Origin of the sequence: Sanguibacter sp. 25GB23B1 (genome assembly GCF_040012415.1) — a bacterium.
Lineage (GTDB): Bacteria > Actinomycetota > Actinomycetes > Actinomycetales > Cellulomonadaceae > Sanguibacter.
On sequence record NZ_JBDYKL010000007.1, the window covers coordinates 57,672 to 113,826 of the forward strand.

Consider the following 56,155-nt stretch of genomic DNA (forward strand, 5'->3'; position numbering starts at 1 on the left):
CGTCAGCCCGCGCAGCACGCGGACGATGAGCGCCTCGGAGCGTTTGTCCACGCCGGAGAAGGGTTCGTCGAGGAGGAGCACCTGAGCGTCCTGCGCGAGGCCGCGGGCGACGAAGACGCGTCGGCGCTGCCCACCGGAGAGCCGGCCGATGCGACGGTCGGCGAGGTCGGCCAGCTCGACCTGGCCGAGGGCGTCGTCCACCGCTGCCCTGTCGGCACGGCCGGGTCGCCGCGTGGTGCCGAGGCGTCCGTACCGCCCCATGCCCACGACGTCCCGGACGGAGAGGGGAAAGTCCTCGTCGATGTCCTCCGCCTGGGGCACGTAGCCGACGAGCCCGGTGCGCCGCGCGCGCTCCGGCGTGAGGCCGAGGATCTGCAGCGTTCCGCTCGACGGCGCCAGGATGCCCATGAGTGCCTTGAGGATCGTCGACTTGCCCGCACCGTTCACGCCGATGAGCCCGGTGATCTCGCCGGTGGTCACCTGGAGGAAGGCGCCGTCGAGAGCGGGGCTCGCGGCCCCCGGGTAGCTGTAGGTCACGTCCTGCACCGTGACGGCGTCCGCCGTCGTGGTGACCCATGCGGAGTCGTGCATCAGGATCCTTCCGTGGTGGGGTCGGTCGTCGCGGTCCGGGTGAGGCCGTCGACGACGAGCTGGGCGTCGTAGCGCAGGAGGTCCAGGTACGTGGGGACGGGACCGTCCGCTGCCGAGAGGGAGTCGACGTACAGCGCACCGCCGTAGTGCGCACCCGACTCGCGCGCCACCTGCTTCTGCGCGTTCGCAGAGACCGTGGACTCGCAGAACACTGCCGGGACGTCGCGGGCACGGATCGCGTCGATCGCGTCCTCGAGCCGGTGGGGGGTGGCCTGCTGCTCGGCGTTGACCGGCCAGAGGTACACCTCGGCGAGACCGGCGTCCCGGGCCAGGTAGGAGAAGGCGCCCTCGCAGGTCGCCAGCACCCGTGCCTTCTCGGGAATCTGTGCGAGCGACTCGGTGAGCGTGTCCGCGAGCGCGACGAGCTCGTCGGCGTAGGCCTGCGCCCGGGACTCGTACGCCACGGCGTGGGCGGGGTCGGCGGCGGCGAAGGCGCGTCCGATGTTCAGGGCGTACTGCGCCCCGACGGTCGGGGACATCCACGCGTGGGGGTTGACCGGTGCTCCCTCGTGGGGCTCGGATCCGTCCTCGCCGGCGATGGGGATGGTCTCGACCCCGGCCGAGATCGTCGCGTGCGGCACGTCGAGCCGTGCGGTGAAGTCGGCGAACCATGCTTCGAGGCCGAGGCCGTTCTCGAGGATGAGGTCGGCGTCTGCGGCCCGGCGCAGGTCGTCGGGCGTGGGCTCGTACCCGTGGATCTCGGCGCCGACCTTGGTGATCGACTCGACGTAGACGTCCTCGCCCCCGACGACGCGTGCCATGTCCGCGACGACCGTGAACGTCGTCAGCACGAGGAGCCGGTCGCCCGCGAGCTCGCGCGGGGACGGCTCGGGTGGGCCGCAGCCGACGAGCGCCACGGCGCCGAGGAGAGCTGCGAGCGTCGCCACCGCCCGCCGCACACCGGGTGTGCGAAACAAAAAGTTTGGCATACCGAACTTTCTCACCGTGCGGCGTCCGTGTCCACCCGGCGCGGACGAGCAGCGTGCAGCGACGCCGTCAGCCCGCGTCGGGCAGAGCGTCCTCCGGCTGCGCGTCGTCGGGCTGAGCGTCGTCGGGCTGCGCGTCGGCGTCCGCCCCTTCCGTGGACAGCACCGCGACTGGACGCGGCACCGTCACGCGCGCACCCACCGACGCCGATGCGTCCGGGCGGACCTGGACCACCTGGTAGTCGAGCATGGTCCGCGTCGAGAGATCGAAGCGGAAGACCGTCATCTCGGCGGCGCCGTTGAGCGGTCCGACCGTCGCCTGCCCCTCGACGGAACCCGCGGTGGACGAGCTGATGTACCGCATGCCCTCACCCACCTGCAGAGGCCCCGAGCGGCGGTGCAGGTGCCCCGAGATCTGGAACGGGACGCAGCCCGACTCCATGACCGCCTCGCCCACGCGCGGCGTGTGGATAAGCAGGAGGTCGACCGGTTCCCGCTCACGGCAGGCAACGTCACGCAGCCGCTCGCCTGTCTCCAGGTAGGTCTCCCCCGAGACCGAGGTGGACCCTTGGCCGATGCGGGTCTCGTTGGGGTCGCTGTCCCCGAGGATCCGGACGCCCGCAACCTCGACGACGGAGCCGTCGAGCACGGTCACGCCCGCGTCCCTCGCCTGGTCGGAGGTGAGCGCGCTGTCGTGGTTCCCGTCCGCCTGGACCATCCGTGCGCCGTCGGGCACCGCGCCGGCGAAGGACTCGACGCAGAACCGCTCGACCGACGTCCCGTTGATGGTCGTGTCTCCGCCGTTGAGCAGGACGTCGGCGCCGGACATCGTGGCGAGCGAGCGGATGAGCGGCGACATCCCGGTGTTGCAGTGGAGGTCCGAGACCACGAGCAGCGTGACGATGTCGTCGTCGTCCTCGGTCGGTGGTGTCGCCTGCGCCGTCTCGTCTGCTGTCGGTTCGTCGTCGGGTGCCGGGTCGGTCGTCGTCTGCGCCGTCGAGCCCGACGGTGTGTCGGTCGGGGCACCAGAGGGTGCGGTCTGCGCCTCGTCCGCCGCGTCGCCTCCCGTCCCTCCCACTGCCAACTCTCCTTCCGCCGTCGCGTCGCTCGTTTCGTCGTCCTCGTCGGCTGCGGTGTCCTGGTCGCTCTCGGGCTGTGGGAGGTTGCGGCGCAGGAGCGCCTCGTCCGCCTCAGCGTGCTCGGTGCGGGCCTGCCAGGCCACGGAGAGGTTGTGGTCAGCCTCGGCGTAGAAGTCTTCGTTGTCGCGGTAGACGCCGACGAGCTGCCCGCCGTACGTGTCGATGACGCCCGAGAGTCTGCCGGTGATCCGGGCTCCTTCGAGAGCGGTTCCCTCGAAGAGCTCGGAGGCCTCGGCCCCCACCTCGTCGAGCCGCGTCGTCGCCCGCTCCACGAGGACGACGCCGCCCACCATCGCTCCCACGAGGACGGCGGCGGTCAGCCCCCACGTGTGACGCGTCGCCACCGCGCCGAGCTCGCGGCGACGCGGACCGCCCAGCACGAGGTAGCCGAGCACCCCCACCGCGACGAGCACGAGGAGGGCGGCGACGGTCCGCCGGACCGCCTCCTCGACGAGTGCACCGGCCACGAACGAGACCGTCTCGTCAGGGCCGGCGAAGAACTGCAGGTACCCCTCGACGTCGGTGGCCAGGGCGTCGAGGGTCGAGGCGGAGTCCACCGCGACGAGGTCGTTGGGGATCTCCTCGATCGTCACCGTGGCCCCGAGACCGAGCGGCAACGGCGACTGGAGCTGGACGGTACCGAGCGGGCCGAGGTCCACGGTGAGGATCGCGTTCGTCGTCACCTCGTACCGCGCGTTGTGCGGGCCGAGGCTCGCCTCGGTCGACGCGGTGGTGACACCGAAGAAGGTGCTGGACAGCACAGCCAGCAGCCCGACCATCGTCCAGCGGACCCACCGCGGTGGCAGCGCCCAGCGGCGACGCCAGACGGGGTGGTTCCGGACGGCGCCGACCCAGGACAGCCGCTTCTCTGCCGGGAGCTCTCGTCCGGAGTCCTCGTGCTCGTCCGGTCCGGTCGTCACTGGTTCAGCCTCCGGCCGCGTCGATGATGGTGGCTCTGGCGAGCCGCAAAACGTCGTGATCGTATCGCGGCTGCCGCGTCGTCTCCGTGCGAGAGCCTCGGCCGCGGTTGCTGCGGCCGGCTCGCCGAGGCACGCTCGGTGCATGCCTCGAACCATCGCGACCGCCCGACGTCCCACCCGTGACGAGCTCCTCGAGTTCTGCCGGCCCCGCCACCACGCGGTCCTCACCACCTTTCGTCGTGACGGGAGCCTCCAGACGTCGCCGGTGGCCTGCGGCGTCGACGCCGTGGGCCGCATCGTCGTGTCGACGTATCCCGACCGGGCCAAGGCGGTGAACGCCCGGCGTGACCCCCGGGTCTCGCTGTGCATCCTGTCCGACGACTGGGACGGTGCCTACGTCCAGGTCGACGGGACGGCTGAGGTTCTCGACATGCCTGAGGCGCTCGACCCGCTCGTCGAGTACTTCCGGGTCATCGCGGGCGAGCACCCGGACTGGGACGAGTACCGGGCCGCGATGGTGCGGCAGGACAAGACGATCATCCGCGTGACGGTCGACAGGTGGGGTCCGGTCGCGACGGGTGGGTTCCCGGCACGGCTCGCCTGAGCCCCACGCAGCTCGGCTGCCCCCGGAGCGGAGCGAGCACGACGGAGCGGAGCGAGCACGACGTTCAGGCGCGCTGCTTCTCCCGCGCGGGCGCCTCGTCGTCCGACGACGTGGCGGGCTTCTTGCGGCTCGTGGAGGTCGAGGAATCTCCCTTCTTCGACGGCTTCTTCTTCGACGCGGCGCCCTTCGACGCGCCCTTGGTCGACCCGCCCGCCGTGCCGCGGGACCGCTCGACGCTGCGGCGCAGCACCTCCATGAGGTCGACGACCTCCGCGTCCTCGCCTTCCTCCTCGTCGTCTGCGGTGGTCTCGCCGAAGGTCGCCGCCGTGTCGAGCGCGTCACCCTCCTTGAGCTTCGCGTCGATGAGGATCTGCAGCTGCTCCTGGTACTCGTCCGTGAACTTCTCGGGCGTGAAGTCGCTCTCGAAGCTCTCGACGAGAGCGGCGGACATCTCGAGCTCCTTCGCCGTGATCTTGACCTTCTCGTCGAGCGACGGGAAGGTCGCCTCGCGGACCTCGTCGTCCCAGCGCAGCGCCTGGAGGGTGAGCACGTCGCCGCGGACGCGCAGCGCTCCGAGCCGCGAGCGCTGGCGGAGGGAGAAGTTGACGATCGCGACGCGGTCGCTCTCCTCGAGCGTGCGCAGGAGCAGTGCGTAGGACTTGATCGACGTCGAGTCCGGCTCGAGGTAGTAGGCGTGCTCGTACATGATCGGGTCGATCTGCTCGGCGGGGACGAACTCGACGACGTCGATCTCCCGGCTGCGCTCGACGGGGAGCGCCTCGAGGTCCTCCGGGGTGAGCACGACGGTGCGCTCGCCGTCGTCGTACGCCTTGTCGATGTGTGCGTAGTCGACGACCTTGCCGCAGATCTCGCACTTGCGCTGGTAACGGATGCGCCCGCCGTCGGCGTCGTGGACCTGGTGCAGGCCGATGTCGTGGTCCTCGGTCGCGCTGTAGAGCTTGACCGGCACGTTGACCAGACCGAAGGTGATCGCGCCCTTCCAGATGGCTCGCATCCGTCCATCATCACCCGAGGTGCCGTGACGCGCACCCGTGGCGATGATGGGTCCACCAGCAGGGGACGAGGAGCAGACCATGCCTGCACGTGGCGCCACCAGGGACGTCGTCGTCGTCGACGGTCACCGGATCACGCTGACGAACCTCGGCAAGGTCCTCTATCCCGCGACGGGGACGACGAAGGCCGACGTCCTTGCCTATCTCGCTGCCGTCTCCGGACCGCTCGTCACGCACGCTGCCCACCGGCCGGCGACGCGCAAGCGGTGGGTGCACGGGACGGGTGGCGACGTGTTCTTCCAGAAGAACCTCGACGACTCGACGCCGTCCTGGGTGCACCGGCGCGAGATCGCGCACTCGGATCACGTGAACACGTACCCGCTCGTCGACGACCTGGCGACGCTCACGTGGCTCGGGCAGATCGCGGCGCTGGAGATCCACGTCCCGCAGTGGCGCTTCGGCCGGACGGGCAAGGAGCACCTCCCGGACCGGCTCGTGCTCGACCTCGACCCGGGTCCGGGGACAGGGCTCGCGGAGTGCGCGGAGGTGGCGCGGTGGGCGCGGGAGATCCTCGTCGACATGGGGCTCGAGCCGTTCCCGGTGACGAGCGGGTCGAAGGGCATCCACCTGTACGCGGCGCTCGACGGGACGAACGACTCGGCGGCTGTCAGCGCGGTGGCCCACGAGCTCGCCCGCGCGCTCGAGGCCGACCATCCCGACCTCGTCGTGAGCGACATGAAGAAGTCGCTGCGGGACGGCAAGGTGCTCGTCGACTGGTCCCAGAACAGCCGGAACAAGACGACGATCGCGCCCTACTCGCTGCGTGGCCGCGACCGGCCGACGGTCGCCGCCCCGCGGACGTGGGAGGAGCTCGACGCACCCGGTCTGGGGCAGCTGGAGCTGGACGAGGTGGCCGAGCGCGTCGCGCGCGACGGCGACCACCTCGCCGGTCTCGCGGTCGGTGGCCGCGCGAGCCTCGAGCCGACGGCGGAGCGGATGGCGACGTTCGACCGGCTGTCGGTGTACCGGTCCAAGCGTGACGCGTCGAAGACGCCCGAGCCGGTCCCGGAGGCCGACGGTGGTGCGACGGACAGCGCTCGCGTGCGGGAGACGGACGACGCCGCGGCCGACGGCGCCCCGACCTACGTCATCCAGGAGCACCACGCCCGGCGTCTGCACTTCGACTTCCGTCTGGAGCACGACGGCGTGCTCGTCAGCTGGGCACTGCCGAAGGGCGAGCCGGACGACCCGAAGCGCAACCACCTCGCGGTCCAGACCGAGGACCACCCGATCGAGTACGGGACCTTCGAGGGCACCATCCCGAAGGGCGAGTACGGCGCCGGCGAGGTGACGATCTGGGACGCGGGCACGTACGAGCTCCACAAGTGGCGCGAGGGCGAAGAGGTGATCGTCACGCTGCACTCCGCGGTCCGCACCGGAGCGGCGGGCGAGACCGGTCCGGTCAGCCGCAAGGTCGCGCTCATCCACACGGGCAAGGGTGACGACGCGTCGACGTGGCTCATCCACCTCATGGCGAGCGACCCCGCCGGATCGCACGCGTCCGGCACGCACCCGTCCGACGACCACGCCGAGCCGGGGGGCACGAAGCCCACGTCCGACCGTGCTCACGCTGAGCCAGCGAAGTCCTCCGCGCCTACCCCGCCGTCACGACCGACCTCCCCGTTGACGCCGATGCTCGCTACACCGGGCTCGACGGACGACCTCGACGGGGACGAGGACTGGGCGTTCGAGATGAAGTGGGACGGCATCCGGACGCTCGCGACGATCAGCGCCGGCGAGGTGCGCCTCGTGAGCCGCAACGGTGTCGACCTCACGGCGACCTACCCCGAGCTGGCCGAGCTCGCGGCCTGCGTCGAGGGCGACGCGGTGCTCGACGGCGAGATCGTGGCCCTGACCCGCGCCGGTCGGCCGGACTTCGGCCGCCTGCAGATCCGGATGAACCTGTCGAAGGAGCGGGAGGTCGCGAAGGCCCGGGCGAAGCAGCCGGTGGACCTCATGCTCTTCGACGTCCTCGAGCGCGACGGTCACCGGCTCACGAAGCAGACCTACGACGAGCGCCGCCGCGCCCTCGCAGAGATCGTCACGGAGAGCGGGCGCATCCACGTCCCACCGGCGTTCGAGTCCGAGCACGGCTCCGGTGTCCGCTCGGCCGCGGCGGAGGCGATGGAGGCGAGCGAGAAGCTCGGGCTCGAGGGCGTGGTGGCGAAGCGACGGGACAGCACCTACCGGCCCGGGCGGCGGGCGAGCGCGTGGGTGAAGATCAAGCACGTGCGGACGCAGGAAGTGGTGGTCGTGGGGTGGCGGCCGGGGCGCGGTACCCGCGCGTCGACCGTGGGGTCGTTGCTCGTCGCCGTGCCACGCACTGACGGAGAGCTCGGCTATGCCGGGCGGGTCGGCACCGGCTTCAGCGAGAAGGAGCTCGCCCGGCTGACGGCCGAGCTCGCGCGCGCAGAGCGCGCCACTCCCCCGGTCGACGACGTGCCGCGCGCCGAGGCGAGCGACGCGCACTGGGTCTCTCCGACGCGCGTCGGTGAGGTCGCGTTCGGCGAGTGGACCGAGACCGGCCGGCTGCGCCATCCCGTGTGGCGCGGGTGGCGGCCGGACATGTCCCCCGGGGACGTCCGAAGGGAGCAGTCCTGAGAGCGCGGGACCTTTGGATCTTCCCTACAACGCTCGGCCGTGATATTGGTCACTTGCCGCTACTCCGCGGCTCGATGCGTCTTAGCATCGCTGGGTGGCTTACCGCGAGAGTGACACCCAGAACCCGGTCGACGTCGTCCTCGTCGGCGGTGGCATCATGAGCGCGACGCTCGGCTCGATCCTCCGTCTGCTCGAGCCCACGTGGTCCATCCGGATCTACGAACGCCTCGGCGCCGTGGCCCAGGAGAGCTCGAACCCGTGGAACAACGCGGGCACCGGGCACGCGGCCCTGTGCGAGCTCAACTACACGCCGGTGCGCGCCGACGGATCCGTCGACATCACCAAGGCTGTGACGATCAACGAGCAGTTCCAGATCTCTCGCGAGTTCTGGCAGCACCTCACCTCCGCGGGCCTGCTCCCCCGGCCGCAGGGCTTCATCAGCTCGACGCCGCACATGACGTTCGTCCGCGGGGCCGAGAACGTCGAGTACCTGCGCAAGCGCCACGCCGCGCTCACCGCTCACCCGCTGTTCAGCGACCTCGAGTTCTCCGACGACCCGTCCGTCATCGGCGAGTGGGCGCCGTTGCTCCTCGCCGAACGCGACACGGCCGAGCCGATCGCTGCGACGCGCGCGACCGACGGGACCGACGTCGACTTCGGTGCGCTGACGCGCCAGCTCACGGACTACCTCGTCTCGACGGGTGTCCAGCTGTACCTCGAGCACGAGATCACCGCGCTCAGCCAGCGCAAGGACGGCTCGTGGCGCCTCAAGGTCGCCGACCGCGGCTGGAACGCCCGCGACGTACGCAGCGAGGTCGACGCCCGGTTCGTCTTCATCGGCGCCGGCGGCGGGGCGCTCCCCCTCCTCCAGAAGTCGGGCATCCCCGAGATCAAGGGCTACGGCGGCTTCCCGATCAGCGGCGTGTTCCTGCGGACCACGAACCCGGAGATCGTCGCCCAGCACCAGGCGAAGGTCTACGGCAAGGCGGACGTCGGCTCGCCGCCCATGTCCGTGCCGCACCTCGACACGCGCGTGGTCGACGGAGAGACCTCGCTCCTCTTCGGCCCGTACGCCGGGTTCAGCACGAAGTTCCTCAAGAACGGCTCGCTGCTCGACCTCTTCCGGTCGATCCGCCCGGCGAACATCCTCACGATGATCACGGTCGCGAAGGACAACTGGGACCTCACCGCGTACCTCGTGCGCGAGGTGACGAAATCCAAGTGGGCGAAGTTCCGGTCGCTGCGCGACTTCATGCCGACGGCCGACCCCAAGGACTGGGAGTTCATCACCGCGGGCCAGCGCGTCCAGGTCATGAAGAACAAGCCGGGCAAGCTCTCAGGCGTCCTCGAGTTCGGCACGGAGCTCGTGACTTCTGCCGACGGGTCGATCGCCGGCCTCCTCGGTGCGTCACCGGGCGCCTCCACGGCCGTCCCCGCGATGATCGACCTCCTCGAGCGCTGCTTCCCCGACCGCTTCACCGGCTGGCGCCGCGACCTCGGTGTCATGCTGCCGAGCCTCGACCTCGCCGACTGGGACTCCGAGAGCGAGCTCGCCCAGCTCGAGTCCGACGACGCGGACTTCCAGCACACGGTCTGACGTCTCGGCCGTTGCCTCGCTTTCCGTGAGGTCAGGTGCGAGGGCTACTTCCACGCACCGACTTTCCACGCGCACCAGAACGCTGCGGCAAGCAGAAGAGCGAATGGAACGTAGAGCCACGGGTATCTCTCGACAAAGAAGTACTGCAAGACCGAGAGCGGAATGTTGAAGCCGATCACGATCCCGATCAGTTTCAGACCACGACTCCCAAGCTCTGGGTCGACCTCACTCGGCACCGACAGCACCAGCGCCGCCCTTGCCCGAGACGGCGTCCACGACCTGATCCCACTCTTCTGAATCTCTGAGGGCCCCGGTCGGCTCGATCTCGTTCTCGTCGAAACTGAAGACCTGGCCGTAGCTGTCGAGCCACACGGCGTAGACGATCTGTCCGCTCTCCGGATCGATCCCTCGTAGACGTCGAGAACGGAACCCAGGTCACCGGCGCGACAACCACCTCTCGGGACCTGGACCCGGACCTCGATGTTCTCTGCGTACCTCGGTTCAGGTTCGAGCTCAGCTCTCGGCACCACGCTTCCTACGCCACGGTGGTCGATCGCCATCATGACTCCTCCTCTCTCCTGATATCCACCAGATCTTCGACGGCACCCCTGAGCGCCTCGTCATCGAGATGGTCGAGGTCGTCGAGACCTTCAAGCAAGCTGAACAGGCAACCCAGCGCGTCGCTGCGAGCATCGTTCTTCCGGGGCGCCTGCGTTCCCCACAGGTCGAAGAACACAAGGGCGAACGACCTCCCGTCCAGATCCCCGTGAAGAAACCTCCTGATCACGCGGCCGTAGATGTCGTTGGTGTCGTCCTGCCACCGTCTTGACCACCTCACCTGAGAGTCCTGACTCCTCGATCCGCCCACCCGGTCATGCGCGACGTTCTTCCCGAGTGAACCAGACGCTCCGAGCTTCGATCAGGAGGTCGAAGGCGCCGACGATGACAAGGAACCGGCCACCGAGCGATCCGGGACGGCGCGGCAGGAGGGTGACCTCGTCGAAGCCGTCCATCCCCATCGAGGGCGGGGGCCACGACTCTTCGATCGCCGAGATGCCGTCATACCTGTCGGGCTGGACGAAGACGTCGGTGACGAGATCGAAGCGCAACCGTGCCGACCCTGACCCGTCATCCCGCACGAACCCAATATCGACCCGCCCATGAGTGATGTCGATCGTGAACGAGCCCACCACGTACAGCTCCTCGACCTCGATCCATCCGGCACCGATGGTGAACGTGGTATTCCAACCAGGCGAGAAGGGCGCAAGCCCGGTGTAGAGCACCTCTCCGGGACGGCACAGCTCCAGCCGCTCTGCGAAGCGTTCAGGGACCGCATCCTCCACGCCCGCCCCAGGTTCGCAGGTCGAGACCTGAACGCTGTCAGCCGTGATCTCGACGTCAAACACGTCGAGGACGAGCGTCGCAGTGCCGCTCTCCGGGCGGTCCAGGCCGTCACGGCGGAGGGTCACAGCGGCCACGACCCCTTCTGCTGTCATGAGATCCGCCTGGTCCCCCAGGTGGTCCTCGCGCTCGGGATCGAAGACGATCCGTCTGAGACCTGTGACGTCGAGCCGCCGGCGGCCTTCTCCACCGTCGTGGACAACCGCCGTGAACGACAGCGGGCGCGCTCCCACAGTGATGCGCTCGACGACGCTGCCGCGCAACAGGCTGTCCAGAGCCTCGCTGGCTGTGGCACCTGGTCCGCTCATCACGATCTGCGCCACCTCGATCGCAGGGACCATCGACGGTGCACCTCCACCGGTGGGCTGAGCACGAGATCCTCGATACCGACGAGGCCGGCCCAGAAGAGTGCGTTCCTGCGGTCCTCGACGGTCAGGGGCATCTGACCGATCCTCGCCAGCGCGGTGGCGCGATACTCGGGCAGCCCGGACTTCTTGGCGACGCTCCATGCATCCTGGACCCATCCGAGCGGCGCCGGCTTCATGTTCGACGGCGGGACCCGTTCAGCCAACAGGAACTCGCAGAGCGCGGACGGGTCCGAGCATGCGTCGATGAACGGCACGGTGACGCGCTCGAAGTCCTCGACGATGACTCCCGGCCACCCCTGGACCTCCGGCGTGTAGCTGAACGACGCCCACGCCGCCCCGCGTTCGATCTCGGAGACCGCACGCGCCTGAGAGAACGAGTACAACCAGCCCTCGTCCTCGTCGTCCCCCGTCCAGCAGTCCACGCTGACCGTCCGCACCCGCTGGAGCCGGTTCTCAGGATTCAGCCACACGGTCATGCCGATCCCACTGCTCGACGACCGTCGGAAGACCTTTCTTCGACCGTTCGAAACCCCGAACCGCCAGCATCGGCGAAATCTCGTCCTGCAGGATCATCTTCGTCATGGGCGTACCTTCCTCGGATCCAAGAGGACGGCGAGCAGTCCTCGGCGAGGATCTCCCGCGCGATGGCGAAGCGCAGCCTTCCCGTGCGCCGGGTGTGACGGAATCTACTCACTCGGCGGACAGACGGGCAAGGTTGAAGACGTGCATCTGACCTGCAGAGTTACTCTCGTGTGCGTGAGCGCTGGGGCACCGCCTGCCCGACTCGCCGAACCACACCCCCGGCGAGCGGCTCCGCCCCGCGCTTTCAGCAGCCTCCCCGAGGAGCACCTACGCTGAGCCCATGGATATCCGCACCTCGTCCCGGTTCGATCACGACATCAGCGCCATCGGCCTCGGTTGCTGGCAGCTCGGCGCGGACTGGGGTGACGTCTCCGAGGAGGCAGCGCACTCCGTCCTCGCGGCAGCGCTCGACTCCGGGGTGACGTTCCTCGACACGGCCGACGTGTACGGAGACGGCCGCAGCGAGAAGATCATCGGTTCGTTCCTCGCCGGGCGTGGGCGCGACGGCATCACGGTGGCCACGAAGATGGGCCGTCGTGCCGACCCGCACACTCCCGAGGCGTACACGCTCGACGCGTTCCGCTCGTGGACGGACCGCAGCCGCGAGAACCTCGGCGTCGACACGCTCGACCTCGTCCAGCTCCACTGCCCGCCCACCCCGGTGTTCTCCGCCGACGCGACGTACGACGCGCTCGACACCCTCGTCGCTGAGGGCCGGATCGGTGCCTACGGCGTCTCCGTCGAGACGTGCGCCGAGGCCCTCACCGCGATCGCCCGACCGTCGCTCGCCAGCGTCCAGATCATCGTCAACGCGTTCCGTCGCAAGCCGCTCGAAGAGGTCCTGCCCGCAGCGGCAGCGGCTGGCGTCGCGATCATCGCGCGCGTCCCGCTCGCGAGCGGTCTGCTCTCCGGCAAGTACGACGAGAGCACCACCTTCGCAGCCAACGACCACCGGACGTACAACCGCTCCGGCGAGGCGTTCGACGTCGGCGAGACCTTCGCCGGCGTCCCGTTCGACGTCGGCGTCGCCGCGGCCCGCGAGATCTCCGCCCTCGTGCCGGAGGGCTCCGGCGCCACGACGGCCCAGCTCGCGCTGCGTTGGATCCTCGACCAGCCGGGGATCACCACCGTGATCCCCGGGGCACGCAACCCCGAGCAGGCGCAGGGGAACGCCGCGGCGGCATCGCTCCCCCCGCTCACCGCCGAGCAGCTCGCACGCTTCACCGAGATCTACGACTCGAGCATCCGCGAGCACGTCCACGCCCGCTGGTGACGCGCAGCCTGGAGCCCTAGGTGGTCGTCGCCCGCGCCTCGTCGAGAGCCCGGGCGACGTCCCGCGCCCACCCTCGGACCTCGTCCCAGTCCCTGAAGTCGCCCTCGGGCGAGCGCAGGGCCGTCGCGACCGCGCGCTCGCCGCGGTGCAGCCGCGTCTTCTCGAGCCGCCCCGCGAAGACCTTGTGCTCGCGGGGCTGCATGAGGACGAGCTGGTCCTCGACGTCGACGGTCGTCGGGTCCGGTCGCGCCGGGGCCCCCACCGGGCCGCTCGAGAACATCCACACCGGACGCCCGTCGAGCCGCAGGGCGAGGTCCTCCGTGAAGACCTGCGCTGGCAGGAGCCAGTGCCCGTAGTAGATGGCGCTGCCGAGGATGATCGCGCCGGCGTCGTCCAGCTCGAGGACGCTCGACGACGCCATGTCATGGACCGTCACCTCGTGACCAGCGGCGGAGATCTCCTCGCCGATCGTCGCGGCGATCTCCGCCGTGGACCCGTGCTTGCTCGCGACAGCGATGCTGATCCGCATGACAGTCCCCTTCGTCGGCCAGTCCTGCCAGGATCCGCCCGCAACACCCGCTGCGCGCGGGACCTAGGGCCCACGGGGTCCGTCCGCCATTCCCGCTCGGCGGCGCCGCCGGACGGGATACTGGCTGGATGTCCCCCTCTCTCCCCTTGCCTCCACCCCGACCGCGCCTGGGCTTCTTGCACACCTCACACGTGCACGGACCTGTGTTCGACGCGCTCGTGAGCGTGGCCGACCCGTCGGCGACGTCGGTCTCTCTCGTGCGTCCAGGGCTGCTGGATCGGGCGCGAGCGGATGCTCCGGACAGTGAGCTCCGGAGCGCCGTCCGCTCTGCCGTGGCCGAGCTGGCGGCGGCCGGCGCCCAGGTGGTCGTGTGCACGTGCTCGACGATCGGCTCCCTGGCCGAGGCTGTCGGGCTCACGGAAGGGATCCCGGTGCTGCGCGTCGACCGTCCGATGGCGGATCGCGCGGTGCGCACTCCCCCGGGCCACCCGGGCGCGCCGGTGCGCGTCCTCGTCGCTGTCGCCCTGGGATCGACCCTCGGCCCGACGACGGCCCTCCTTACCGCGAGCGCCGAGGCAGCCGGTCGGGAGATCTCGATCGGTGTCCTGCGGTGCGACTCGGCCTGGCCGTTGTTCGAGGCCGGCAGGCCCATGGAGTTCGCCGCCGCTGTCGCGGAGCACGTCGCCGCGGCCGTCGTGCCCAGCAACCCTGCTGAGGCACCTCGAGCGGACGTCGTCGTCCTCGCGCAGGCGTCGATGGCGCCGGCTGCCGAGCTCCTCGCAGGACTCGGCGTGCCGGTCCTCGCGTCGCCCCGGGAAGCGGTCCGCCGGGCGCTCGACCTGGCCGGCGGTGCCGAGCCGCGCGAGCCCGCCGGTCCTGGACGGGCCAGCTCTCTCAGCGGGTGAGGTGCCCGCCGCTCTCACGGAGGTAGCACGCCGCGCAGAGCGACTCGTAGGCGACCGCGACCCCGTCGATCGCGACCTGCTCACCGTCGAAGGTGAAGACGCCGTCCACGGAGCGGGCGTTGAAGATCGCCTTGCGTCCGCAGCGGCAGATCGTCTTGAGCTCTTCGAGGCTGTGGGCGATCTCGAGGAGTCGGCGGCTCCCTGGGAACGCGGCCGTCTGGAAGTCGGTGCGGATGCCGTAGCAGATGACGGGGATCGCGTCGAGGGTGGCGATGCGCAGGAGGTCGTTCACTTGCCCGGCGGAGAGGAACTGGGACTCGTCGACGAGGAGACAGCTCACGTCGCGGTCCGAGGTGCTCCGCACGTGGGTGCGGTGCTGCTGGAAGAGGTCGTAGGCGTCCTCGCCCTCGCCGATCATGAAGTCGACGTCCCGGTCGAAGCCGAGCCGCGACTGGATGGCGCGGCCTGCCTTCGTGTCGATGCCGGGCTTCGCGAGGAGGACCTGGTGGCCCCGTTCCTCGTAGTTGTACGCGGCCTGCAGCAGCGCGGTGCTCTTGCCGCTGTTCATCGCCCCGTACCGGAAGTACAGCTTTGCCATCGGGTCCCTCTCCTCGCGGTCGACGGACATCTCACCACACACTCGGTGGCCTCGCCGCCACCGACCGTCTCAGTCCTGGTCGCGTGCTCCCCGTGGGCGCGGTGCATGCAGGTCGTAGCGGAGGCCGACCATGCGGATCGCGAAGCACACTGCGGCGGCTGCGACGGTCCACGGGACGAGCGCCAGGTCGCTGGCGACCACAAGTGCGGTGAGTGAGGCGGCCACGAGCGCCGGGATGGCGTAGAGACCGGAGTGGAGGACGGCAGGGACCTGGCGCACGAGGACGTCGCGCAGCGTCCCTCCGCCGACGGCGGTCACCACGCCGAGGATGATCGCCTGCGCCACGCCGAGGCCCCACTCGAGGCCCTTGAGCGTCCCGGTGACGGCGAAGAGGCTCAAGCCTGCCGCGTCGAGCACGTTGATGGGCATGGCCAGCTTGTCGAGCCGTTGTCCGAGGAGGAAGGCGATGACCCCGCCGGCTGCGGCGACGGCGAGGTACCGCCAGTCGAGGAAGGTCGCCGGGGGCAGGTCGTCGAGCAGGATGTCGCGGAGGAACCCGCCCCCGAGGGCGGTCATCATGCCGAGGGTGATGACGCCGAAGACGTCGAGCCGCGCCGTGCGGACGGCGGTCATCGCGCCGTTGATCGCGAAGGCCGCCGTCCCCGTGAGGTCGAGGACCACGAGGGCGGTGGTGGCGGTGGGCATGGGAGCAGGTCTACCGGAGCGCGATCCAGATGAGCAACTGCGTCACGAGGAACCCTGAGACGATGTTCAGCCAGAGGAACCGGCGCCATCCGGCGTTCGCCCGCTCGCAGTCCGCGTCCGTGAGGCGACGGAACGGTGCGATGTTCACGAGGTAGAGGACGGGGACGACTGCGGCGAGGACACCAGGCCAGCCGGCACCGACCATGAGCAGCGCCGACACCGCATAGGCAGCCATCGCGAAGCGCACGGTGCGCGACGCCCCGAAGACGGTGCCGATCGACCCGATGCCGGCCTCGCGGTCGGCCTCGATGTCCTGGACCGCTCCGAACGCCTGCGACGCGACACCCCAGAGGAAGAACGCCGCGAGCGTGAAGAGCACGGGGGCGGAGAACGACGAGCCCGCGTAGACGAGCCCGACGACGGCCGGGCTGACGAAGTGCGTGCTCGACGTGAGGGAGTCGAGGACCGGGCGCTCCTTGAACCGCAGACCGGGAGCCGAGTAGGCGATGACCGCGAAGATGCTCACCGCGAGCGTCACGAGGCACGCGGCGAGACTGATCTCGTCGGGTCCGCCCCACGTCGGCCAGGCGACCGCGAGCCAGACGAGAGCTACGAGGAACGGGAGGTTCGAGAGCACGGCGGACCACAGGGTGACCCGGTGCATCCGTCGGTCGAGGACGATGCCCTCGACGCCGCCCTTGCGCGGGTTGCGCAGGTCGGACTCGTAGTCGAAGACGTCGTTGATCCCGTACATGAGCAGGTTGTACGGCACGAGGAAGTAGATCGCCCCGAGGACGAACGTCGCGGTGACCCCGCCGCCGCTCATGAGGTAGGCCGCCGCGAACGGGTACGCGGTGTTGATCCAGGAGATCGGCCGGGAGGAGCCGATCACCGAGGCGACGACGGACGGGTGGTGCGCCTGGGACGTCTCGGCGTTCACGGTGTCGTCTCCGGGGAGACGGGCGCCGGCCTGGTCGCTGAAGACGCTGCGGACTCTGCGGACTCTGCGGACTCTGCGGACTCTGCGACAGCGTCGCGGCGTCCGAGCCACGTCCACAGAGCGGGCAGCAGCACGGCAGAGGCGAGCGGCCAGGCGAGGTCCTCGATGGGCGCGAGCCCGATCCGCATCCCGGACATGTGCTCGTCGTCGAAACGGAAGAGGTCGGCCCAGATCATGATGCTGTCGAACACGACGGTGAGGACCGCGAGGGCGAGGAACACGACCGCCGAGCGGGCCCACCAGCGCCCGAGCCCCGTCTGCGTCGTCTGCGCACCGCGCAGCAGGACGAGGGTGAGGACGAGAACGACGGTGAGGAAGGCGCCGTTGAGCAGGAGGTACGTCATGGGCGTTCTCCCTGGGCCGGTCGTGCGCCTGCCGGCGCGAGGTCGGAGGATCGGCGGTCAGGCAGCACGAAGCGTGCGACCAGCCCGTGCAGCACCATCGTGAGGTGGCAGAGGAAGGTGACGAAGAAGAGCTCCTCGAGCGGGAAGTCCGGCGCCAGCTCGATGCCGGTCATGCCGGGGCTGTCGCCTCGCTCGAAGATCCCCGTCGTGATGCCGGCGACGTCCCACAGGACGAAGAACATGACACCGGCGGCGAGCACCACGGCGGCGCGCCGCGGGTTCGCCCAGAGGAACACTCGCCAGCGGTGGTCGACCAGCAGCATGCACCCGAACGAGACGAGGAGCGCTCCGAGGTACTCCCAGCCGGTCACGGCCGCCTCGCCACGAGAGGCTCGGCCATCGGCGTCGTCGTACGGTCCGACCGGAGCCGCTTGAGCGCGATCTCCGCGCTGATGAGGCACATCGGCAGGCCGATGCCCGGGATCGTCGTCCCGCCCGCGTAGAGGAGGCCGTCGACCTTCTTCGATGCGTTGGTGCCGCGCAGGAACGCGCTCTGCTTCCACGTGTGTGCCGGGCCGAGAGCCCCACCGGACCAGGAGTTGTAGGAGTCGACGAAGTCGGCAGGGCCGACGGTGCGGCGCACGACGATCCTGTCCCGCAGGTCGGGGACCTGCGCCCAGCGAGCGAGCTGGTCGATCGCGGAGTCAGCCGCCTTCTCGACGATCGCGTCGCCGTGGCCGTCGAGACCACCGGAGCCGAGACCAGGGTCGGGTGGGACGGGCACGAGGATGAAGATGTTCTCGGAGCCTGCCGGGGCGACGCTCGGATCTGTGGCGGACGGCTTGCAGACGTAGATCGACGCCGGGTCGGGGACGCTGGAGCCGGGCCCGAAGATGGCGTCGAAGTTGCTGGCCCAGTCGTCGGTGAAGAACAGGGAGTGGTGGGCCAGCTCCGGGAGCCCTCCCTCGACGCCGAGGTAGACGAGGACCGCACCCGGTCCGGACTGGCGCTTGTCCCACCACTCCTGCGGGTAGGTCTGCAGCGGACGCGGCAGGAGCGTCGTCTCGGTGTGGTGCAGGTCGCCTGCAGCCACGACGACGTCGGCGTCGAGCGCGTGGACCGTTCCGTCCGCAGCCCGGTAGGTGACGCCGGCGACGCGCGTGCGGTTGGGACGACGCCTCCCGCTGCCACCTGCCGTGCGGATCGACGTCACGGTCGCTCCGGTGCGGATCTGCACTCCCTCCGCGCGAGCGAGGCGCGCGATCGCATCGATGATCGTCACGAAGCCGCCCTGCGGGTAGAGCACACCGTCGGCGAGGTCGAGGTGGCTCATGAGGTGGTACATGCTCGGCGCTCGGTCGGGCGACGATCCGAGGAACACGGCCGGGTAGCCGAGGATCTGGCGCAGCCGGTTGTCACGGAAGTACCCGGCGACGAAGCGGTCGAGCGGCGTGACGAGGAGGGAGACGAGACGGCCCGCGTGCCGCACCACGTCAGCGCGCGCAAGCGTCGTCTTCGACTGGAAGCTCGTGTAGAGGAACCTCTTCAAGGCGATGTCGTACGTCTCGCGCGCTGACGCGAGATATTCGCGCAGACGCGCGCCCGCCCCGCGCTCGATCCGCTCGAACGTCGCGACGGTCTCGTCGACGTCGGCCGTGATCTCGACGGGCTCGTCGGCGCCCTCGAAGAACACCCGGTAGCCCGGGTCGAGGAGCGTGAGGTCGAGCTCGGCCTCGGCGGTCGTGCCGAGCAGCCGGAAGAAGTGGTCGAACACCTCTGGCATGAGGTACCAGGACGGCCCGGTGTCGAAGCGGAAGCCCTCCGACTCCCACGATCCCGTGCGTCCGCCGAGCTCGTCGTTCTTCTCGAGCAGCTCGACCTCGTAGCCGTCCCGCGCGAGGAGAGCCGCCGTGGCGAGCCCGGCGATCCCTCCCCCGACGACGATGGCGCGCGTCATGACCGCCTCGTCTCGTCGGTGCGGGCATGGACGAGTGCTCGCGCGCGGCCGAGCGAGGCTCCACGCGTCGCCGTGCCGGTGCGCCCGGCGCTCGTGGCGCCGCCCGTCGCAGCCTGGACGGACGACCGGGCGAGGGCCGTCGCGAGGACGCGAGCCTTGATCGGGCCCGGCACACGGACCCGGGTGCGGAGCAGCTCTCGCGCCGGCGTGGCCGCGACGCGTCCGGTGAGCTCGGCGAAGAGACCGTGCGCAGCAGCGACCGCGGCTCGGCTGTTGGCCGGGAGCCGCACGATGGCGAGCTCGGCGGCGTCGAGGTCTGCACGGATGTCGGCGAGCAGCGCGTCCTTGTGCTCGTCGGTGAAGTGCTCGACGTCCAGGCCGGGGAAGTACACGCGGCCGAGGTCGTCGTGGTCCGCCGCGAGGTCTCGGAGGAAGTTGATCTTCTGGAACGCCGCCCCGAGGCGGCTCGCGCCCGGAGCCAACGCGTCCCAGTCCGGTGTACGCCCGGCAGCGCCGAGGAACACGCGCAGGCACATGAGCCCGACGACCTCCGCCGACCCGTGGATGTAGTCGGCGAGCGATTCCGGCGTGTGCTCACGGACGTCGACGTCGGCGCGCATCGACCGGAAGAACGGGTCGACGAGCTCGGCGTCGATGCCGTACCGGCGAGCGGTCAGCGCGAACGCGTGGACCACGAGGTTCGTGCTGTAGCCGGAGACAAGCGCCTCGGTCGTCGCTGCCTCGAGGGCGTCGAGACGCTGCGCCGCACCGTCGGGGTCGGCCGCACCGTGCGGACCGTCGACGATCTCGTCGGCGAGACGCACGAGCGCGTAGACGTTGCGGACGTCCGCCCGGACCGACGTGTGCAGGAGCCGGCACGCCCAGCCGAAGGACGTCGAGTACCCGCGGATGACGGCCGCGGCGCTCGCCTGGGCGACGGCGTCATAGGTCTCGTCAGACGGCTTCATGGTGCTCCCTGAGAAAGGTGTGGGTGATCGAGGAGAACCATCCGGGGAACGCCGGCGGGAGGCCGAGCTGGTCCACGAGTCGGAGGGCCGACTCGAGGTACTCGTCGGCGAGCCTCTCGATGGACGTCCGGGTCCCGGATCGCTCGAGCGCCTCGCGGACGCCGGCGGCCTGGTCCTCGGTGACGTCCGGGTCGCCCAGGACGGGTCGGATCGACTCCCACGCGGACGTGCTCCGCGCGTGCGCGATGATCGGCGTGATCTTGCCCTCCCGGAGGTCGGTCAGAACGCTCTTTCCTGTCACCCGCGCGTCTCCGAACACTCCCTGGAGGTCGTCGAGGAGCTGGAAGGCGATGCCCACCTCGCGCCCGAAGTGGCTGAGCCACTCGATCGTGCGACGGTCGGCGCCCGCGAGGATGGCGCCGGCCTGGAGCGGCAGCTCGAAAGAGTACACGGCTGTCTTGTGCGCCTCCATCGTGAGGATCTCGGGGAGATCGACAGGGCCGGGTCCGGCACTGAACTGGACGTCCGAGAGCTCGCCCGCAGCGGTCGCGAAGATCGCGTGGTCGAGGAGGTCGAGCAGCTCGGCCTTGACGTGAGGCTCCGCCGTCGACAGCGAGATCATCCGGGCCGCACCAGTGAGAGCGAGGTCGCCGGCGAGGATCCCGGCAGCGTGGCCGACGTTGCGCGCACCGTGGTCGTCGGAGCCCGCTACCGTGGCACGCCGCGCGAAGGTTCCTGAGACGTTCGGTCGACCACGGCGCGTGTCGTCGTGGTCGATGACGTCGTCGTGGATGACGAAGGCCGAGTGGAGGAGCTCGACCGCCGCAGCGACGGTGCACACGAGCTCGTCGTCCCGGCCGCCGAGCAGCTCGTACATGCCGAGCACGAGCGCAGGTCTGAACCGCTTCCCACCTTGGGTCGCGTCGCGCAGGCTCTGCCAGAGCGCCTCGTAGTGCGGTCCGTAGGCGGCGGAGCGGGCGATCCCCTGGTCGAAGAACGCGTCGAGGGCGGAGTCCACCGACATCGCGTCGAAGGCGTAGACCGGGGCGACGGCGACGGCCGCGTCGGGTTGTCGCGACCGTGCGGTCCCCGTGGCCGTCGGGGCGCTCACGCGACCACCTCGCCGGCACGGTCCGGCACCGGGAGCTCGATCTGTGCGAGCTGGTTGAGCTGGAGGACCATCCACTCGCTGAACGCCCAGGGCGTCGCACCGACGGCGCGACCGAGGTCCTCCATGTCGACCCACTGCACGTCCACCACCTCGTCGGGGTTCGGCGCGGGGGTGTCCGTGGTCGTCGCGAAGTAGACCGGGCAGATCTCGTTCTCGACGACGCCCGAGGCGTCGACCGCCCGGTAGCGGAAGTCGGGCAGCACGAGGTCGAGGTCGTGAACGGTGAGGCCGAGCTCGTGACGCGCGTGCCGCAGGACGGCCTCGGTCATCGTCTCGTGCTCGCGCGGGTGGCCGCAGAAGGAGTTGGTCCAGACGCCCGGCCACGTGCGCTTGGTCAGTGCCCGACGGGTGAGCAGGACCCGGCCGTCGGGTCGCAGGAGGTAGCAGGAGAACGCCAGGTGGAGCGGGGTCGCGGTCCCGTGGACGGTGGCGCGCGGGGCGGTACCGATGCGCTCGCCCTGAGGGTCGAGCAGGACGACGTGGTCCTGGTGCTCTGTCGCGTGGGTCGTCACGGTGTACCTCCGATGCTGGACTGCCGGTCGGCCCTGCCCAATTTACCTAGCCTATCTAGTTGCTAGACAAGGTAGCATGTTGATGTGGAACCCAACGAGGAATCGGCCAGGCCGAGCTATTGGTATGACAACAGTGAGTCGCTCGTGGCGATCCTGCACGCGCTACGGCGATTTCGTCGTACCGACCAGGAGATGCGGCGCCGGATGAGCGCCGACATGGAGATGAACGTCAGCGACATGCAGGCCCTCCAGTTCATCATCGCCGCCGAGAGCCAGGACGAGCTGGCGACCCCCCGCGCGCTCAGCCAGTACCTCGGGATCTCGAGCGCCTCGACGACCAAGCTGCTCGACCGGCTCACGGCCTCCGGTCACCTCGAACGCCACCCGCACCCCACCGACCGGCGCGCGCTCGTGCTCACCTGCACCCCGTTCGCACACGACGAGATCCGCGACCGGCTCGCCCGGATGCACGCACGCATGCGCGAGATCGCCGAGTCCGTCCCGGTCGAGTCGAGGCAGGCCGTCGTGGACTTCCTCATGTCGATGGCGGACCACCTGGAGACCGAGGGCTCCGTCGCCCCGCTCACTCCCTGACGGGTCGCCGCCGAGGAGTCATCCGGTGACGTCGGCGAGCCAGAGGGCACCGACGAGCAGGACCGCTGCCAGCGGGATCTGCCACACGAGGTATCCCAGGACCGTGTTGAAGAGCCGGTCGCGCGACGCGGCGCGCACCCCCTCCCGTCGGCCCCCGCGAGACGAGCGGCGATGCTGGACGGCCTCGGCCATCGGCCCGACGAGAGAGACGACGCCGATGATGGCAACCGGGGCCGTGCTCAACGTCAGCCGCACGGACGGCAGGAGCAGGACAGCAGCGAGGACCAGCACGCTGAGAAGCACGAACGCGGACGCCACGACGACCGGACTGCCACCCACCACGAAGCCCAGGAGCGCATCGCCGCGCCACGCGAAAGCCGCTCCGACGAGCACGACCACACCTGCGAGGACGAGCGCGACGGTCGGCAGCTCGACGTCCCCGCCACCGCGCCACGCGAGGAACGCCCCCACGGTGAGGAACAGCCCGAGGATCTGGATCATCGGCGCGGCAACCGACGTCAGGAGCGCCTCGGAGCCGTCCGAGCCCCCGTCGGTCGTCTCCGAAGTAGCCTGCCCCGTCGCCGCATCCCCGTCGCCCATGGGTGAAGAATAGCGATGTTCTCGGCAGCATTTGTCCTTCTTTGAGCACCGGAAGGGCGGATGGACGCGCCGACGACGCTAAGGTGCCCGGATGACCCTCAAGCTCTCCACGGACGCCACCCGATGGTCCCGCGACCTCGCGACCGGGGACCCGCTGCTCGTCCTCCTGCACGGGTACGGTGCCGACGAGGCCGACCTCCTGGGCCTCGCGCCGCACCTGCCCGCTGCCCTCACGCTCGTCGCGCTGCGTGCACCCCTCCCGGCCCAGGCCGGCTTCGCCTGGGTGCCGATCGCCGATCCCGGCCGACCCGACCCCGCCGCGACGCAGGCTGCAGCCGACGCGGTCCTCGCGTGGCTCGACGAGCACGTCCCCGGGTCGACCCCGGTGTTCCTGCTCGGCTTCTCGCAGGGCGGGCTCATGGTCACGCACCTCCTGCGCTCCGCGCCGTCACGTTTCGTCGCCGGCGTCGTGCTGTCCGGATTCGTCGTCGATGCGTCCGGTGCTGGGGACCACGCACTGGCACAGGCCGCTCCCCCGGTGTTCTTCGGCCGCGGCACGGTCGACCCGATCATCGACAGCGCCGCCTTCGATCGCGCGCGCACGTTCCTGGCCGCACACACCACGCTCACCGAACGGGTCTACCCAGGACTCGGCCACGGCATCACGATGGACGAGCTCACCGACGTCAGGGCGTTCCTCGACTCACACCTGCCGGGCTGAACGACGGGCCTGCGGGGCATCAGTGCGCGGCCAGGGGGGGCGGCCAGCCCTACGGCGCCTCGGTCTCGATCGTGTTGTGCCCCAGGCCCTGGAGGAACTGCGGACCTGAAGCCTCGAGCTCGCGCACGTACCCGTCCGCCCAGCCGGAGTACGGCAGCTGGGAGAGGGACTCGTTGGAGAAGCGCCGGTCCTCGGTGACCTCGGTGACGCAGAAGCTGGGGATCGTGAGGTCAGTGACAGGGCCACCGCGCTCACACTCGGCGACGATGAGCGGGCGGTTGCGCCCGCCGAACACGTCGATCACCCAGCCGTCCCCGCTGAGCCACATCGAGTACCGGTTCTTGATGACCCGCGCGCCTCCCATGCGGACCATCTGCAGGCCCACGGAGACGTCGATCTCGCGCTCTGCCTCGTACCGCGTCCCGCCGTTCATGGGGCCCTTGACGGTGACGGCGCAGAAGTCGAACTCCGAGGCGAAGTCGCCCAGGATCTCCAGCTCGTCCTCCGTCCCGTCCAGCGGGAGGAGCACCGAGTTGGTCTGCACGCGCAGGCGCATCGCGTAGCCCTGCTCGGCAAGGAAATAGCTCTGGATGATGAGCATCGGGTCCGGCTCGGTCCGCGCGGCGTCCGGGAGGTCGGCGACGAAGAAACGACGTTCGAACTCGAAGTCACCGAAGCCGCAGTCGCTCACGTCCGTGATCTCCTTCCGGGGAGTCTCCTCCTTGAAAATACCATCGAACGGAGACTGCGAGGAGAGCACCTCGACCTCCGCCGCGCGCAGGAGGAGGTCGGAGCCGAGACTGGAGCATGATCTCCCACGACCTCGCCCACACCCTCGCCCTCGCCGGGCTGCGATGGCGCCCGACACCGGGCGACCGTTTCGCGATCGACGCCGAGGAGCTCACCGATGCCGTCTTCACCGTGAGCGACATGACGATCGAGGTCCACGAGTACCCGAACGGCACCGTCCTGGGGTTCAACGGGACCACCGAGTGGGCCCTCGACTCCGTCGAGCTCGACCAGGCGCTGTGGTACCCGAGCGAGGAGCAGCTGCGGACGCTCCTCGGGGGCTCCTTCCGCGCGCTGCGACGCACCGACGAGCCCGAGCCCCGCTTCCAGGTGGAGATCGTGCTGCACGGCGAGCCGACAGTCTTCACCCACGCCGTGGCGGCCGAGGCCTACGCGAGGGCGTTGCTCCGGCTCATCACGGCTTCCGTCGTCTGAGCGCGCCACGGGCGACCGCAACCGCGCGCGGCGGGCCTGGAGCGTCCTGAGCACAGCCCTCTCCGGAGGGCGCTCAGGCGGAGACGACGCCGTCCACGTAGAACCAGCGACCGTGCTCACGGACGAACCGGCTGCGCTCGGACTGTGCCACGCGACGGCCGCCCTCGACCGAGTGCGCGACGAACTCGACCGCACCGGCCACGTCGAGCAGCCCTCCACCCCGGACGTCGACGATCTCGAGACCGAGCCATCGACGGTCGCCCTTGAGCGCAAGCTCGTTCGGACGAGTGGAGGGGTGCCACGTCGCCAGGAGATAGGGGACGTCACCGACCACGAACGCCGAGTAGCGGGAGCGCATGAGCCTCTCGGCACTGGGTGCGTTCGCTGCACCGAGATGGAACGGCCCGCAGCAGTCGCCGTAGGGCTCACCGCGGCCGCAGGGGCAGGGGCGTCCCGTCGGCTCGGCACGTGGAGCAGGCTCGGTACGCGGGGCGGGCTCGGCGGGGAGGCCCGCCCGTGAGGACGCCGTGCTGGTCATTCCTCCAGGATCCCACGCCCGCCAGCGGCGGGGGTGCACGTCGGGTCACAGCTACCGCTCCCGCTCGTGACCGAACTGTGACCCGTGATCAAACTGTGACATAGTTCGTGACTTGTCCGTGATGTCCCGATCGACTCCTTGGGAGCCACTCCGTGATCTCGTCCTCCACAACCCGGCATGCAGCGCACCCGCGCTCCACGACGGCACTCTCCCTCGTCCTCACCAGCGCCCTGACCAGCACGCTCGCCCTCGCGGCGATCGGCTCCCCCGCGGCCGCCTCCGCGCAGGCACGGCTCGCTCCGGCCACGAGCGGGTCGACCTCGTGCGGCGAGCTCTTCGACGACTTCGCGTACAGCTCCTCGTCCGACCCCGCCCTCCGGGCCAACGGATGGACCGTGCGCACGGGCGGTGGCGGCCCCGGCATCGACGGGAACACGTGGTCCGCCGCGAACGTCGACTTCCCCGGCACCGGGTCGGCACAGACAGCACGGCTGCGAGCGCGCACCGACGGCACCCCCGCAGGCACCGTCAATGCCCAGATGGAGCACCAGCGGAAGTTCTTCGAGGGGACGTACGCCACCCGCATCCGCTTCACGGACGCGCCGACGACGGGGGCCGACGGTGACCACGTCGTGCAGACGTTCTACACGATCACCCCGCTCGACTTCCCGAACGACCCGGCGTACGGCGAGGCCGACTTCGAGTACCTGCCCAACGGCGGCTGGGGCCAGACGAGCGCCGCGATGTTCTACACCACGTACGAGACCTACCAGCCTGACCCGTGGGTGGCGGACAACATCAGCGAGACGGACGTCGGGAGCCTCGACGGCTGGCACGACCTCACCCTCCAGGTCGACTCCGGGGTGGTGCGCTACTACCTCGACGGCACGCTCGTGGCCGAGCACGGCGGGCACGTGTATCCGGAGACGGAGATGCTCCTCAACATGAACATCTGGTTCATCGACCTCGAGGGGCACACCGGCGGCACCTCCACGTACGAGCAGGAGGTCGACTACGTCTACTACTCCGACGAAGAGGTCGTCGCGCCGGCCGAGGTGACCCGACGCGTCGCGGCGTACCGCGCGTCGAGCACGACCCACACCGACAGCGTCGTCGCGGGCGCGTGCACCGCACCGTCCGAGCCGGTTCCACCGGTCGTACCGGCCGAGCCTGCCCCTGCACCCACGGCTCCGGTGGCGGCTGTCGACTGCACCGGCCTGCGCCCGTGGAAGGCCGTCCGCTCCTACCGTGCGGGTGCGACCGTGACCGCTCGGGACCACGCCTGGCGCGCCGAGCGCTTCACGTGGCGCGCCTCGCCGGGACGCTCCGCGCGGTGGATCGACCTCGGCGCCTGTGGGACGACCAGCTAGGAGCTCCGGGCGGATGAAAGCAGCGTCGCGACTTCCCGCGCGGTGATCGACGCGGCATCCTGAGTGACACACCGGGTGCCCGGTCGTCCTTCGGCCTGGCGCCCCCGGGTCCGGAACGGTGCGAGAGGCGGTACTCATGCGTCCCACGGTCAAGGACGTGGCGCGCCGTGCGGGCGTCTCCCCCAAGACCGTCTCGAACGTCATCAACGGTCAGGTGTTCGTCCGCCCGGAGACGAAGGCCCGGGTCGAGGCCGCACTGGAGGAGATGGCCTACGTGCCGAACCTCAGCGCCCGCGCCCTGCGGAACGGCCGGTCCGGGGTGGTCGCCCTGGCACTCCCTGACCTCTCGACCCCGTACTCGGCCGAGACGGCCCACCATTTCGTCGAGGTCGCGCACGAGCGTGGCTGGGCGATCCAGATCGAGGAGACGGGGACGGGGACGGGGGCGGGCAGCAGCCGCGAGTGGCACCTGCTGTCCCGCGCCCGTGCTCACCTCGTCGACGGACTGATCCTCAATCCGGTCGCCCTCGCCGGGAGCGCGATCAGCGGTGCGGGGCCGCTGCCCCCGATGGTCCTCATCGGTGAGGTGGAGCAGGACCGTGTCGACCAGGTGTGGGTCGACAGCGTCGCGGCGGCGCGTGACATGACGGCCCATCTCGTGGCGGGCGGTCACCGCCGGATCGCGGTCGTCGGAGCGCCGGGTGCTCTCGATCATGCCGCTGCCCACCTCCGCGTGCGCGGCTACCGGCTGGCTCTCGACGAGGCAGGCATCGGACAGGACCGGTCTCTCGAGATCGTGTGCGACGACTGGTCCCCCGACGGCGCGGCTCTCGCCGTGCGGGACTTCCTCGCACGACACCCGCTGCCTGACGCGATCTTCTGCTTCACGGACTCGATGGCGATCGGCACGCTCGGTGTCCTGTGGGCCGCCGGCCGCACGGTCCCCGCCGAGGTCTCCGTCGCGGGATTCGACGACATCGCGGACGGCAGGCACGCGGTGCCACCGCTGACAACGGTCTCGTTCGACAAGCGAGCGTTCGCCGAGCGAGCTTTCACGATGCTCGAGTCGAGGATGAGCGACCCCACCCCGCCGGCCCGGCGCGTGACGATCGACCACACGCTCGTCACGCGAGAGAGCACGTCGCCCGGTCCTGCTCCGGCACGGCGGTAGGCCGCGACTCCCGCCGCTGGTCCCGCAGGTCGGCCCCACCTCTCCCTTGCGCATCCATTCTAACGATGTAACGATGTGACCACGATCACAAAGGAGTGACGACGTGGACTCATCACCCGCACCTCGCAGCACCCCTCCCTGGCCTCGCACCCAGGCCGGCATCACCCGCCGACAGGTCCTCTCCGGCTCCCTCGCCCTCCTCGGCGGCGCGCTCGTCGCGCCCGCTCTCGCCAGCTGCTCGAGCAGCGCCGGAGCGTCCGGAACCCCCCTGAAGTTCTGGCACCCACTCAGCGGTGGCGACGGCATCACCATGGCGACCATGGTCGAGAAGGTCAACGCGGACGCAGGCTTCGACACCAGCCAGACCGTCCTCACCTGGGGCACCCCGTACTACACGAAGCTCGCCATGGCGAGCGCCGGCGGCCGAGCACCCGACGTCGCGATCATGCACGCGTCCCGCATCCCCGGGTACGCGCCGGGCGGCCTGCTGGACGCGTGGGACCTCGACCTCCTCGCCGAGTTCGACATCACCGAGGAGACGTTCCCCGACGCCGTGTGGACGAAAGGCTTCGTCGACGACAAGCTCTACTCGATCGCCCTCGACTCGCACCCCTTCATCCTCATGTACAACACCGACATCGCCGCCCAGGCCGGCGCTCTCAGGGACGACGGCACGCTCGAGGAGATCACCAGCCCCGAGCAGTTCCTCGACGTCGCCCGGCGCATGCAGCAGGTCACCGGCAAGCACGGGCTGTCCTACGGATACCTCGGTGACGGTGCACAGATGTGGCGGCTCTTCTACACCCTGTACGCCCAGATGGGTGCCGAGATGGACCTGTCCGGCAGCGAGGTGGTGATGGACGAGGAGGCAGCGGTCACCGCGCTCGAGTTCATGCACGAGATGCTCGACGGCACCGTCGCCGCGTCGACCGGCGACTACGGCACGGCCATCGCCGAGTTCCTCAACGAGGAGAGCGGCCTCTTCCTCACCGGCGTGTGGGAGCTGCCGACGATGAAGGCGGCCGGCATCGCGTTCGGCGCCCAGACGATCCCGACGCTCTACGGCACCGACGCCGTCTACGGCGACTCGCACGCCTTCGTCCTGCCGAACCAGTCCGCGCCGGACGAGGAACGGCGGCGCGAGACATATCGCTTCGTCGCCGAGCTTCTCAAGGGTTCCTTCGCCTGGGCCGGAGCGGGCCACATCCCGGCCTACCTGCCGATCGTCGACGATCCCGCGTACGCCGAGCTCGTGCCGCAGGCCAGCTACGCGAACGCCGCCGAGCTCCTGCGCTACGACCCCGAGGCGTGGTTCTCCGGCTCGGGGAGCGACTTCCAGACCTACTTCATGGAGAACGTCCAGGGCGTCCTGCTCGGTCAGACGGACGCCGCGTCCGGTCTCGACGGATTCGTCCGCCGGCTCAACTCGCTCCTGGCCAAGCCCAACCCCGTGACCGGCTGAGCGTCCGCGTCCACGTCAGGACCGTCCACGTCAAGACAAGGGAGTCTGATCGTGTCCACCGAAACAGCACGCGGCAAGGTCTCGCTCGCAGGCGCGAGCCTCGCCGCCGGCCGACCGGGCCTGGCCGCCCGGCTCTCCCGGGACAACCGCACCGGGTGGGCGTTCGCCGCGCCCTTCCTCGTCTTCTTCACGCTCTTCCTCGTGTGGCCGATCGTCCACGGCTTCTACCTCAGCTTCACCGGGCAGACCCTCACGGGTGCCGGTGGCGAGCTCGTCGGCCTGGCGAACTACACCGAGGCGTTCCAGGACCCGGTCATGTGGCGGTCGCTGGGCAACACGGCGCTGTTCACCGTCCTGTCGACGATCCCGCTCGTGCTCGTGGCGCTGGTCCTCGCCCTGCTCGTCGATCTCGGGATCCCGGGCCAGTGGCTCTGGCGGCTGTCGTTCTTCATGCCGTTCCTGCTCGCGTCCACGGTGGTCGCGCTCTTCTGGACGTGGCTGTACAACCCGCAGCTCGGGCTGATCAACGCGATGCTCGAGCCCTTCGGCGTCGAACCGATCGCGTGGCTGCAGGACGAGCGGTGGGCCATGCTCGCGGTCACCGCGACCACCCTGTGGTGGACGGTCGGCTTCAACTTCCTCCTCTACCTCGCTGCGCTGCAGAACATCCCGGAGCAGCAGTTCGAGGCGGCGGCGATCGACGGTGCGGGCAGGTGGCGCCAGCTCTTCTCCATCACGATCCCCCAGCTGGGCCCGACGACAGCACTCATCGTCATCCTGCAGATCATCGCGTCCCTCAAGGTGTTCGACCAGTTCTACATGATGACGCAAGGCGGTCCGAACGGCACGACCCGGCCCATCGTGCAGTACATGTTCGAGACGGGCTTCACCGGCTACCGCTTCGGCTACTCCTCCGCGATCTCGTACATCTTCTTCGCGGTCATCGTCATCATCTCTCTCGTGCAGATCCGCCTGACGTCCCGCAGGAGCGTGTGACCATGTCGACCGACACCCTCACCACCGGTCCCGGCGCTCCCGCAGGTGCGGGCTCGACACCGCCCCCGACCTACCGGACGCCGCGTCGGCGTCTGTCCGCCGGGCGCGTCGGCGCGCTCCTCGCCCTCGTGGTGCTCGCCGTGACATGGCTCCTGCCGTTCGCGTGGGCGGTCGTCACGTCGCTGAAGTCGGAGGCCTCCGCGGGCGCGACGCCCGTCTCGTGGATCCCGGCCGACGGCTTCCAGCTCGACGCGTTCACGAGCGTGCTCTCCGAGGGGAACATCCCGCGCTGGACGTTCAACTCGATCCTCACCGCGGTCGCGATCACCGCCATCACCGTCATCATCTCTGCGCTGGCCGGGTACGCCTTCTCCCGGCTCGACTTCAGGGGCCGCCGGTGGCTCTTCGCACTGATCATCGCGTCGATCGTCGTGCCGCCCCAGGTGCTCATCGTGCCGCTCTTCTACCAGATGCTCGCCCTGAACATGGTCGACACATACTGGGGGATCATCCTCCCGCAGGTGATCGCGCCCGCCATGGTCTTCATCCTCAAGAAGTTCTTCGACCAGATCCCCGTCGAGCTCGAGGACGCCGCCCGCATGGACGGGGCGAGCCGCATGCGGGTCTTCACGTCGATCGTCGTCCCCCTCTCGCAGCCGATCCTCGCGGCCGTCTCGATCTTCGTGTTCATCGGCGCATGGAACAACTTCCTCTGGCCGTTCATCGTCACGAACGACTCGTCGCTCATGACGCTCCCCGTGGGCCTGCAGACCGTCAAGAGCGCCTACGGCGTGCAGTACGCCCAGAACATGGCGTCGGCGCTGCTCGCCGCCGCGCCACTCATCATCGTCTTCCTCTTCTTCCAACGACAGATCATCAAGGGGATCGCGACCACCGGCTTCGGTGGGAAGTAGTACCCGTCGTCCCGCAGCACCACCCGGCACGAGCCGTACCGACACCCACAGAGGGGGCGCCATGAGCCGCGCACGCATCACGATCGACCGAGAGTTCACCATCGGACCGGTCCCACGCCGGATCTTCGGTTCCTTCGTCGAGCACATGGGACGGTGCGTCTACACCGGCATCTACGAGCCAGGGCACCCGACCGCCACCGAGGAAGGCTTCCGGCGCGACGTGCTCGACCTCGTCGGCGAGCTCGGGGCGACCGTCGTGCGGTACCCCGGCGGGAACTTCGTCTCGGGGTACCGCTGGGAGGACGGCGTCGGCCCGACGTCCTCCCGCCCCCGGCGGCTCGACGGCGCGTGGCACACGCTCGAGACCAACGCCTTCGGGCTCCACGAGTTCGTCTCGTGGTCACGCCTGGCCGGGGTCGAGGTGATGGAAGCCGTCAACCTCGGCACACGCGGTGTCGATGCAGCCCGCGAGCTCGTCGAGTACGCGAACCACCCCGGCGGCACCTACCTCTCCGACCTCCGGCGCGCGAACGGCGCAGCAGAGCCCTTCGACATCAGGCTCTGGTGCCTCGGCAACGAGATGGACGGCCCGTGGCAGATCGGCCACAAGACCGCGGACGAGTACGGACGGCTCGCGGTCGAGACGGCCAAGGCCATGCGGCTCGTGGACCCCGACATCGAGCTCGTCGCGTGCGGCAGCTCCAACTCCGGCATGCCGACCTTCGGCGCCTGGGAGCAGACCGTCCTCACCCACGCCTACGACGAGGTCGACTACATCTCGCTGCACGCCTACTACCAGGAGGACGAGGGCGACTACAAGAGCTTCCTCGCGAGCGCGGTCGACATGGACTACTTCATCGACTCCGTCGTCGCGACGGCCGACGCGGTGCGCGCCAAGGGCAAGCACAGCAAGCGGATCAACCTCTCCTTCGACGAGTGGAACGTCTGGTACGCCCGCGGTCTCGACACGGAGGACCAGCCGCACCGCATCTCCGAGCACGGCCGCTGGCGCGAGCACCCTCGCATCATCGAGGACACGTACAACGTCACGGACGCCGTCGTCGTCGGGACGTTCCTCAACTCGCTCCTGCGGCACGGGGACCGGGTGTCGATCGCCAACCAGGCGCAGCTCGTCAACGTCATCGCCCCGATCCGATCCGAGGAGGGCGGGCCCGCGTGGCGACAGTCGATCTTCTGGCCGTTCGCCCGGATGGCGGCCCTCGCGCGGGGGCAGATCCTGCGGACCGCGGTGGACTCGGACCGCTACGAGAGCGCACGGTTCGGGGACGTCGACCTCGTCGACGTGAGCGCCACCTGGGACGAGGAGCACGGACGGCTCGCCCTGTTCCTGGCGAACCGCGACGTCGACGCCGACGGCGAGGTCACGGTCGTCCTGAGGGGGCTGACGGCGGACGCGGTCGTCCGGGCCGAGGTGCTCAGCGCGAGCGAGGGCCAGGACCGCTTCACGGCCAACAGCCTCGAGGACCGTGAACGCGTCGGGCTCCGACCGCTCGGCGGGGTCGTCGCCGACGCGAACGGTCTCCGGCTGACGATGCCGCCGCTGTCGTGGGTCGTCGTCGAGGTCGAGGTGTCGACCGACTGAGGTCGACCTACGCTGGGACGGGGCGCACCGCCGCGCCCCGACCCTGTCGTCCGTCCGAGGGAGTGATGAGCGTGACCACCATCATCGAGCACGAGCCGCCCTACCGGGTCGGATACGTCGTCGGGAGCATCGCCACCGCCTCCATCAACCGGCAGCTGGCGAAGGCGCTGGTCCGGCTCGCCCCCGACGAACTCGTCCTCGAGGAGATCCCCATCAAGGACCTCCCCTTCTACAGCTACGACCACGACGCCGACTACCCGCAGGTGGCGCGCGACTTCAAGGCCACCATCAAGGACGTCGACGCGGTCCTCTTCGTCACCCCGGAGTACAACCGCTCGATCCCGGGTGTGCTGAAGAACGCGATCGACTGGGCGAGCCGTCCCTACGGCGAGAACGCGTTCACGCACAAACCCACCGCGATCATCGGCGCCTCCATCGGTGCCATCGGCACAGCCGTCGGCCAGCAGCACCTGCGGAGCATCCTCGCGTTCTGCAACTCGCCGCAGATGAGCGGGCCGGAGGCGTACATCCAGATGACGCCCGGCCTCGTCGACGAGGACGGCACAGTCACGGTCGAGAGCACCGAGGAGTTCCTGCGCTCCTGGATGGCCGAGCTGAGCCAGCACGTGCAACGCGTCCTCACGGTGGTCCCCAAGCCCTGACCTCCTGGGGGACACTCGGGTCATGACCATCACCTGGGCCGGCCCTGACGGCACCCGCACCGCAGCCTGGCGCTCCGAGGGCCAGCCCGCACCGCAGCGCGCCGTCGCGGGCGACGACCGGACCACCGCCGCCACCGCGTTCCGGCTCGCGACCGCAGGGACGGCGATCGTGTGGCACGGGGACTTCCAGAACGCGCGGCAGCTCCTCCGTGCGCTCGCCCGGCGGGCGGACCGCGTCCGACAGGTCGCTCCGACGTCGTCCGACCCCGCCGCTCTCGCTGCTGCCTTCCACGCCCACCGGCAGCAGCGTGCCCGCCGGGCCCAGGTCCTGAGCATGCTGCTCGTCCCCGTCGACCCCGACGGCACCGTGCCGCTGCGGCGCGCACCCGACCTCCGAGACGCCTACGTCGAGGCGTTCGGCACGCAGGACGAGCCCGTCCTACGGTCCCTGCAGGAGCTCCTGGGCGCCGTCGGCGCGCACGAGTGGCGGATCAAAGGCGTGGACGTGCCCGCTCTCGGTGAACCCATCCATCCGCACTACGGCGTCTTCTCGCCCGTCCGCGGCGAGTACCTCGACCTCGTCGCCGAGGCTCCCCTGCCCGCCGGGACGTCCGCGATCGACGTCGGGACCGGTACGGGCGTCATCGCCGCCATCCTCGCGCGCCGAGGCGTCGCCGACGTCGTCGGGACCGACCAGTCGTCGCGGGCGGTCGCGTGTGCGCGGGACAACGTCGAGCGGCTAGGACTCAGCGAGCGGGTGCGGGTCGTCGAGGTGGACCTCTTCCCACCGACCCGGGCGTCCCTCGTCGTGTGCAACCCGCCCTGGCTGCCCGCCGAGGTGGTCTCCTCCCTCGACGCCGCGGTATACGACCCGGGCAGCACGATGCTCCGCCGCTTCCTCCACGGGCTGCCGGACCACCTCGAGCCCGGTGGTGAGGGCTGGTTGGTCATCTCCGACCTCGGCGAGCGCCTCGGGCTGCGGTCGCGGGACGAGCTCCTCGCGATGATCGCCGGGGCGGGGCTCGTGGTCGTCGAGCGGCTCGACACCCGACCACGCCACAAGCGTGCGGACGACGCGGCCGATGCGTTGCACGCTGCACGGTCGGCGGAGGTCACGTCCTTGTGGCGGCTGCGCGCGGGCGGCGCACCGAGGGAGAGCGACGCATGACCCGGGCGGCCCCGGCCGCCCAGGTGCGCGTCGGCATCTCCGGCTGGCGGTACACGCCGTGGCGCGGGACGTTCTACCCCAAGGGCCTCGTGCAGCGGCGCGAGCTCGCCTACGTCGGCGAGCGCCTGTCGACCCTGGAGATCAACGGGACGTTCTACGCCCTGCAGACGCCCGCGAGCTTCGAGCGGTGGCGCGACGAGGTTCCTGAGGACTTCGTCTTCTCGGTCAAGGGTCCCCGGTACATCACCCATCTCCTCCGCCTGCGCAACGCACGCCAGGCCCTCGCGAACTTCTTCGCGTCAGGCGTCCTGGCGCTCGGTCCTCGGCTCGGCCCGCTCCTCTGGCAGCTCCCGGCCCGCGAGACCTTCGACGCAGACACTCTCGACGCGTTCCTCGCTCTCCTCCCCCGGACCACGACGGAGGCCGCCGAGCTCGCCCAGGATCGCGACGAGCGGATGACCGACCGAGAGTGGTTGACCACCGACGCCCACCGCCCGCTCCACCACGCGCTCGAGGTCCGCCACGACAGCTTCACCACCCCCGAGGCGATCGACCTCGTGCGGCGTCACGGCGTCGCCCTCGTCGTCGCGGACACCGCCGGGAAGTGGCCGGAGGTGCGCGAGCTCACCGCCGACTTCGTCTACGTCCGGCTCCACGGCGCGTCCGAGCTGTACGTGAGCGGGTACTCCGAGGACGACCTGGACACCTGGGCCGCCCGGTGTGCGGCCTGGCGAGACGGGTCAGCAGCCGAGCCGGCCAGGGACGTGTTCGTCTACTTCGACAACGACGTCAAGGTCCGCGCCCCCGTCGACGCGATGCGGCTCGCACAGATCCTCGGGCTCGACACCGGGCGTCGACCGCTCGTCTAGGCTCGTGACCATGGACGCGTTGGCTCGGCTCCTCGACGGCCCGCGCGGTCGCAACGCCTATCTGTTGCGGGCGAGCATGGAGCCGCCCTGGTCGGTGCGCCTCGCGGACGAGGCACCGCTCGGTCTCATCGCCGTCCTGCAGGGAACGGCCTGGGTGACTCCCGACGACGGGCCGTCGGTGGAGCTGGGACCCGGTGCCGTCGTCGTCTCACGAGGCCCGGCGGCCTGCACTGTCGCGGACCACCCGTCGACCCCGCTCCAGGTCATCATCCGCCCCGAGATGCGGTGCACCAGCCCGGGTGGGCGGGACCTCCGCGACGAGATGTCGCTCGGGCTGCGCTCGTGGGGAAACAGCCCGGACGGCACCACCGTCATGCTCCTGGGCTGCTACCAGCTGCGAGGTGAGGTCAGCCAGCAGCTCGTCCGGGCGCTCCCTCAGGTCATCCACCTCCCCGCGGGCGAGCTGCGAACCCCCCTGGTCCGGATGCTCGCCGACGAGATCATCAAGGACGACGCCGGCCAGTCAGCGGTGCTCGACCGCCTCTTCGACCTGCTGCTCGTCGCGGTCCTGCGTGCCTGGCTCGCGCACCAGCCGCCCGGGCACCCCGGGTGGTACGGCGCACTGAGCGACCCTGTGGTGGGTCCGGTGCTGCGGCTCGTCCACGACGACCCGGCTCACCCGTGGACGATCGCCGAGATGGCCACCCGGGTGAGCGTCTCCCGCGCGGCTCTCGCCCGTCGCTTCACCGAGCTCGTGGGCGAGCCCCCGATGACCTATCTCACGGGTTGGCGCCTGGCGCTGGCCGCCGACCGGCTGCTCGAGCCCCGCACGACCGTCGCCGCCGTGGCGCGCGAGGTCGGGTACGGCAGCGCGTTCGCGCTCAGCGCGGCCTTCAAGCGGGAACGGGGCATCAGCCCGAGCGAGCACCGGGCTCAGCTCGCCGGTGCAGCGGTGACCTTCAGCGAGGCGTGAGGACGCAGAACTCGTTCCCGTCCGGATCGGCCATCATCACCCCGGGAGCGGTGCGCCGACCGTCGTCGACCTGCGTCGCTCCCAGCGCGACGAGGCGGTCGACCTCGGTCACCTGATCGCCCTGGGCACGCGGGGCCACGTCGAGGTGCAGGCGGTTCCTCCCGACCTTCGGCGCCACCGGCGGACCTCCCCAGGAGATCTTCGTCCCGCCCGCCGGTGACTGGATCGCGGTCTCCTCGTCGCGGTCCCAGACGAGGGGCCAGCCCAGCGCGCCGCTCCAGAACCGCCCGACCTCGCGGGAGCCGTCACAGGCGAGCTCGCCGAGGAACCCGCACCCCGCGAGGTAGGCGTTCCCCGGCTCGGTGACGCAGAACTCGTTCCCCTCGGGGTCGGCGAGCACCACGTGTCCCTCCTCCGGTCTCTGACCGACGTCGAGGTGGTGCCCACCGAGCTCGAGCACCCGGTCGACCGTCGCCCGCTGGTCCTCGTGCGAGGCGCTCGTCAGGTGAAGATGCATCCGGTCCAGGCCGGCCTTCGGGACGTCCGTGCGTTCGAAGGTGATCCGGAGTCCGGTGCTCTCGTCCGGCAAGAGCGTCAGTCCGTCCTCGTCGGTCTCCCGACCGAGGAGACCCGCCCAGAATCGCACGAGGCTGGGTGGGTCGTTCGCGGCGACTACGAGAGCCACGAGGTGCAGGGACATGACACGTCTCCCATCGTCGGGCGTGCAGCCGCAGGCTCGCGGCTGCGGCGATCGAGCAACGCTAGGACGCCCGGGGCCCGTACGGCAACACCCTCAGTCTCGCTCACCCGCGTGAGCTCAGCCGTAGGCGATCGCCGGTGTCTTCCGCAGCCAGGTCTCGTCGGTCAGCTGCTCGACCACGAACTCGGCGACGTCGGGACGCGAGATCTTCAGAGCCGTCTTCTCGCCTGCGTCGATGCCTCGCCGGTAGCGCCCCGTCCGTGGCCCGTCGGTGAAAGCCCCTGGACGCACGATCGTCCAGTCCAGGCCGCTGTCCCTCGTCACGCGTTCCTGCTCGACGTGGTCGGCAAAGGCGCCGCGGAGCAGGAGGCCGAACATGAGGTACTTCCAGAACAGGTCGAGGTTCGCCCGGCTGCCACCGACCCCGATGGTGGACTGCACGATCAGTCGGCGCACCCCCGTCCGATGCATGGCCTCGATGATCGCCGCGGTGCCCGGGGCACGGACGCCGCCCTTCCGCCCGCCTCCCAGCGTGACGACGACCGCATCGTGTCCGGCGATCACGCTCACGAGCGCGCGAGCGTCGTTGACATCCCCCTCCTCCACGTGGAGCCGCGGACCGTCCTGCCCGCTCGAGGCACGGCTCCGCGTGAAGACCGTGAGGTCGTGGCCCTCCTCCATCGCCTGCTGGACGACCAGCCTGCCGATGCTCCCTGTACCTCCGAAGACGACGATCTTCATGACTTCCTCCCTGGACTCGTGCCGACCACACCAGTACAGCCGCGGCGCAGTCTCCGGACCATGGCCAGGACGCTCACCCGCACCTGCGAGCGTCCACGGTCTCTTGTCGGCAGCCGTGCCGGTGCGTACCGTCGAACCATGACAAACCTCACAGAAGCGCTCGCTCAGTCCGTGTCGTCGTGGGGCGTACGGCTGACCTACGGCGAGAAGGGCACCCTGGGCGGGCAGGAGATCATCCCTGTTGCTCTCGCGTGCTTCGGCTTCGGAGGTGGCGAGGGCGCAGGCATCACGCCTGACGATGGCGAGCCGGCCCCGGGGCGCAGCGAGGGCAGCGGCGGCGGGGGTGGTGGCTTCGCTGTACCGATCGGGGCATACATCGCCGGTCCGGCCGGACCGGTGTTCCACCCCAATCCTGTCGCGCTGGTCGCAGTCACCGTGCCCTTGGTGTCGGCGCTCGGGATGGCGGTCGCGCAGATCGTCCGCGCGACCCGGGGCCGGACCGCACACTGACTGCGCGGGCGCCAGGTCGGCGCCACGAGGCCGCACCGCACCGGGATCGAGAAGGAGCACCGATGACCAATGCCGACACCATGCCCGTCGCCTCGGGAGTCACCGAGGGACGTCTCGCCGGCCTGCGCACCTGGAACCTCGGCCTGGCCCTGCTGCACCTGGCACAGGCCGCGGCGGTCGTCCTCCTCGCGGGCACGTTCGCCATCACCGTGACGTCCTCGATCCCGGAGGGGCCGCCGGGAAGCCCCGTGCCCGCGCCCGCGGAGCTCTTCGACGTACCGATCGGCTGGGCGATCGCCGTCTTCCTCACGCTCGCGGCTCTCGACCACCTCGTGACCGCCACGGTGGGGCGCCGCACCTACGAGCGGGACCTGCGGCGCGGCATCAACCGGTTCCGGTGGGTGGAGTACTCGTTGAGCGCCACGGTGATGGTCATACTCATCGGTTTCTACTCGGGCATCACGAGCATCAGCGCCGTGATCGCCGTCGCCGGCGCGAACGTCGCCATGATCCTGTTCGGGTGGCTGCAAGAGCTGATGAACCCGCCCGGACGCAGGACGACCACCATGCTCCCCTTCTGGTTCGGGACACTCGTCGGCCTCGCCCCGTGGATCTCGATCGGCTACAACATCGCCGCGTCGGAGTCCGTACCCGGCTTCGTCTACGGGATCATCGCCACCCAGGTGGTCCTCTTCTTCAGCTTCGGGCTGAACCAGTGGCTCCAGTACCGTGAGGTCGGCCGGTGGAAGGACTACGCCCACGGCGAGAAGGCGTACCTCGTCCTCAGCCTCGTCGCGAAGTCGCTGCTCGCCTGGCAGATCTTCGGCGGCTCGCTGGCCGGCTGAGGGCCTGCTCGTCGATGGGTCGGCGGCGACGAATCTGGTCCACCACGACGGCCATGCCGTGGTCGAGGACCATGACGCTCGCGAGGAGCAGCACGGCGCGAGCCAGCCGGACGGCGCCCTCCACCTGGCTTGCGCACGGAGTGCCGCAGGAGGCCTAGACTCCCCCGCGCCGAGGGTCGGGAAGGACGCGCTCGGACCGGTAGCGGTCGAGGACGCCGAGCAGTGCGCGTTCGGTGCTGACGTAGCCGGTGTAGCCGGCCAGGCGGCTGCGCGTCATGTCTGCGAGCACGTCGCCGTCCCGGCCGAGGTCGCTGTCCGTGTGCCACCAGGAGGCCACCCGCGCCAGGTCCGGCTCGACGAGGTCGTGCTCGGCGACCAGTCGCGCCCACACGGGCTCCGCGTCGGCCATCTGCTCCTCGAGGGGAACGGGGTGCTCGCTCGGACCCTGCGGTTCGACCCCGAGGTGCGCTGCCAGCCGCGGCCAGAGTCGGCGCCACCGGACGACGTCACCGTCGACGATGTTGAACGCGGTGTCTGCGGCGCCCGGGGTGGTCGCGGCCCAGAGCTGGTGGTCGGCGAGGAGAGAGGCGTCGGTGAGGTCGACAACACCGTTCCAGGCGGTGAGCGATCCGGGGAAGAGGAACGGTCGGCCCGTGGCTCGTGCGATCGCCGCGTAGGCCCCGAGGGTCGAGGCGAGGTTCATGGCGTTGCCGACGGCGTACCCGACGATCGTGTGGGCTCGGTGCACCGACCAGGTGAAGCCATGCGTCCCGGCTGCGGCGAAGAGCTCGTCCTCCTGGGCGTAGTAGAAGTTCTCCACAGGTCGCCGTTCGGCATCCTCGAGGAACGGGGTGTCGGGCAGCACGCCGACGCCGTAGGACTCGAAGGGGCCGAGGTACTGCTTCAGCCCGGTCAGCAGCGCGACGTGGCGGACGGAGCCCTGCGGTCCGACGACAGCCAGCAGGTCACGCACCATCGCCCCGTTGACGCGGATGTTCTCCGCCTCGGTGTCCTGGCGGGACCAGGCCGTGATGAACACGTGCGTGGGCCGCAGATCGGTGAGCGCCGACTCCAGGCCCGCTCGTGAGGTGAGGTCCGCCGCCACGTGCCCGGCGCCGGCGATACCCGACGGCCGCCGTGAGAGCCCTGTCGTGCGCCATCCGGATGCCACGAGCTGCTCGACGAGCGCCGAGCCGGCGATGCCCGTGGCGCCCACCACCAGCGCGTGCGCACCAGGCGGCGGGGTCCGCACCGGTGTGGGGGCACGGTCAGGGAGCAGGTCGCTCCTGGGTCGAGCGGGTGCGGGAAGCACGGCTACTCCTTCTGTCGATGATGCGTGCGCAGACGGCTGGTGAGCCGGAGGGCGCCCGTCGGGGCCGGACAGCACGCAACCGTCTTCGAGCATAGGTGGGCACCACGACCTGCGCGCTGGCGACAGCCTCGGCTCGGTCCTCTGCTCGACTCTCTCGATGGGCTAGGCGCAGCGGTCCGGGCCGGACGAGCCGGCTGCGTACTCGTCGAGCGGTACGGCGCCGGCAGCCCAGGCGCGCAGCACCGGATCGAAGATCCGCCACGCCTCGACAGCCTCCTCTGCGCTGACCGATGCTCGACTGCCGCCCGTGAGGAGATCGGTCAAGACCTCCTGGTACGCAGAGAGCTCCCCCGGCGCGTTCACTGTCCCGCCCGGCCCGTCGAGCTCGATCCACAGAGCCCGGGGCGAGACGACGTCGACGCCCGTCGGCGTGGGTGCCGCTACGGCCTCGCGGAAGTGCAGGACCACGCCCTTGCGCGACGCACCCATCGCCTTCCCCGTCCTGAGCACGAAGGGCACGCCGGTCCAGCGCGGAGAGTCGATCTGGAGGATCACCTCGGCGTGAGTCTCCGTCCCACGCCGCGGTTCCACCCCGTCGGCGTGGACGTAGCCCGGCACGGGTCGGCCACCAGGGACGAGGCTGTCGACCAGCATGCCGGCGGTGTACCGGGCGCGCGCCGTCCGGGACAGCATCTGCGACGCCGAGGGCCCGCGCACACGGCGCAGCAGCTCCACCTTCGCGTCGTGCAGGTCCTGCTCCGTGCCCCCGGCAGGTGGCTCCATCGCAGCGAGCACCATGACCTGCAGCAGGTGATTCTGCATGACGTCCCTGACGGCACCCGTCCGGTCATAGAACGCGGCCCTCGACTCCAGGCCCAGCGTCTCCTCCCACAGGATCTCCACCCGCTCGATGTGGGCTGCGTTCCACACCGTCTCGAGCACCGAGCCTGCTCCGCGCAGCGCCACGAGGTCGTGAACACGAGGCATGCCGAGGATGTGATCCACCCGGAAGCCGGACTCCGCCCCTCCGGCTCCGACGCGGGCCAGGAGCGAGTTGAGGACGACGGCACTGTCCACGTCGTCGCCGAAGGGCTTCTCGACGGCGACGCGACTGCCGTGCGCCAGGTCGGCGACGAGCAGTGAGCGCAGCGCCAGGGGAAACGTCCGTGACGGCAGAGCGAGGTACACGGCGACCGGGACCGCACCCGACGCGTCCTTCGCGGCCTCGGCGGCGCGGACGAGCCGGACCACGCTGTCAGGGTCGTCCAGGTCGACCTGGCGATATCGCAGCCCGGACACGAGCCCCGTGCGGACGTCGTCAGAGAGCTCACCGGCATGCTCACGCAACCGGGAGTCCACGTGGTCCCGGAACTGCTCGTCGGTCCAGCTCTCGTGTCCCCCGCCCGTCACCTGGACCTCCAGGGGAAGCCGCCCGGCGGCGGACAGCCGGGCCAACGCCGGCAGCAGGAACCGGCCCGCGAGGTCACCCGTCGCTCCGAGCATGACAAGTCGCGTGATCATGTGTGCCGTCTCCCTAGGGTGAGTGACTCAACCCTCGCACGGCAGGCGGCTCCTTCTAGAAGACCCATCTGAGAACTGTCACCGCACCGATACCGACCAGCGCGACGAGCACGAGGCCCACAAGCATGCACCCGATGGCGAAGACGTCTTCCCACCAGGGTCCACCCACGTCACGTCCACGATCCGACCAGTCAAGCCTCTTGCCGGCGGCGGACTCCGCCCGTGCGCGGACGTCGAGGAGCACGTGGTGCGCACGGTCAGTCGAAGCGGCTTCCTCGGGGCCATTCCATCGCAGTCCCCGCATGATCCGGACCGGGTCTCCGCCGCAGGCCTTCTCGTATGCGGCCACCTCAGCCTGGTCTCGGTGCTCGCTGAGGTACGACCAGCGCCCGGCCTCGACGCGATCACCGTCGAGACGGTAGACGTCCGCGAGCCGCTCGCGGGCTTCGAGACGGTGAGGAAGGCTCTGGACGAGACTGCTCAAGCGTGTGCGTGCCATCGCAAGGTCGCCCTTGCGCAGGTCCTCCTCGACCCTCGCCAGGGTCCGCTCCACGGTCACGACGTTCACCCTAGGCCTTCGCACGCGCGCGGCCGACGTGTTTCTCCGGGCCGGTGGGCCGTCGCAGCCCCTATCGCCTCGTGATCGCTTCGTGGGGGGTGGGCGTCCCGGTGACGGATCGTCCTCGAGATCGCGAGCAGGTCGCTCGCGTTCGTTCCCAGAGCGATCGTGCATCGTGGTGGTGATGCCAGGCGTCTGGCCGGGTGCACCCGAGCACCGACGCGACCACCAGACCCTTGTGGGGCACGCATGTGCCGCGCTGCCCGACTCGTCGGAGCCCCAGCCGGCGCTGCAGTGCGCCGTTGAACGTGGTGACGTGCACGTCGTGATGGTTGTCATGGACGTCGAGGCGGCGACCATGCGCGCATCCACGGAGGATGCAAAGAGGCCATCTCAGGGTCCTCGTCGTGCAAGCCCTGAGATGGCCTCTGACTACATGTTCTACGTGGAGCTGAGGGGACTCGAACCCCTGACCCCCTGCATGCCATGCAGGTGCGCTACCAGCTGCGCCACAGCCCCGTGGATCCCGTAGGAACCCGGCGCTTCGTTTCCGAAGCGTCGTTATCTTAGGACGAAGTCGGCTCCAAATTCCAATCGGGACCCGCATTCCAGTGATCCAGCGGAAAACCGGCCCCGAGGTTGTGCCCCGAGAGCCGCCAGCCCGTGATCGCTCCGGCTGCCGATCGCTCCAGGTGGGACCAGTGAACGTTGTTCAGCCCGCTGAGGCCTCGCCAGGAGTCCGGATCGAGCCCGAGCATCGCCGTGATCCCCAGGGTGATCGCAGCTCCGTGGGAGACCACGACGAGGGTGTCGGCGCGGCCGAGGCCCTCACCGTGCTCCTCGACGGCCGCAAGCATGCGCTGCGCGACCGCCGTCCGGGGCTCGACGTCCACGCCCTGCGGCTCCAGGCCGCGCCGCCACTGGGAGAACTCGTCCGGCCACGTGGCATCGATCTCGTCGCGCGTCAGCCCCTCCCACTGTCCGAAGCTGCGCTCGCGCACACGCGGGTCGGTCAGGACCTCGACGCTCGAGGCCTTCGCGAAGTGCTCGGCGGTGACCGCCGCTCGGGACAGGTCCGACGCCACGACCCGGGTAGGAGCGTGGATCCGAGCCAGCGCCGAAGCGCCGTGCTCGGCCTGCCACAGCCCCACCTCGTCGAGCGGGATGTCGATCTGTCCCTGGAGCTTTCCAGCTGCGTTGTAGGACGTCCGTCCGTGCCGCAGGAAGACGACCGTCCCGGCGCTCACTCGTCGACGCCCGCACCGCCGGCGGGGTAACCGAAGTCGTCGGGCTCATACTCGGGCGCGGTGCCGTCGCCACCCCGAGCGTCCTCGGGGAGCTCGATGACCGGGCAGTCCTTCCAGAGGCGCTCGAGCGCGTAGTAGACGCGGTCCTCGGCGTGCTGGACGTGCACGACGATGTCTCCGAAGTCGATGAGGACCCAGCGGCCCTCAGACTTCCCCTCGCGGCGGATCGGCTTGGCGCCGAGGACGTGGAGCGCCCCTTCGACGGCGTCGACGATCGCCGACACCTGTCGCTCGTTGTTGCCCGAGGCGATGAGGAAGACGTCCGTGAGGACAAGCTGCTCACTGACGTCGAGTGCGATGATCTCGGCCGCCTTGCGGTCCGAGGCGGCGCGGGCTGCCGCGATCGCCAGTTCGATGGCACGGTCAGTTGCAGGCACGGCTCTCCTTAGAGGTACAGATCAGGGGTGTGCTCGGTCCGCAGGGCGATGCTTGCGACCGAGCTCGAGTCGGGAGGTCCGGCGGTGCCGCTGCCCTCGAGTCCGACCTTCCAGATTATCAGGCCGAGGACGAAGGCCACCGCCACGAGGATGAGGTAGTGGAGCCACGTGTACTTGTGCTCGTTCTCGTCGAAGTCGTCGTCATCGTCATCGTCGTCGAAGTCGCCGTCGTCCTGGTCGTCGAGCTCCTCGTCGGCGTGCGCGACGACGGCCGGGAACGCCCGTGGTGCCGGGCTCGCAGCGGGCGCCGCGGTGATGGCGTCCCAGCGCGGCAGCTCCTCGACGAAGACGTCGTCCTGCGGACCCGGCCCGGTCGGGGAAGCTTCCTCGGGCGCGGAGATCCGTTGCTGGAACACGTCGACGTCCGGGGAGGAAGGCTCTACGGGGCGAGCGACCTGCGGCGGGAGGAAGGCCGTCGACCGTCCCTCGACCCCCGAGGGTGCCGGATCCACCGGCGGCCACGGTCGCCGACCGGGGTCCGTCCCCTGCGTCCCTGTCGGGTGCACGCCCGGCCGAACCGGGCTCTGCTCACGCGGCGGGACTGCCGCGCCTGGCTGCCGTGTCGGGAACCCCTGGAGCGACTGCCGCTGGACAGGAGCCGGCTGGACGGGCGCACCCTGCCCCGGCACCCCTTGTCCCGGTGCAGCCTGGGCCGGCTGCCCCGGCACAGCCTGTCGCTGGACCGGCTGGCGCTGCACTGGCTGGCGCTGCACTGGCTGGCGCTGGACGGTCGGCTGCTGCGACTCAGGAGCCCGCGCCCCCTCCGCTGACGGTCGGGCGGACGGCGACGCCGGAGCGCTGCGGCCGGTTCCCAGGTCCCGGAGACCGGAGAGCTCGCCGGTCTCGTCGACCGTCCGGATGGCGTTCGACTGGAGCGGTGGCACGACGACCGGTCGCTGGACGCCCGTCTGCTCCCGCAAGGAGCGTCGGGAGAGCCCTGACGCTCCCGTGGACCGGTCCTCAGCCACGCCCGACGGTGAACGTGCCGGCTGCTGCACGCGTGAGTGACCTACGCGACTGGGCTGTGTGCCGGAAGGCTGCTGACCGGGACCGGCAGGCTGCCCGGAGCGCGAGGGCGGACCGGACGACGGAGGCTGGGCCGCGGAAGGCGGCTGGGCCGTGCGTGTCGGTTCATGCCCGCGGGTGCTCGGCTGCGCAGGACCAGCCGGCGTCCGGCGCTGCTGCTGCGGCGCCTGGACGGGCGGCTGCGCGACAGGGCGTCGTGACGCCTCCGGCTGCGGGGCCGCACGGGGGCGCTGGGCGGCCTGGACCGGCTGGGGGGCCCGCGACGAGGTGCGGCGCTGCTCGAGGGGCACCTGCGCGGAGCGCGACGGTTCGGGGCGCGCTGGCTCCGGGCGTGCGCTCCCCTGTCCCCCGCCGCTGGGGGCGGCTGCCGCGGCTGCGGCCGCCTGCTCCCGGATCTGGCGACGGGTCAGCGGGACCCCGTTGCTGTCTGTGCTTGTCATGACACTGCCCTCACGACCGACTCACGGTACAACCCGTACTTGGCGATGTGCTGCACGACGCCGTCAGGGACGAGGTACCAGACGGGTTCACCGGCGCGCGCGCGGGCCCGGCAGTCGCTGGACGAGATCGCCAGCGCGGGGATCTCGAGCACGCTCACCACGTCGGGTGGGAGGGAGTCGACGGAGAGTGTGTGACCGGGCCTCGTGACCGCGACGAAATGGGCCATCTGCCAGAGCTCGTCCGTGTCCTTCCACGACAGGATCTGCGCGATCGCGTCGGCTCCGGTGATGAAGAAGAAGTCGACGTCCGGACGCTCGGCTCGCAGGTCCCGGAGGGTGTCCACCGTGAACGTCAGCCCGACCCGGTCGATGTCGACACGGCTCGTCGTGAACCTCGGGTTCGAGGCCGTCGCGATGACGGTCATGAGGTAGCGGTGCTCCGCAGGGCTGACGTCCTGCCCTTGCTTGAAGGTCGGCTGCCCGGTGGGGACGAACACGACCTCGTCGAGCTGGAACCGCGCGGCTACCTCGCTCGCGGCCACCAGGTGACCGTGGTGGATCGGGTCGAACGTGCCGCCCATGACACCTACACGGCGTCGGTGAGACGTCATCAGCCCGAGACCCCGAGCAGTCAGTGACGCGTCCATACGCTGCGGAACGCGTAGGTCACGGCGAGGAGGCCGACGAACACGACGAACGCGGTGATGCCGAAGACCGGTGCGGAGATCGGCAGGTGGTTCACGAGTTCAGACTCTTCCGCCAAGACTGCTGAGAACACGTCATCCTCCTGAAGATTGCACGTCACGCGATCCTTGAGCAGGACCACCTCTTGCTGTCCACCATGGCTGAGGCGAACTGATCATCTAGTCTCTCACGACACATGTCGGCACCCGGACTTCCCGACTACACCCCGGCGCGTCGACCTTCACCCGGTCGGACGCGGCCGGCTGACGTCGGCCCAGGTCACGGACGCACGTGGCCGTCGCCGTTGACGATCCACTTGGTGGTCGTGAGCTCACCCAGCCCCATCGGGCCACGGGCGTGGAGCTTCTGGGTGGAGATGCCGATCTCGGCGCCGAGGCCGAACTGACCACCGTCGGTGAACCGGGTCGACGCGTTGACCATGATCGCCGCGGAGTCGAGCTCGGCGACGAACCGTTCGGAGGAGACGAGGTCGTTCGTGACGATCGCCTCGGTGTGGCCGGACGTCCACGTCCTGATGTGCTCGATGGCCTCGTCGAGGTCCGCCACGACGCGGACGGCGAGGTCGAGGGAGAGGTACTCGGTCGCCCAGTCCTCGTCCGTCGCGGGGACGACCGTCGTCCCGTCGGGCGCGAGTGCCGACGTCGCGTCGTCCGCATGGACGGTCACACCGGCCGCGCCGAGTGCCGCGAGGACTCCCGGCAGCACCGCGGGGGCCGCGGAGGCATGGACGAGCAAGGTCTCGGCCGCGTTGCAGACGCCCACCCGCTGGGTCTTGGAGTTGAGCACGATACTGATCGAGGTCTCGAGCCCGGCAGAGGCGTCGAGGAACACGTGGCAGTTGCCCACTCCCGTCTCGATGACGGGCACCGTGGACTCGCGCACGACCGTCTGGATGAGGTCGGCTCCGCCGCGCGGGACGAGCACGTCGACGAGGCCGCGCGCATGCATGAGCGCCACCGCGCCAGGTCGCCCGTGGGCGTCGATCGACTGCACGAGGTCCGACGGCAGACCCTGGGCGACGAGCGCTCGCCCGAGGATCTCGACGATGACCTCGTTGGAGCTCGCCGCCGCGCTGCCGCCGCGCAGGATGACGGCGTTGCCGCTCTTCAGGGCGAGCCCGGCGGCGTCGACCGTGACGTTGGGCCGCGCCTCGTAGATCATCCCGACGACTCCCATCGGGACACGCACCTGGCGCAGCCGGAGCCCGTTGGGGAGCGTGGAACCGCGGACGACCTCGCCGACCGGGTCGGGAAGGGCTGCGAGCTCACGGAGCGCGTCGGAGATCGCGACGATGCGCTCGCCCGTGAGAGCGAGCCGGTCGAGGAGCCCGGGTGACGTGCCTCCGGCGCGCCCACGCTCGAGGTCCACGGCGTTCGCAGCGACGATCTCATCGGTGGCGGCGACGAGCGCGTCGGCCATCGCGTGCAGAGCGGCGTCCTTGACGGCGCGTGTGGCGGTCGCCAGCACGCGAGAGGCGACCTTCGCCCGCTCGGCCACCGCGGTGACTGCACCGGAGACGTCGGAGGGCACGTGCTCGGTCTGGTCGACTACCTGGGTCATGCGTCCAGCGTAGTCACCGTCGACCGGGGAGTCACCCGCATCCCGAGGTGCGAGCACCCGGCGGACCGGCTCGACGCTCGCTCAGGCCGGACGGCGCGAACGCCGCACGAGGACGAGGTCGTCCCGGTGCACGACCGCTCGGTCGTACCCCTCACCGAGCACCTCGCGCAGCTCGCCCGTGGACCGGCCCAGCAGCTCGGGGATCTCGGTGGAGTCATAGGACACGAGGCCGTGGGCCACCACGCGCCCCCCGGGGTCGACCAGCTCGACCGGGTCGTCGGACTCGAACGTCCCCTGAACCTGGGTGATGCCAGCGGGCAGGAGCGACGCCGTGCCTCCGAGGACGGCACGCACGGCCCCCTCGTCGAGCACGAGCCGCCCGCGGGCCTTGGCCGCATACTGCAGCCACAAGCGTCGGCGAGAGCTGCTCTTGCCGGTGATGCCGAAGAACGTGCCGACCTCGTCGCCGGCGAGGGCGCCTGCCACGTTGCTCGCGAGCGTCAGCACGACGGGGACGCCGGACGCCGTGGCGATGGAGACGGACTCGAGCTTCGTGACCATGCCGCCGGTACCTACGGAGCTCCCGGGCGCGGTGACCTCGATGCCCTCGATGTCAGCCGGGCCGTGGACCTCTCTGATCCGCACCGAGCCGGGCCGCGAGGGCGGTCCGTCGTAGAGGCCGTCGACGTCCGTGAGGAGGACCATCGCGTCGGCGTGGACGAGGTGCGAGACGAGGGCGGCGAGCCGGTCGTTGTCGCCGAAGCGGATCTCGTCGGTGGCCACCGCATCGTTCTCGTTGACGATGGGGACCACACCGAGGTCGAGCAGTCGCTCGAGGGACCGCTGTGCGTTGCGGTAGTGACCGCGTCGGACGGTGTCCTCGGCGGTGAGCAGGACCTGGCCGACGCGCACGCCGTGCCCGGCGAACGCCTCGGTGTACCGGGCGACGAGCAGGCCCTGGCCGACCGAGGCCGTCGCCTGGGCGGTCGCGAGATCCTTGGGGCGTGAGCCGAGACCGAGCGGTGCCAGCCCGGCGGCGATCGCGCCTGAGGTGACGAGCACGACGTGCTTGCCCTCCGCACGTCGAGCGGCCAGCACGTCGACGAGCGCGCGCAGCGCGACGACGTCGAGGCGTCCGTCGGCACCCGTGAGGGACGACGAGCCGATCTTCACGACGACGCGCTGCGCGTCTCTCACCAGTCCTCGCGACGAGGGACGTGCCTGAGTGCTGCTCACGTGGTCATCCTCTCGCGGATCAGTGGTCGACGGGACCGTCTTCCAGGTTCGGGTCGGTCCACACGCCGGCCTCGCGCTCGGTCCAGAGCTCCGCGCGGGCGTCGGCCTTGGCGTCCATCCGCTCGGTGTACTGGCGGCGCTTGTCGCCGCGGGTGGGCCGGCCGGAGTCCTCGAGCCGGATGTCGGTGCCGCGAGGGCCACCGAGCAGCTCCGATCCAGAGATGAGGGTGGGCTCCCAGTCGAAGATGACGGCGTTCGTCTCGGGACCGATCCGCACCTCGTCGCCGGCGACGGCGCCGACCTTGAAGAGCTCCTTCTCGATGCCGATCGTGGCGAGCCGGTCCGCGAGGTATCCGACGGCCTCGTCGTTGGTGAAGTCGGTCTGACGCACCCAGCGCTCGGGCTTGGCACCACGGACCTCGTAGTACGGCTGGCCACCGGACTCCTTGCGCTTCACGGTGAAGCCGATGTCGTCGACTGCCTTCGGTCGCAGGACGGTGCGCGCCGGCTCGACCGCCGGGGCGAACTTACGGGCCCTCTCGACGTACTCCCCGAGCGCGTACGTGAGGTTGCGCAGTCCCTCGTGGCTCACGGCAGAGACCTCGAAGACCTTGACGCCGCGCGCCTCGAGATCGGGCCGGACGAGCTCGGCGAGCTCGCGTCCCTCGGGAACGTCGACCTTGTTGAGGACGATGACGCGCGGACGGTCGTTGAGCGGCACCCGGCTCCCCGTGATCTCGAGGTCGCCCGCGTAGGCGGCGAGCTCGGCCTCGATCGTCTCGAGGTCGCTCATCGGGTCGCGACCCGGCTCGAGCGTGGCGCAGTCGAGCACGTGCACCATGACGGCGCAGCGCTCGACATGACGGAGGAACTCCAGGCCGAGGCCCTTGCCCTCGCTGGCGCCGGGGATGAGGCCCGGGACGTCCGCGACGGTGTACCGCGAGCTGCCGGTATCGACGACGCCGAGGTTCGGGACGAGCGTGGTGAAGGGGTAGTCGGCGATCTTCGGCCGCGCCTTGGAGATGGCGGCGATGAGGCTGGACTTCCCCGCGCTCGGATACCCGACGAGCGCTACGTCGGCGATGGTCTTGAGCTCGAGGACGATCTCCTGCTCCTCGCCGGGCTCCCCGAGCAGCGCGAAGCCAGGAGCCTTGCGGCGCTTCGACGAGAGGGCGGCGTTGCCGAGCCCGCCGTACCCACCCGGAGCGGCGACGAACTCGGCACCCTCGCCGACGAGGTCGGCGAGGATCTTGCCGTCACGGTCCTTGACAACGGTGCCCGAGGGGACCGACAGGACGAGGTCTTCGCCGTTCGACCCCTGGCGGTAGTCGCCCATCCCCTGGGTCCCGGACGCGGCACGCCGGTGCGGGCTGTGGTGGAACTCGAGAAGAGTGGTCTCCTGAGGGTCGACCCGGATGATCACCGAGCCACCGTTACCGCCGTCGCCGCCGTCGGGACCGGCCAGAGGCTTGAACTTCTCGCGGTGGATCGAGGCGCAACCGTTGCCACCGCTCCCGCCAGAGGCGTGCAGGACCACTCGGTCAACAAACGAAGCCATGGATCAACCAATCAGAAGAGCTCAGGAAGCGCGAGACGCGGGTACGGGACGAGCGGTTGTGCGACCACGACGAGCAGGTGTGACGCACCGTGGCGGACTGTGGATCTGTCGTGAACTGACAGTCGTGACCTGACTGTCTCCAACTGAAGAGAGGGGCGCACCTGTCGGCGCGCCCCTCTCCCCCCCCCCCCCCCCCCCCCCCCCCCCCCCCCCCCCCCCCCCCCCCCCCCCCCTCTCTTCACAAGCTGTGTGCGTGTCTGAGCGTCAGACAGCTGCCTCGACGATGTCGATGACCTTGCGGCCACGGCGACGGCCGAACAGGACCGAGCCCGCCGTCAGGGCGAAGAGGGTGTCGTCGCCGCCACGGCCGACGTTCAGCCCGGGGTGGAAGTGAGTGCCGCGCTGGCGGACGATGATCTCACCGGCGCTGACGACCTGGCCGCCGAAGCGCTTGACACCGAGGCGCTGGGCGTTCGAGTCGCGACCGTTGCGCGAGGAACTCGCGCCTTTCTTGTGTGCCATGGCGGTACCTGCTTTCCTGCTGAAGAGTGTCTGGAAGAACCGTTCGCAGCAGGCACCAGCCCCCTGCGAGGAGGAATTACTTGATCTCGGTGACCTTGAGACGCGTCAGCTGCTGACGGTGTCCCTGGCGCTTGCGGTAACCGGTCTTGTTCTTGAACTTGAGAATGATGATCTTCGGGCCCTTCTCGTCCCGGACGATCTCTGCAGTGACCTTGACCTTCGCGAGCTTCGTCGCGTCAGTGGTCACCTTCTCCCCGTCAACCAGAAGCAGCGCGGGCAGTTCGACGGTATCGCCAGCGTCGCCGGAAAGTCGGTCGACGACGACGACGTCACCAACGGAAACCTTCTCCTGGCGGCCACCGGCCTTGACGATCGCGTACACCACGTTGCTGCTCATCTCTCTTAGTCTCAACTGCGCGCTCATCACCAAGGCCTGATCGGCTTGGGAGCACACGGGACCAGCACGAACCAAATCGCGCCGACGTCCAAGATTACGGAATCCTGGGCTCAGGGTCAAATGAGCGACGAACCCGGGCGGAGCCGCTCGGCTCCACCGACAATCATGCCCTACTCCGGCACGCACGTCACGTCGCTCTCGCCGGAGGACCGTCCGCCAGGGTGGCAGCTGCGACCGGCACAGTCGGCACAGCCGCGCCCTGCCGCGGCCCCCGGCCACCTCCCGCAGCAGACCGCCCTGTCCGCTGTGGTGCGTCTCATAGCCCACAGACACGAGATGCGACACCGGACCCGTGGTCCTGTGCCGCATCTCGTGCGCTCCCTACCCGCTCGTGGCGGTCAGCCCTGCTCGTCAGTCGTGCGGCGGAACCTCCCGAGGAGCCTCGTCAGCCCCGTCGGCCGCTGGCTCCGGCGCCTCGTCGGTGCTGGGTTCGTCGGCACCGGGAAACGTGGCATCCGTCGACTCGCTCTCGACCGGAGCGCTCGCGGCGTCGGTCTCCGCGCCGGGACGTGCACCCCCGAGCTCCGCCAGCACGTCGAACAGTGGAGCGACGCGCTCCGGCTCCTCGGCCTGCTCGACCTCGGCACCGGCGTCCAGGTCGCCCGACACTGCCGGGCTGTCGCCCGCCTCGTCGTGCGTCAGCAGCTCGTGCGCGTGGTCGTGGTCGTGGGCGTGGGCCGCCGCAGCCGCGATCGTGGCTAGGGTCGCCTTGACGGCCTCGCGGGCCTCAGGGAGCACAGGCACGCTCGAGGCGTCTCCCGCGCCGTCCTTGCCCGCCGGCCGCTTCCGGCGTGAACGCTTCGCTTCTCCGCCGTCGTGCGCGTGCTCCGGAGCGAGGTCCGCACCCGGGGTGCCCGCCTGGGAGTACTTCTCGATGGGCTCGTCCTGGACGATGAAGCCCCGACCGTTGCAGTGCTCGCACGTCTCGCTGAAGGCCTCGACGAGGCCCTGGCCCACTCGCTTGCGGGTCATCTGCACGAGCCCGAGCGAGGTGACCTCGGCGACCTGGTGCTTGGTGCGGTCCCGGCCGAGGCACTCGACGAGCCTGCGCAGCACGAGGTCACGGTTGGACTCGAGGACCATGTCGATGAAGTCGATGACGATGATCCCGCCGATGTCCCGCAGCCGCAGCTGCCGGACGATCTCCTCCGCCGCCTCGAGGTTGTTGCGTGTCACCGTCTCCTCGAGCGTCCCGCCGGAGCCGGTGAACTTGCCCGTGTTGACGTCGACGACGGTCATCGCCTCGGTCCGGTCGATGACGAGCGACCCGCCCGAGGGCAGCCAGACCTTGCGGTCCATGCCCTTGGCCAGCTGCTCGTCGATCCGAGCCTCCCCGAAGACGTCCTTCTCGCTCGTCCACCGGGTCACACGGTCCGCGAGGTCCGGGGCCAGCTCGTTGACGTACTCGGAGATCTCGGACCATGCGCTGGCACCGGAGATGGTCAGCGAGCGGAAGTCGTCGTTGAAGATGTCACGCACCACACGGATCGCGAGGTCCGGCTCACCCTGCAGGAGGGCCGGCGCCGAGGCGCTCTTCGACTTCTTCTGGATCGCTTCCCACTGGAGCTGCAAGCGGGCGATGTCGGCGCGGAGCTCGTCCTCGCTGGCGCCCTCGGCCGCGGTGCGCACGATGACGCCCGCCGTCTCGGGGACGACCTCACGGAGGATCTTCTTCAGGCGCGCGCGCTCGGTGTCCGGGAGCTTGCGGGAGATTCCCGTCATGCCGCCACCCGGCACGTACACGAGGTACCGACCAGCAAGAGTGATCTGAGAGGTGAGCCGGGCACCCTTGTGGCCGATGGGGTCCTTCGTCACCTGGACGAGGACGGGGTCGCCGGACTTCAGCGCCTGCTCGATGCGTCGCGGCGCACCCTCGAGCCCGGCCGCGTCCCAGTTCACCTCACCGGCGTAGAGGACTGCGTTACGCCCCTTGCCGACGTCGACGAAGGCCGCCTCCATGCTCGGCAGGACGTTCTGCACCCGGCCGAGGTAGACGTTGCCCGCCATCGATGCCTGAGACTGCTGCGAGACGTAGTGCTCGACGAGGACGCCGTCCTCGAGCACCGCGATCTGCGTCCGGCCGTTGCGCTCCCGGACGATCATCGAACGGTCCACGCTCTCGCGCCGTGCGAGGAACTCCGCCTCGGTGATGACCGAGCGGCGACGGCCCGCGTCGCGTCCTTCGCGGCGACGCTGGCGCTTGGCCTCGAGGCGTGTCGACCCCTTGAGGGCCGTCACCTCGTCGGAGGCGGTGCGTCCTCGTGCCGGGCTGCGCGGCGCGGCAGCGGCAGGTGCCTCGGCCTCGGAGGCGCGGCTGCCACGTCGGCGACGACGGCGACGACGGCTCGAGCCGCTCTCGTCGGACTCGTCCGCGTCGGAGTCCTCGTCCTCCGACGCGTCTTCGTCGTCGTCGACCACGCTCGTGCTCACGGCACCGCCTGCGCGCGAGCGGCGGCGAGAACGCCCGCTCGGCTGCTGCTCGCCGTCCGAAGCGTGCGTGTCGTCGGTCGACCCCTCGTCCTCGGACGACCCCTGCTCGTCGTCGGGACCGTCCTCGTCGTCGAGCGGCTGGTTGTCGGACCCACCACGGTTGCGACGGCCGCGTCCACCGCGGCGACGGCGACGGCGAGGGGCGTCGTTCGCCTCTGAGGCGGCATCGTCATCGCCCTCGTCGTCGTCGTTCTCGAGGATGTCGGAAGAGCCTGCCGACGTGTCGTCGACCTCCGGGCTCTCGACTCCCTCGTCCGACTCGAGCTCGTCGACGCTGTCCTCGGCCGGCTCGTCGTCGATGGGGCCCGTCGTCGCGGTGACAGGCTTGGGCGGGCCAGCAGGCGACTGCGCACGACGACGACCGGTGCGGACCGCCGACGCGTCGGGCGCCTGGAAGAGGAGAGCTGTGCTGGCGCGGAAAGGTGCGGTCACCTCGGCGGCAGGTACGTCCTCGGGCGGAGCCTCGTCGCGGGAGGGTGCGTCCGAGGTGGTCGTCGAGGCCACGGGGGCGTCGGACGGAGGAGCGCCAGCTCCGCGGGCAGGACGGGTCGCCCGCGTCCGGCGTGACGTCCGCGCGGGAGCAGCGTCCTCGGTCGCGTCCGGCTCCGCGACGGGAACCGTCTCGCCCGAGCGTGTCTCCGACGTGGCGTCGGGCGTGACGGCGTCGGGTGCCGTCGACTGCGGCGCACTCGTCGCGCGGCGGCTGCCGCGGGTGCGGGGCGCGCGCTTGGGTGCGTTCAACAGGTCAGCAGCGTCGGCTGCGTCCGCCAGAGCCTCGAGGGTCGGTGCCAGCTCGGTCTGCCTCGGGGGCTGCTCGGTCCGCTGCGGGGACTGCTCGGCGGCCTGCTGCGGCGCGCTGTCGACCGGCGCACCGCTGGCGCGACCGGCGCTGCGTGTCCGGCGGCCGCGGGCGGTCCAAGCGGGCGCCTCGTCGCTGGGGACGTCAGACGCTGCGCTGAGGGCCTCGATCGACGCGACGACGTCGAGCGTGGCGACCTCGTCCTCGTGGGACGCGGTGGTGGGCGCCGGCGGGGAAGCGACGGCTGCCTTCGCCCGGGAGCGGCTCCGGCGGGCGGGGGCTGCAGGTGCCTCGTCGGCGGTGTCGGCGGCAGAGGCGGCCGGCGGGGCGCTCTCAGGAGCTTCGGAGCGAGCAGGGGCACGTCCCGACGCTGTCGCACGGCGACGCTTGGGTGCCGCGGCGGGAGCGGGCTCGGCGGCCGGCGTCGCGAACTCGGCGAGCACGTCGAGCGACGGAGCCGGCTGCGCGGCGGCCTGCGCCGGAGGTGCTGCCTGCTCCGCTGTCCCGTCCCCGCCCACGAGCGGCTGGGGTGCTGCTGCCTGTCGGGTGACCCTGCGTCGGGCGGGCTTCTTCGCGGGGACCGCGTCCGCCCCGGTCGTTCCGGCTGATTCGGGTGTCGTGCTGTTGTCGAGCGTCACGTGGTGTGCTCCAGGTGCCCCGATGAGAGCCCCGCCCCACACGAGCGGCGCCCCGGGGGCGGTTCAGTCGTCGTCAGCCAGCAGCTGCGACGGAAGTCGTCGG

General features: G+C 70.2%; 57 protein-coding genes and 1 tRNA gene (1 of these 58 running past the window's edge). 20 read left to right on the forward strand and 38 right to left on the reverse strand.

The genetic code is table 11. The features are described from left to right. The 3 genes from ABKW26_RS06220 to ABKW26_RS06230 all read right to left on the reverse strand — a co-directional run. On the reverse strand, positions 1-591 hold the 5' portion of the coding sequence (locus ABKW26_RS06220; protein WP_348591864.1) for a metal ABC transporter ATP-binding protein. The gene continues 168 nt to the left of window position 1, outside the view; 591 of the gene's 759 nt are visible here — the first part of the coding sequence; the start codon lies at positions 589-591; its stop codon lies beyond the left edge, outside the window. Beyond that, on the reverse strand, positions 591-1,580 hold the full coding sequence (locus ABKW26_RS06225; protein WP_348591865.1) for a zinc ABC transporter substrate-binding protein: 990 nt from the start codon (positions 1,578-1,580) through the stop codon (positions 591-593). Before ABKW26_RS06225 ends, ABKW26_RS06220 begins: the two co-directional genes overlap by 1 nt. 67 nt (positions 1,581-1,647) lie before the next feature. Next, positions 1,648-3,636 carry a metallophosphoesterase gene (locus tag ABKW26_RS06230; RefSeq protein WP_348591866.1) on the reverse strand — a complete coding sequence of 663 codons (1,989 nt, stop codon included), beginning with the start codon at positions 3,634-3,636 and terminating at the stop codon, positions 1,648-1,650. A 142-nt stretch (positions 3,637-3,778) separates the two neighbouring features. Between ABKW26_RS06230 and ABKW26_RS06235 the strand changes: the two genes are divergently transcribed. After that, the gene (locus ABKW26_RS06235) at positions 3,779-4,240 is read left to right on the forward strand and encodes a PPOX class F420-dependent oxidoreductase (protein ID WP_348591868.1); all 462 of its coding nucleotides are present in this window, start codon (positions 3,779-3,781) and stop codon (positions 4,238-4,240) included. 64 nt (positions 4,241-4,304) lie between these two features. Here ABKW26_RS06235 and ABKW26_RS06240 read toward each other — a convergent pair whose 3' ends face one another. Next, positions 4,305-5,255, reverse strand: coding sequence for a Ku protein (locus ABKW26_RS06240; RefSeq protein WP_348591870.1), 951 nt, complete (start codon positions 5,253-5,255; stop codon positions 4,305-4,307). A gap of 79 nt (positions 5,256-5,334) precedes the next feature. Between ABKW26_RS06240 and ABKW26_RS06245 the strand changes: the two genes are divergently transcribed. Both ABKW26_RS06245 and mqo read left to right on the forward strand, forming a co-directional pair. After that, positions 5,335-7,914 (forward strand): ATP-dependent DNA ligase, encoded by a 2,580-nt coding sequence (locus ABKW26_RS06245; protein ID WP_348591872.1) that lies wholly within the window; start codon positions 5,335-5,337, stop codon positions 7,912-7,914. Positions 7,915-8,008: 94 nt separating this feature from the next. Beyond that, the gene (gene mqo, locus ABKW26_RS06250) at positions 8,009-9,511 is read left to right on the forward strand and encodes a malate dehydrogenase (quinone) (protein WP_348591874.1); all 1,503 of its coding nucleotides are present in this window, start codon (positions 8,009-8,011) and stop codon (positions 9,509-9,511) included. A gap of 225 nt (positions 9,512-9,736) precedes the next feature. Here the strand turns inward: mqo and ABKW26_RS06255 are convergent, their stop codons facing one another. The 5 genes from ABKW26_RS06255 to ABKW26_RS06275 form a co-directional block, all read right to left on the reverse strand. After that, on the reverse strand, positions 9,737-9,883 hold the full coding sequence (locus tag ABKW26_RS06255) for a hypothetical protein (RefSeq protein WP_348591876.1): 147 nt from the start codon (positions 9,881-9,883) through the stop codon (positions 9,737-9,739). 187 nt (positions 9,884-10,070) lie between these two features. Continuing rightward, positions 10,071-10,349, reverse strand: coding sequence for a hypothetical protein (locus ABKW26_RS06260; protein WP_348591878.1), 279 nt, complete (start codon positions 10,347-10,349; stop codon positions 10,071-10,073). Between the two features lie 34 nt (positions 10,350-10,383). Further along, positions 10,384-11,235 (reverse strand): hypothetical protein, encoded by an 852-nt coding sequence (locus tag ABKW26_RS06265; protein ID WP_348591879.1) that lies wholly within the window; start codon positions 11,233-11,235, stop codon positions 10,384-10,386. After that, entirely contained in the window at positions 11,220-11,756 is a 537-nt protein-coding gene (locus ABKW26_RS06270; protein ID WP_348591881.1) for a hypothetical protein, read from the reverse strand. Before ABKW26_RS06270 ends, ABKW26_RS06265 begins: the two co-directional genes overlap by 16 nt. After that, a complete protein-coding gene (locus tag ABKW26_RS06275; protein ID WP_348591883.1) occupies positions 11,734-11,862 on the reverse strand; it encodes a hypothetical protein in 129 nt (42 codons plus the stop codon). The genes ABKW26_RS06270 and ABKW26_RS06275 overlap by 23 nt, the downstream gene beginning before the upstream one ends. A gap of 280 nt (positions 11,863-12,142) precedes the next feature. Here ABKW26_RS06275 and ABKW26_RS06280 point away from each other — a divergent pair, with 280 nt between their 5' ends. Further along, complete coding sequence (locus tag ABKW26_RS06280; RefSeq protein WP_348591885.1) at positions 12,143-13,135, forward strand: aldo/keto reductase; 993 nt, start codon at positions 12,143-12,145, stop codon at positions 13,133-13,135. Positions 13,136-13,151: 16 nt separating this feature from the next. On the opposite strand, the gene ABKW26_RS06285 is transcribed toward ABKW26_RS06280, so the two are convergent. Next, positions 13,152-13,664, reverse strand: a complete 513-nt coding sequence (locus ABKW26_RS06285; RefSeq protein WP_348591887.1) for a flavodoxin domain-containing protein — start codon at positions 13,662-13,664, stop codon at positions 13,152-13,154. A gap of 191 nt (positions 13,665-13,855) precedes the next feature. Here ABKW26_RS06285 and ABKW26_RS06290 point away from each other — a divergent pair, with 191 nt between their 5' ends. Continuing rightward, positions 13,856-14,569 (forward strand): hypothetical protein, encoded by a 714-nt coding sequence (locus ABKW26_RS06290; RefSeq protein WP_348591889.1) that lies wholly within the window; start codon positions 13,856-13,858, stop codon positions 14,567-14,569. Here the strand turns inward: ABKW26_RS06290 and ABKW26_RS06295 are convergent. The 9 genes from ABKW26_RS06295 to idi form a co-directional block, all read right to left on the reverse strand. Next, positions 14,559-15,167, reverse strand: a complete 609-nt coding sequence (locus ABKW26_RS06295; protein ID WP_348591891.1) for a thymidine kinase — start codon at positions 15,165-15,167, stop codon at positions 14,559-14,561. The genes ABKW26_RS06290 and ABKW26_RS06295 overlap by 11 nt on opposite strands. Before the next feature lie 69 nt (positions 15,168-15,236). Next, positions 15,237-15,872 carry a TRIC cation channel family protein gene (locus ABKW26_RS06300; protein WP_348591893.1) on the reverse strand — a complete coding sequence of 212 codons (636 nt, stop codon included), beginning with the start codon at positions 15,870-15,872 and terminating at the stop codon, positions 15,237-15,239. A 10-nt stretch (positions 15,873-15,882) separates the two neighbouring features. After that, a complete protein-coding gene (locus ABKW26_RS06305; protein ID WP_348591895.1) occupies positions 15,883-16,812 on the reverse strand; it encodes a prenyltransferase in 930 nt (309 codons plus the stop codon). Further along, the gene (locus ABKW26_RS06310) at positions 16,809-17,216 is read right to left on the reverse strand and encodes a lycopene cyclase domain-containing protein (RefSeq protein WP_348591897.1); all 408 of its coding nucleotides are present in this window, start codon (positions 17,214-17,216) and stop codon (positions 16,809-16,811) included. The genes ABKW26_RS06305 and ABKW26_RS06310 overlap by 4 nt, the downstream gene beginning before the upstream one ends. Beyond that, positions 17,213-17,587, reverse strand: coding sequence for a lycopene cyclase domain-containing protein (locus ABKW26_RS06315; protein WP_348591899.1), 375 nt, complete (start codon positions 17,585-17,587; stop codon positions 17,213-17,215). The genes ABKW26_RS06310 and ABKW26_RS06315 overlap by 4 nt, the downstream gene beginning before the upstream one ends. Next, positions 17,584-19,173 carry a phytoene desaturase family protein gene (crtI, locus tag ABKW26_RS06320; RefSeq protein WP_348591901.1) on the reverse strand — a complete coding sequence of 530 codons (1,590 nt, stop codon included), beginning with the start codon at positions 19,171-19,173 and terminating at the stop codon, positions 17,584-17,586. Before crtI ends, ABKW26_RS06315 begins: the two co-directional genes overlap by 4 nt. After that, positions 19,170-20,141, reverse strand: coding sequence for a squalene/phytoene synthase family protein (locus ABKW26_RS06325; protein WP_348591902.1), 972 nt, complete (start codon positions 20,139-20,141; stop codon positions 19,170-19,172). The genes crtI and ABKW26_RS06325 overlap by 4 nt, the downstream gene beginning before the upstream one ends. Beyond that, the gene (locus ABKW26_RS06330) at positions 20,128-21,252 is read right to left on the reverse strand and encodes a polyprenyl synthetase family protein (protein WP_348591904.1); all 1,125 of its coding nucleotides are present in this window, start codon (positions 21,250-21,252) and stop codon (positions 20,128-20,130) included. Before ABKW26_RS06330 ends, ABKW26_RS06325 begins: the two co-directional genes overlap by 14 nt. Next, positions 21,249-21,824 (reverse strand): isopentenyl-diphosphate Delta-isomerase, encoded by a 576-nt coding sequence (gene idi, locus ABKW26_RS06335; protein ID WP_348591906.1) that lies wholly within the window; start codon positions 21,822-21,824, stop codon positions 21,249-21,251. Before idi ends, ABKW26_RS06330 begins: the two co-directional genes overlap by 4 nt. 204 nt (positions 21,825-22,028) lie before the next feature. Here idi and ABKW26_RS06340 point away from each other — a divergent pair, with 204 nt between their 5' ends. Further along, entirely contained in the window at positions 22,029-22,418 is a 390-nt protein-coding gene (locus ABKW26_RS06340) for a helix-turn-helix domain-containing protein (protein ID WP_348591908.1), read from the forward strand. An 18-nt stretch (positions 22,419-22,436) separates the two neighbouring features. Here the strand turns inward: ABKW26_RS06340 and ABKW26_RS06345 are convergent, their stop codons facing one another. Continuing rightward, the gene (locus ABKW26_RS06345; protein ID WP_348591910.1) at positions 22,437-23,018 is read right to left on the reverse strand and encodes a hypothetical protein; all 582 of its coding nucleotides are present in this window, start codon (positions 23,016-23,018) and stop codon (positions 22,437-22,439) included. A 91-nt stretch (positions 23,019-23,109) separates the two neighbouring features. Between ABKW26_RS06345 and ABKW26_RS06350 the strand changes: the two genes are divergently transcribed. Continuing rightward, positions 23,110-23,739 (forward strand): alpha/beta fold hydrolase, encoded by a 630-nt coding sequence (locus ABKW26_RS06350; RefSeq protein ID WP_348591912.1) that lies wholly within the window; start codon positions 23,110-23,112, stop codon positions 23,737-23,739. A 49-nt stretch (positions 23,740-23,788) separates the two neighbouring features. On the opposite strand, the gene ABKW26_RS06355 is transcribed toward ABKW26_RS06350, so the two are convergent. After that, complete coding sequence (locus ABKW26_RS06355) at positions 23,789-24,430, reverse strand: CYTH domain-containing protein (RefSeq protein ID WP_348591913.1); 642 nt, start codon at positions 24,428-24,430, stop codon at positions 23,789-23,791. 116 nt (positions 24,431-24,546) lie between these two features. Here ABKW26_RS06355 and ABKW26_RS06360 point away from each other — a divergent pair, with 116 nt between their 5' ends. After that, a complete protein-coding gene (locus tag ABKW26_RS06360; protein ID WP_348591915.1) occupies positions 24,547-24,963 on the forward strand; it encodes a pilus assembly protein CpaE in 417 nt (138 codons plus the stop codon). Positions 24,964-25,036: 73 nt separating this feature from the next. On the opposite strand, the gene ABKW26_RS06365 is transcribed toward ABKW26_RS06360, so the two are convergent. Next, complete coding sequence (locus ABKW26_RS06365; protein ID WP_348591917.1) at positions 25,037-25,501, reverse strand: YchJ family protein; 465 nt, start codon at positions 25,499-25,501, stop codon at positions 25,037-25,039. Positions 25,502-25,653: 152 nt separating this feature from the next. Here ABKW26_RS06365 and ABKW26_RS06370 point away from each other — a divergent pair, with 152 nt between their 5' ends. The 10 genes from ABKW26_RS06370 to ABKW26_RS06415 all read left to right on the forward strand — a co-directional run bounded on the left by ABKW26_RS06370 (position 25,654) and on the right by ABKW26_RS06415 (position 36,689). Further along, positions 25,654-26,871 carry a glycoside hydrolase family 16 protein gene (locus ABKW26_RS06370; protein WP_348591919.1) on the forward strand — a complete coding sequence of 406 codons (1,218 nt, stop codon included), beginning with the start codon at positions 25,654-25,656 and terminating at the stop codon, positions 26,869-26,871. Positions 26,872-27,007: 136 nt separating this feature from the next. Further along, a complete protein-coding gene (locus ABKW26_RS06375) occupies positions 27,008-28,042 on the forward strand; it encodes a LacI family DNA-binding transcriptional regulator (protein WP_348591921.1) in 1,035 nt (344 codons plus the stop codon). A gap of 103 nt (positions 28,043-28,145) precedes the next feature. Then, complete coding sequence (locus tag ABKW26_RS06380) at positions 28,146-29,504, forward strand: extracellular solute-binding protein (protein ID WP_348591923.1); 1,359 nt, start codon at positions 28,146-28,148, stop codon at positions 29,502-29,504. 120 nt (positions 29,505-29,624) lie between these two features. After that, positions 29,625-30,500 (forward strand): sugar ABC transporter permease, encoded by an 876-nt coding sequence (locus tag ABKW26_RS06385; RefSeq protein WP_348591992.1) that lies wholly within the window; start codon positions 29,625-29,627, stop codon positions 30,498-30,500. Positions 30,501-30,502: 2 nt separating this feature from the next. Continuing rightward, complete coding sequence (locus tag ABKW26_RS06390) at positions 30,503-31,414, forward strand: carbohydrate ABC transporter permease (RefSeq protein WP_348591924.1); 912 nt, start codon at positions 30,503-30,505, stop codon at positions 31,412-31,414. A 61-nt stretch (positions 31,415-31,475) separates the two neighbouring features. Continuing rightward, on the forward strand, positions 31,476-33,017 hold the full coding sequence (locus tag ABKW26_RS06395) for an alpha-N-arabinofuranosidase (RefSeq protein WP_348591926.1): 1,542 nt from the start codon (positions 31,476-31,478) through the stop codon (positions 33,015-33,017). Positions 33,018-33,082: 65 nt separating this feature from the next. Then, positions 33,083-33,679, forward strand: coding sequence for an NADPH-dependent FMN reductase (locus ABKW26_RS06400; protein WP_348591928.1), 597 nt, complete (start codon positions 33,083-33,085; stop codon positions 33,677-33,679). A gap of 22 nt (positions 33,680-33,701) precedes the next feature. Next, the gene (locus ABKW26_RS06405; RefSeq protein WP_348591930.1) at positions 33,702-34,847 is read left to right on the forward strand and encodes a class I SAM-dependent methyltransferase; all 1,146 of its coding nucleotides are present in this window, start codon (positions 33,702-33,704) and stop codon (positions 34,845-34,847) included. Next, the gene (locus tag ABKW26_RS06410) at positions 34,844-35,716 is read left to right on the forward strand and encodes a DUF72 domain-containing protein (RefSeq protein WP_348591932.1); all 873 of its coding nucleotides are present in this window, start codon (positions 34,844-34,846) and stop codon (positions 35,714-35,716) included. Before ABKW26_RS06405 ends, ABKW26_RS06410 begins: the two co-directional genes overlap by 4 nt. Before the next feature lie 10 nt (positions 35,717-35,726). Continuing rightward, complete coding sequence (locus ABKW26_RS06415) at positions 35,727-36,689, forward strand: AraC family transcriptional regulator (protein ID WP_348591934.1); 963 nt, start codon at positions 35,727-35,729, stop codon at positions 36,687-36,689. Here ABKW26_RS06415 and ABKW26_RS06420 read toward each other — a convergent pair. Both ABKW26_RS06420 and ABKW26_RS06425 read right to left on the reverse strand, forming a co-directional pair. After that, positions 36,676-37,389: a VOC family protein gene (locus ABKW26_RS06420; protein ID WP_348591936.1), complete on the reverse strand. Its 714-nt coding sequence runs from the start codon at positions 37,387-37,389 to the stop codon at positions 36,676-36,678. The genes ABKW26_RS06415 and ABKW26_RS06420 overlap by 14 nt on opposite strands. A 117-nt stretch (positions 37,390-37,506) precedes the next feature. Beyond that, on the reverse strand, positions 37,507-38,130 hold the full coding sequence (locus ABKW26_RS06425; RefSeq protein WP_348591937.1) for an SDR family oxidoreductase: 624 nt from the start codon (positions 38,128-38,130) through the stop codon (positions 37,507-37,509). A 138-nt stretch (positions 38,131-38,268) separates the two neighbouring features. On the opposite strand from ABKW26_RS06425, the gene ABKW26_RS06430 reads away from it, so the two are divergent. Then, the gene (locus tag ABKW26_RS06430; RefSeq protein ID WP_348591939.1) at positions 38,269-38,640 is read left to right on the forward strand and encodes a hypothetical protein; all 372 of its coding nucleotides are present in this window, start codon (positions 38,269-38,271) and stop codon (positions 38,638-38,640) included. Between the two features lie 62 nt (positions 38,641-38,702). Continuing rightward, positions 38,703-39,485, forward strand: a complete 783-nt coding sequence (heR, locus tag ABKW26_RS06435) for a heliorhodopsin HeR (RefSeq protein WP_348591941.1) — start codon at positions 38,703-38,705, stop codon at positions 39,483-39,485. Positions 39,486-39,639: 154 nt separating this feature from the next. Here the strand turns inward: heR and ABKW26_RS06440 are convergent, their stop codons facing one another. The 14 genes from ABKW26_RS06440 to ABKW26_RS06505 all read right to left on the reverse strand — a co-directional run bounded on the left by ABKW26_RS06440 (position 39,640) and on the right by ABKW26_RS06505 (position 56,052). Continuing rightward, a complete protein-coding gene (locus ABKW26_RS06440; RefSeq protein ID WP_348591994.1) occupies positions 39,640-40,737 on the reverse strand; it encodes an SDR family oxidoreductase in 1,098 nt (365 codons plus the stop codon). Positions 40,738-40,959: 222 nt separating this feature from the next. Then, entirely contained in the window at positions 40,960-42,318 is a 1,359-nt protein-coding gene (locus tag ABKW26_RS06445; RefSeq protein WP_348591943.1) for a glucose-6-phosphate dehydrogenase, read from the reverse strand. A gap of 55 nt (positions 42,319-42,373) precedes the next feature. After that, a complete protein-coding gene (locus ABKW26_RS06450) occupies positions 42,374-42,877 on the reverse strand; it encodes a DUF6584 family protein (protein ID WP_348591945.1) in 504 nt (167 codons plus the stop codon). A gap of 446 nt (positions 42,878-43,323) precedes the next feature. Next, positions 43,324-43,396 (reverse strand) — tRNA-Ala (locus ABKW26_RS06455). Between the two features lie 47 nt (positions 43,397-43,443). Beyond that, entirely contained in the window at positions 43,444-44,124 is a 681-nt protein-coding gene (locus ABKW26_RS06460) for a histidine phosphatase family protein (protein WP_348591947.1), read from the reverse strand. Then, positions 44,121-44,561: a ribosome silencing factor gene (rsfS, locus tag ABKW26_RS06465; protein ID WP_348591949.1), complete on the reverse strand. Its 441-nt coding sequence runs from the start codon at positions 44,559-44,561 to the stop codon at positions 44,121-44,123. The genes ABKW26_RS06460 and rsfS overlap by 4 nt, the downstream gene beginning before the upstream one ends. Positions 44,562-44,569: 8 nt before the next feature. Continuing rightward, a complete protein-coding gene (locus ABKW26_RS06470) occupies positions 44,570-45,589 on the reverse strand; it encodes a hypothetical protein (protein WP_348591951.1) in 1,020 nt (339 codons plus the stop codon). Between the two features lie 494 nt (positions 45,590-46,083). Beyond that, on the reverse strand, positions 46,084-46,698 hold the full coding sequence (gene nadD / locus ABKW26_RS06475) for a nicotinate-nucleotide adenylyltransferase (RefSeq protein WP_348591953.1): 615 nt from the start codon (positions 46,696-46,698) through the stop codon (positions 46,084-46,086). A gap of 352 nt (positions 46,699-47,050) precedes the next feature. Then, complete coding sequence (locus ABKW26_RS06480; protein WP_348591955.1) at positions 47,051-48,352, reverse strand: glutamate-5-semialdehyde dehydrogenase; 1,302 nt, start codon at positions 48,350-48,352, stop codon at positions 47,051-47,053. An 81-nt stretch (positions 48,353-48,433) separates the two neighbouring features. Further along, the gene (proB, locus tag ABKW26_RS06485) at positions 48,434-49,588 is read right to left on the reverse strand and encodes a glutamate 5-kinase (RefSeq protein ID WP_348591957.1); all 1,155 of its coding nucleotides are present in this window, start codon (positions 49,586-49,588) and stop codon (positions 48,434-48,436) included. Between the two features lie 19 nt (positions 49,589-49,607). After that, a complete protein-coding gene (gene obgE / locus ABKW26_RS06490; RefSeq protein ID WP_348591958.1) occupies positions 49,608-51,146 on the reverse strand; it encodes a GTPase ObgE in 1,539 nt (512 codons plus the stop codon). 264 nt (positions 51,147-51,410) lie between these two features. Continuing rightward, the gene (gene rpmA / locus ABKW26_RS06495; protein ID WP_348591960.1) at positions 51,411-51,668 is read right to left on the reverse strand and encodes a 50S ribosomal protein L27; all 258 of its coding nucleotides are present in this window, start codon (positions 51,666-51,668) and stop codon (positions 51,411-51,413) included. 76 nt (positions 51,669-51,744) lie between these two features. Further along, on the reverse strand, positions 51,745-52,053 hold the full coding sequence (rplU, locus tag ABKW26_RS06500) for a 50S ribosomal protein L21 (protein ID WP_348591996.1): 309 nt from the start codon (positions 52,051-52,053) through the stop codon (positions 51,745-51,747). Positions 52,054-52,476: 423 nt separating this feature from the next. After that, the gene (locus tag ABKW26_RS06505; RefSeq protein WP_348591962.1) at positions 52,477-56,052 is read right to left on the reverse strand and encodes an Rne/Rng family ribonuclease; all 3,576 of its coding nucleotides are present in this window, start codon (positions 56,050-56,052) and stop codon (positions 52,477-52,479) included. Positions 56,053-56,155: the final 103 nt, after the last annotated feature.

What these genes read in the sequence shown, in the direction of transcription:
- ABKW26_RS06225 (WP_348591865.1), bottom strand. Translation starts at nt 1,580, where the DNA reads ATGCCAAACTTTTTGTTTCGCACACCCGGTGTGCGGCGGGCGGTGGCG.
- ABKW26_RS06235 (WP_348591868.1), top strand. Translation starts at nt 3,779, where the DNA reads ATGCCTCGAACCATCGCGACCGCCCGACGTCCCACCCGTGACGAGCTC.
- ABKW26_RS06240 (WP_348591870.1), bottom strand. Translation starts at nt 5,255, where the DNA reads ATGCGAGCCATCTGGAAGGGCGCGATCACCTTCGGTCTGGTCAACGTG.
- ABKW26_RS06245 (WP_348591872.1), top strand. Translation starts at nt 5,335, where the DNA reads ATGCCTGCACGTGGCGCCACCAGGGACGTCGTCGTCGTCGACGGTCAC.
- ABKW26_RS06270 (WP_348591881.1), bottom strand. Translation starts at nt 11,756, where the DNA reads ATGACCGTGTGGCTGAATCCTGAGAACCGGCTCCAGCGGGTGCGGACG.
- ABKW26_RS06275 (WP_348591883.1), bottom strand. Translation starts at nt 11,862, where the DNA reads ATGACGAAGATGATCCTGCAGGACGAGATTTCGCCGATGCTGGCGGTT.
- ABKW26_RS06280 (WP_348591885.1), top strand. Translation starts at nt 12,143, where the DNA reads ATGGATATCCGCACCTCGTCCCGGTTCGATCACGACATCAGCGCCATC.
- ABKW26_RS06285 (WP_348591887.1), bottom strand. Translation starts at nt 13,664, where the DNA reads ATGCGGATCAGCATCGCTGTCGCGAGCAAGCACGGGTCCACGGCGGAG.
- ABKW26_RS06295 (WP_348591891.1), bottom strand. Translation starts at nt 15,167, where the DNA reads ATGGCAAAGCTGTACTTCCGGTACGGGGCGATGAACAGCGGCAAGAGC.
- ABKW26_RS06300 (WP_348591893.1), bottom strand. Translation starts at nt 15,872, where the DNA reads ATGCCCACCGCCACCACCGCCCTCGTGGTCCTCGACCTCACGGGGACG.
- ABKW26_RS06310 (WP_348591897.1), bottom strand. Translation starts at nt 17,216, where the DNA reads ATGACGTACCTCCTGCTCAACGGCGCCTTCCTCACCGTCGTTCTCGTC.
- crtI (WP_348591901.1), bottom strand. Translation starts at nt 19,173, where the DNA reads ATGACGCGCGCCATCGTCGTCGGGGGAGGGATCGCCGGGCTCGCCACG.
- ABKW26_RS06325 (WP_348591902.1), bottom strand. Translation starts at nt 20,141, where the DNA reads ATGAAGCCGTCTGACGAGACCTATGACGCCGTCGCCCAGGCGAGCGCC.
- ABKW26_RS06340 (WP_348591908.1), top strand. Translation starts at nt 22,029, where the DNA reads ATGAGCGCCGACATGGAGATGAACGTCAGCGACATGCAGGCCCTCCAG.
- ABKW26_RS06345 (WP_348591910.1), bottom strand. Translation starts at nt 23,018, where the DNA reads ATGGGCGACGGGGATGCGGCGACGGGGCAGGCTACTTCGGAGACGACC.
- ABKW26_RS06350 (WP_348591912.1), top strand. Translation starts at nt 23,110, where the DNA reads ATGACCCTCAAGCTCTCCACGGACGCCACCCGATGGTCCCGCGACCTC.
- ABKW26_RS06360 (WP_348591915.1), top strand. Translation starts at nt 24,547, where the DNA reads ATGATCTCCCACGACCTCGCCCACACCCTCGCCCTCGCCGGGCTGCGA.
- ABKW26_RS06365 (WP_348591917.1), bottom strand. Translation starts at nt 25,501, where the DNA reads ATGACCAGCACGGCGTCCTCACGGGCGGGCCTCCCCGCCGAGCCCGCC.
- ABKW26_RS06375 (WP_348591921.1), top strand. Translation starts at nt 27,008, where the DNA reads ATGCGTCCCACGGTCAAGGACGTGGCGCGCCGTGCGGGCGTCTCCCCC.
- ABKW26_RS06390 (WP_348591924.1), top strand. Translation starts at nt 30,503, where the DNA reads ATGTCGACCGACACCCTCACCACCGGTCCCGGCGCTCCCGCAGGTGCG.
- ABKW26_RS06395 (WP_348591926.1), top strand. Translation starts at nt 31,476, where the DNA reads ATGAGCCGCGCACGCATCACGATCGACCGAGAGTTCACCATCGGACCG.
- ABKW26_RS06400 (WP_348591928.1), top strand. Translation starts at nt 33,083, where the DNA reads ATGAGCGTGACCACCATCATCGAGCACGAGCCGCCCTACCGGGTCGGA.
- ABKW26_RS06405 (WP_348591930.1), top strand. Translation starts at nt 33,702, where the DNA reads ATGACCATCACCTGGGCCGGCCCTGACGGCACCCGCACCGCAGCCTGG.
- ABKW26_RS06410 (WP_348591932.1), top strand. Translation starts at nt 34,844, where the DNA reads ATGACCCGGGCGGCCCCGGCCGCCCAGGTGCGCGTCGGCATCTCCGGC.
- ABKW26_RS06415 (WP_348591934.1), top strand. Translation starts at nt 35,727, where the DNA reads ATGGACGCGTTGGCTCGGCTCCTCGACGGCCCGCGCGGTCGCAACGCC.
- ABKW26_RS06420 (WP_348591936.1), bottom strand. Translation starts at nt 37,389, where the DNA reads ATGTCCCTGCACCTCGTGGCTCTCGTAGTCGCCGCGAACGACCCACCC.
- ABKW26_RS06425 (WP_348591937.1), bottom strand. Translation starts at nt 38,130, where the DNA reads ATGAAGATCGTCGTCTTCGGAGGTACAGGGAGCATCGGCAGGCTGGTC.
- ABKW26_RS06430 (WP_348591939.1), top strand. Translation starts at nt 38,269, where the DNA reads ATGACAAACCTCACAGAAGCGCTCGCTCAGTCCGTGTCGTCGTGGGGC.
- heR (WP_348591941.1), top strand. Translation starts at nt 38,703, where the DNA reads ATGACCAATGCCGACACCATGCCCGTCGCCTCGGGAGTCACCGAGGGA.
- ABKW26_RS06445 (WP_348591943.1), bottom strand. Translation starts at nt 42,318, where the DNA reads ATGATCACGCGACTTGTCATGCTCGGAGCGACGGGTGACCTCGCGGGC.
- nadD (WP_348591953.1), bottom strand. Translation starts at nt 46,698, where the DNA reads ATGACGTCTCACCGACGCCGTGTAGGTGTCATGGGCGGCACGTTCGAC.
- ABKW26_RS06480 (WP_348591955.1), bottom strand. Translation starts at nt 48,352, where the DNA reads ATGACCCAGGTAGTCGACCAGACCGAGCACGTGCCCTCCGACGTCTCC.
- obgE (WP_348591958.1), bottom strand. Translation starts at nt 51,146, where the DNA reads ATGGCTTCGTTTGTTGACCGAGTGGTCCTGCACGCCTCTGGCGGGAGC.
- rpmA (WP_348591960.1), bottom strand. Translation starts at nt 51,668, where the DNA reads ATGGCACACAAGAAAGGCGCGAGTTCCTCGCGCAACGGTCGCGACTCG.